General features: G+C 69.2%; 54 protein-coding genes and 1 other RNA gene (1 of these 55 only partly in view). 29 read left to right on the top strand and 26 right to left on the bottom strand.

Annotation, left to right across the window (positions count from 1 at the left end; translation table 11 throughout):
• The 5 genes from ASG72_RS05100 to ASG72_RS05080 all read left to right on the top strand — a co-directional run.
• Positions 1–841, top strand: the 3' portion of a protein-coding gene (locus ASG72_RS05100) for an AbrB family transcriptional regulator (RefSeq protein WP_082540087.1). It extends 314 nt beyond the left edge of the window; only the last 841 of its 1,155 coding nucleotides appear in the window; its start codon lies off the left edge, out of view; the stop codon is at positions 839–841.
• Between the two features lie 229 nt (positions 842–1,070).
• The gene (locus ASG72_RS05095; protein ID WP_056709631.1) at positions 1,071–2,525 is read left to right on the top strand and encodes an undecaprenyl-phosphate glucose phosphotransferase; all 1,455 of its coding nucleotides are present in this window, start codon (positions 1,071–1,073) and stop codon (positions 2,523–2,525) included.
• 102 nt (positions 2,526–2,627) lie between these two features.
• Positions 2,628–3,374: an SDR family NAD(P)-dependent oxidoreductase gene (locus ASG72_RS05090; RefSeq protein ID WP_056709630.1), complete on the top strand. Its 747-nt coding sequence runs from the start codon at positions 2,628–2,630 to the stop codon at positions 3,372–3,374.
• A 10-nt stretch (positions 3,375–3,384) separates the two neighbouring features.
• Positions 3,385–4,644 (top strand): allantoate amidohydrolase, encoded by a 1,260-nt coding sequence (locus ASG72_RS05085; protein ID WP_056709628.1) that lies wholly within the window; start codon positions 3,385–3,387, stop codon positions 4,642–4,644.
• Positions 4,645–4,917: 273 nt separating this feature from the next.
• A complete protein-coding gene (locus tag ASG72_RS05080; protein ID WP_056709625.1) occupies positions 4,918–5,625 on the top strand; it encodes an OmpW family outer membrane protein in 708 nt (235 codons plus the stop codon).
• Here ASG72_RS05080 and ASG72_RS05075 read toward each other — a convergent pair.
• The 6 genes from ASG72_RS05075 to ASG72_RS05050 all read right to left on the bottom strand — a co-directional run bounded on the left by ASG72_RS05075 (position 5,613) and on the right by ASG72_RS05050 (position 11,900).
• The gene (locus tag ASG72_RS05075; RefSeq protein ID WP_056709623.1) at positions 5,613–5,879 is read right to left on the bottom strand and encodes a hypothetical protein; all 267 of its coding nucleotides are present in this window, start codon (positions 5,877–5,879) and stop codon (positions 5,613–5,615) included. The two genes, ASG72_RS05080 and ASG72_RS05075, sit on opposite strands and share 13 nt — an antisense overlap.
• Positions 5,880–5,910: 31 nt before the next feature.
• A complete protein-coding gene (locus tag ASG72_RS05070; protein WP_056709991.1) occupies positions 5,911–7,101 on the bottom strand; it encodes a geranylgeranyl diphosphate reductase in 1,191 nt (396 codons plus the stop codon).
• A 5-nt stretch (positions 7,102–7,106) separates the two neighbouring features.
• Positions 7,107–8,450, bottom strand: a complete 1,344-nt coding sequence (locus ASG72_RS05065) for a BCD family MFS transporter (protein ID WP_056709621.1) — start codon at positions 8,448–8,450, stop codon at positions 7,107–7,109.
• Entirely contained in the window at positions 8,450–9,364 is a 915-nt protein-coding gene (gene chlG, locus ASG72_RS05060) for a chlorophyll synthase ChlG (protein ID WP_056709619.1), read from the bottom strand. Before chlG ends, ASG72_RS05065 begins: the two co-directional genes overlap by 1 nt.
• A gap of 103 nt (positions 9,365–9,467) precedes the next feature.
• On the bottom strand, positions 9,468–10,916 hold the full coding sequence (gene ppsR / locus ASG72_RS05055; protein ID WP_082540086.1) for a transcriptional regulator PpsR: 1,449 nt from the start codon (positions 10,914–10,916) through the stop codon (positions 9,468–9,470).
• A gap of 75 nt (positions 10,917–10,991) precedes the next feature.
• Positions 10,992–11,900: a cobalamin B12-binding domain-containing protein gene (locus ASG72_RS05050; protein WP_156395796.1), complete on the bottom strand. Its 909-nt coding sequence runs from the start codon at positions 11,898–11,900 to the stop codon at positions 10,992–10,994.
• Positions 11,901–12,346: 446 nt separating this feature from the next.
• On the opposite strand from ASG72_RS05050, the gene bchF reads away from it, so the two are divergent.
• The 14 genes from bchF to hemA all read left to right on the top strand — a co-directional run bounded on the left by bchF (position 12,347) and on the right by hemA (position 27,968).
• A complete protein-coding gene (gene bchF, locus ASG72_RS05045; protein WP_056709616.1) occupies positions 12,347–12,874 on the top strand; it encodes a 2-vinyl bacteriochlorophyllide hydratase in 528 nt (175 codons plus the stop codon).
• Positions 12,871–14,154 carry a ferredoxin:protochlorophyllide reductase (ATP-dependent) subunit N gene (locus ASG72_RS05040; RefSeq protein WP_056709615.1) on the top strand — a complete coding sequence of 428 codons (1,284 nt, stop codon included), beginning with the start codon at positions 12,871–12,873 and terminating at the stop codon, positions 14,152–14,154. Before bchF ends, ASG72_RS05040 begins: the two co-directional genes overlap by 4 nt.
• 2 nt (positions 14,155–14,156) lie before the next feature.
• The gene (bchB, locus tag ASG72_RS05035; protein WP_056709614.1) at positions 14,157–15,734 is read left to right on the top strand and encodes a ferredoxin:protochlorophyllide reductase (ATP-dependent) subunit B; all 1,578 of its coding nucleotides are present in this window, start codon (positions 14,157–14,159) and stop codon (positions 15,732–15,734) included.
• Positions 15,709–19,401 (top strand): magnesium chelatase subunit H, encoded by a 3,693-nt coding sequence (locus ASG72_RS05030; RefSeq protein WP_056709613.1) that lies wholly within the window; start codon positions 15,709–15,711, stop codon positions 19,399–19,401. The genes bchB and ASG72_RS05030 overlap by 26 nt, the downstream gene beginning before the upstream one ends.
• A gap of 95 nt (positions 19,402–19,496) precedes the next feature.
• A complete protein-coding gene (gene bchL / locus ASG72_RS05025; protein WP_210168553.1) occupies positions 19,497–20,327 on the top strand; it encodes a ferredoxin:protochlorophyllide reductase (ATP-dependent) iron-sulfur ATP-binding protein in 831 nt (276 codons plus the stop codon).
• Complete coding sequence (bchM, locus tag ASG72_RS05020; RefSeq protein WP_056709612.1) at positions 20,327–21,028, top strand: magnesium protoporphyrin IX methyltransferase; 702 nt, start codon at positions 20,327–20,329, stop codon at positions 21,026–21,028. Before bchL ends, bchM begins: the two co-directional genes overlap by 1 nt.
• Positions 21,025–22,458 carry a BCD family MFS transporter gene (locus ASG72_RS05015; protein WP_056709610.1) on the top strand — a complete coding sequence of 478 codons (1,434 nt, stop codon included), beginning with the start codon at positions 21,025–21,027 and terminating at the stop codon, positions 22,456–22,458. Before bchM ends, ASG72_RS05015 begins: the two co-directional genes overlap by 4 nt.
• A 27-nt stretch (positions 22,459–22,485) precedes the next feature.
• The gene (gene puhA / locus ASG72_RS05010) at positions 22,486–23,265 is read left to right on the top strand and encodes a photosynthetic reaction center subunit H (RefSeq protein ID WP_056709607.1); all 780 of its coding nucleotides are present in this window, start codon (positions 22,486–22,488) and stop codon (positions 23,263–23,265) included.
• A complete protein-coding gene (puhB, locus tag ASG72_RS05005) occupies positions 23,262–23,924 on the top strand; it encodes a photosynthetic complex putative assembly protein PuhB (protein ID WP_056709606.1) in 663 nt (220 codons plus the stop codon). Before puhA ends, puhB begins: the two co-directional genes overlap by 4 nt.
• Positions 23,925–23,935: 11 nt before the next feature.
• Positions 23,936–24,403, top strand: coding sequence for a photosynthetic complex assembly protein PuhC (gene puhC / locus ASG72_RS05000; RefSeq protein ID WP_082540082.1), 468 nt, complete (start codon positions 23,936–23,938; stop codon positions 24,401–24,403).
• Positions 24,403–24,723, top strand: a complete 321-nt coding sequence (locus ASG72_RS04995; protein WP_056709598.1) for a hypothetical protein — start codon at positions 24,403–24,405, stop codon at positions 24,721–24,723. Before puhC ends, ASG72_RS04995 begins: the two co-directional genes overlap by 1 nt.
• A complete protein-coding gene (gene acsF / locus ASG72_RS04990) occupies positions 24,720–25,799 on the top strand; it encodes a magnesium-protoporphyrin IX monomethyl ester (oxidative) cyclase (protein ID WP_056709593.1) in 1,080 nt (359 codons plus the stop codon). Before ASG72_RS04995 ends, acsF begins: the two co-directional genes overlap by 4 nt.
• Positions 25,800–25,812: 13 nt before the next feature.
• Positions 25,813–26,649, top strand: a complete 837-nt coding sequence (gene puhE, locus ASG72_RS04985) for a putative photosynthetic complex assembly protein PuhE (RefSeq protein ID WP_056709583.1) — start codon at positions 25,813–25,815, stop codon at positions 26,647–26,649.
• Between the two features lie 107 nt (positions 26,650–26,756).
• Positions 26,757–27,968 (top strand): 5-aminolevulinate synthase, encoded by a 1,212-nt coding sequence (hemA, locus tag ASG72_RS04980; protein ID WP_056709985.1) that lies wholly within the window; start codon positions 26,757–26,759, stop codon positions 27,966–27,968.
• A 46-nt stretch (positions 27,969–28,014) separates the two neighbouring features.
• Here the strand turns inward: hemA and ASG72_RS04975 are convergent, their stop codons facing one another.
• The 3 genes from ASG72_RS04975 to argB all read right to left on the bottom strand — a co-directional run bounded on the left by ASG72_RS04975 (position 28,015) and on the right by argB (position 31,051).
• Entirely contained in the window at positions 28,015–29,211 is a 1,197-nt protein-coding gene (locus ASG72_RS04975) for an O-succinylhomoserine sulfhydrylase (RefSeq protein WP_056709581.1), read from the bottom strand.
• Positions 29,212–29,282: 71 nt separating this feature from the next.
• A complete protein-coding gene (locus ASG72_RS04970; RefSeq protein ID WP_056709579.1) occupies positions 29,283–30,032 on the bottom strand; it encodes a pyrimidine 5'-nucleotidase in 750 nt (249 codons plus the stop codon).
• A 122-nt stretch (positions 30,033–30,154) separates the two neighbouring features.
• On the bottom strand, positions 30,155–31,051 hold the full coding sequence (gene argB, locus ASG72_RS04965; protein ID WP_200939889.1) for an acetylglutamate kinase: 897 nt from the start codon (positions 31,049–31,051) through the stop codon (positions 30,155–30,157).
• Between the two features lie 184 nt (positions 31,052–31,235).
• Here argB and ASG72_RS04960 point away from each other — a divergent pair, with 184 nt between their 5' ends.
• Complete coding sequence (locus ASG72_RS04960) at positions 31,236–31,424, top strand: DUF1508 domain-containing protein (RefSeq protein ID WP_056709575.1); 189 nt, start codon at positions 31,236–31,238, stop codon at positions 31,422–31,424.
• A gap of 2 nt (positions 31,425–31,426) precedes the next feature.
• Here ASG72_RS04960 and ASG72_RS04955 read toward each other — a convergent pair whose 3' ends face one another.
• From ASG72_RS04955 to rpmH, 7 genes are all read right to left on the bottom strand, one after another.
• Positions 31,427–31,801: a DUF423 domain-containing protein gene (locus tag ASG72_RS04955; protein WP_056709573.1), complete on the bottom strand. Its 375-nt coding sequence runs from the start codon at positions 31,799–31,801 to the stop codon at positions 31,427–31,429.
• A gap of 70 nt (positions 31,802–31,871) precedes the next feature.
• On the bottom strand, positions 31,872–33,071 hold the full coding sequence (locus tag ASG72_RS04950; protein ID WP_056709571.1) for an acetylxylan esterase: 1,200 nt from the start codon (positions 33,069–33,071) through the stop codon (positions 31,872–31,874).
• Positions 33,072–33,183: 112 nt separating this feature from the next.
• Entirely contained in the window at positions 33,184–33,849 is a 666-nt protein-coding gene (yihA, locus tag ASG72_RS04945) for a ribosome biogenesis GTP-binding protein YihA/YsxC (protein ID WP_056709569.1), read from the bottom strand.
• Positions 33,850–33,857: 8 nt separating this feature from the next.
• Complete coding sequence (locus ASG72_RS04940) at positions 33,858–34,484, bottom strand: CatB-related O-acetyltransferase (protein ID WP_056709567.1); 627 nt, start codon at positions 34,482–34,484, stop codon at positions 33,858–33,860.
• A gap of 87 nt (positions 34,485–34,571) precedes the next feature.
• Entirely contained in the window at positions 34,572–36,446 is a 1,875-nt protein-coding gene (gene yidC, locus ASG72_RS04935; RefSeq protein ID WP_056709983.1) for a membrane protein insertase YidC, read from the bottom strand.
• A 22-nt stretch (positions 36,447–36,468) separates the two neighbouring features.
• Entirely contained in the window at positions 36,469–36,915 is a 447-nt protein-coding gene (rnpA, locus tag ASG72_RS04930; RefSeq protein WP_056709565.1) for a ribonuclease P protein component, read from the bottom strand.
• Between the two features lie 53 nt (positions 36,916–36,968).
• The gene (gene rpmH, locus ASG72_RS04925) at positions 36,969–37,103 is read right to left on the bottom strand and encodes a 50S ribosomal protein L34 (RefSeq protein WP_038364779.1); all 135 of its coding nucleotides are present in this window, start codon (positions 37,101–37,103) and stop codon (positions 36,969–36,971) included.
• A gap of 320 nt (positions 37,104–37,423) precedes the next feature.
• Between rpmH and ffs the strand changes: the two genes are divergently transcribed.
• From ffs to recR, 4 genes are all read left to right on the top strand, one after another.
• Positions 37,424–37,520, top strand: an RNA gene (gene ffs / locus ASG72_RS20225) — signal recognition particle sRNA small type.
• Between the two features lie 123 nt (positions 37,521–37,643).
• Positions 37,644–39,479, top strand: a complete 1,836-nt coding sequence (locus tag ASG72_RS04920) for a DNA polymerase III subunit gamma/tau (protein ID WP_056709563.1) — start codon at positions 37,644–37,646, stop codon at positions 39,477–39,479.
• 26 nt (positions 39,480–39,505) lie between these two features.
• Positions 39,506–39,826 carry a YbaB/EbfC family nucleoid-associated protein gene (locus ASG72_RS04915; RefSeq protein WP_056709561.1) on the top strand — a complete coding sequence of 107 codons (321 nt, stop codon included), beginning with the start codon at positions 39,506–39,508 and terminating at the stop codon, positions 39,824–39,826.
• A 55-nt stretch (positions 39,827–39,881) separates the two neighbouring features.
• A complete protein-coding gene (gene recR, locus ASG72_RS04910) occupies positions 39,882–40,487 on the top strand; it encodes a recombination mediator RecR (protein ID WP_056709559.1) in 606 nt (201 codons plus the stop codon).
• Positions 40,488–40,578: 91 nt separating this feature from the next.
• On the opposite strand, the gene ASG72_RS04905 is transcribed toward recR, so the two are convergent.
• Positions 40,579–41,331 carry an outer membrane protein gene (locus ASG72_RS04905; RefSeq protein WP_056709557.1) on the bottom strand — a complete coding sequence of 251 codons (753 nt, stop codon included), beginning with the start codon at positions 41,329–41,331 and terminating at the stop codon, positions 40,579–40,581.
• A gap of 278 nt (positions 41,332–41,609) precedes the next feature.
• Between ASG72_RS04905 and ASG72_RS04900 the strand changes: the two genes are divergently transcribed.
• From ASG72_RS04900 to ASG72_RS04890, 3 genes are all read left to right on the top strand, one after another.
• A complete protein-coding gene (locus ASG72_RS04900) occupies positions 41,610–42,680 on the top strand; it encodes a YihY/virulence factor BrkB family protein (RefSeq protein WP_156395795.1) in 1,071 nt (356 codons plus the stop codon).
• Positions 42,681–42,683: 3 nt separating this feature from the next.
• Entirely contained in the window at positions 42,684–43,919 is a 1,236-nt protein-coding gene (locus tag ASG72_RS04895) for an FAD-binding oxidoreductase (RefSeq protein WP_056709555.1), read from the top strand.
• A gap of 130 nt (positions 43,920–44,049) precedes the next feature.
• Positions 44,050–44,907 carry a VOC family protein gene (locus ASG72_RS04890; protein ID WP_200939888.1) on the top strand — a complete coding sequence of 286 codons (858 nt, stop codon included), beginning with the start codon at positions 44,050–44,052 and terminating at the stop codon, positions 44,905–44,907.
• Positions 44,908–44,919: 12 nt separating this feature from the next.
• On the opposite strand, the gene ASG72_RS04885 is transcribed toward ASG72_RS04890, so the two are convergent.
• The 8 genes from ASG72_RS04885 to ubiE form a co-directional block, all read right to left on the bottom strand.
• Entirely contained in the window at positions 44,920–46,014 is a 1,095-nt protein-coding gene (locus tag ASG72_RS04885) for a D-alanine--D-alanine ligase family protein (protein WP_056709554.1), read from the bottom strand.
• 144 nt (positions 46,015–46,158) lie between these two features.
• Positions 46,159–47,145 carry a cysteine synthase A gene (cysK, locus tag ASG72_RS04880; protein ID WP_056709552.1) on the bottom strand — a complete coding sequence of 329 codons (987 nt, stop codon included), beginning with the start codon at positions 47,143–47,145 and terminating at the stop codon, positions 46,159–46,161.
• Positions 47,146–47,227: 82 nt separating this feature from the next.
• Positions 47,228–47,680: an Rrf2 family transcriptional regulator gene (locus tag ASG72_RS04875; RefSeq protein WP_056709550.1), complete on the bottom strand. Its 453-nt coding sequence runs from the start codon at positions 47,678–47,680 to the stop codon at positions 47,228–47,230.
• Complete coding sequence (gene dut / locus ASG72_RS04870) at positions 47,677–48,156, bottom strand: dUTP diphosphatase (RefSeq protein WP_056709546.1); 480 nt, start codon at positions 48,154–48,156, stop codon at positions 47,677–47,679. The genes ASG72_RS04875 and dut overlap by 4 nt, the downstream gene beginning before the upstream one ends.
• Positions 48,153–49,421, bottom strand: a complete 1,269-nt coding sequence (coaBC, locus tag ASG72_RS04865) for a bifunctional phosphopantothenoylcysteine decarboxylase/phosphopantothenate--cysteine ligase CoaBC (protein ID WP_056709544.1) — start codon at positions 49,419–49,421, stop codon at positions 48,153–48,155. Before coaBC ends, dut begins: the two co-directional genes overlap by 4 nt.
• A gap of 101 nt (positions 49,422–49,522) precedes the next feature.
• Entirely contained in the window at positions 49,523–50,977 is a 1,455-nt protein-coding gene (locus ASG72_RS04860; RefSeq protein WP_244488695.1) for an AMP nucleosidase, read from the bottom strand.
• A gap of 64 nt (positions 50,978–51,041) precedes the next feature.
• Positions 51,042–52,598 (bottom strand): 2-polyprenylphenol 6-hydroxylase, encoded by a 1,557-nt coding sequence (gene ubiB, locus ASG72_RS04855; protein WP_056709540.1) that lies wholly within the window; start codon positions 52,596–52,598, stop codon positions 51,042–51,044.
• Between the two features lie 19 nt (positions 52,599–52,617).
• Positions 52,618–53,379 (bottom strand): bifunctional demethylmenaquinone methyltransferase/2-methoxy-6-polyprenyl-1,4-benzoquinol methylase UbiE, encoded by a 762-nt coding sequence (gene ubiE / locus ASG72_RS04850; RefSeq protein ID WP_056709537.1) that lies wholly within the window; start codon positions 53,377–53,379, stop codon positions 52,618–52,620.
• A gap of 99 nt (positions 53,380–53,478) precedes the next feature.
• Between ubiE and mutM the strand changes: the two genes are divergently transcribed.
• A complete protein-coding gene (gene mutM, locus ASG72_RS04845; protein ID WP_056709535.1) occupies positions 53,479–54,369 on the top strand; it encodes a bifunctional DNA-formamidopyrimidine glycosylase/DNA-(apurinic or apyrimidinic site) lyase in 891 nt (296 codons plus the stop codon).
• Here mutM and ASG72_RS04840 read toward each other — a convergent pair.
• Positions 54,354–54,809 (bottom strand): GFA family protein, encoded by a 456-nt coding sequence (locus tag ASG72_RS04840; RefSeq protein ID WP_056709534.1) that lies wholly within the window; start codon positions 54,807–54,809, stop codon positions 54,354–54,356. The genes mutM and ASG72_RS04840 overlap by 16 nt on opposite strands.
• A 149-nt stretch (positions 54,810–54,958) precedes the next feature.
• Between ASG72_RS04840 and ASG72_RS04835 the strand changes: the two genes are divergently transcribed.
• Positions 54,959–55,732, top strand: a complete 774-nt coding sequence (locus tag ASG72_RS04835; RefSeq protein WP_056709979.1) for an enoyl-CoA hydratase — start codon at positions 54,959–54,961, stop codon at positions 55,730–55,732.
• The last annotated feature ends 10 nt before the right edge of the window (positions 55,733–55,742 follow it).

Here is a 55,742-nt window from a genome sequence, read left to right as displayed (position 1 = left end):
GCTGGTGCTGTTCATGATCGCCTGCGCCATCGCCTGCGTCGGCTATTTCCGGCGCTTCGGCGGCTTCGACCCGGTCACCGCCTTCTTCGCCGGCATGCCGGGCGGTCTGATCGAGATGGTCACCGTCGGCGAGGAGAAGGGCGGCGATGCCCGCATCATCGCCCTGATCCATTCCGCCCGCATCCTGCTGGTGGTGATGACGCTGCCCTTCATCGTGCAATGGATCGGCGGCGTGCCGCTCGGGGGCGCTCGCGCCTCCGGCCCCTCGATCGCCACCACGCCGCTCTTCGCCGAGCTGACCCTGCTGGCCTGCGGCCTCGCCGGGATCGTGCTGGCGCATTGGCTGCGGATGCCGGCGAAATTCCTGCTCGGCCCGATGGTGGTCAGCGCCGCGGTGCACATGCTGGGCTGGAGCGATTCCGTGCCGCCCTTCGAGATCGTCAACGCCGCCCAGCTGATCCTCGGCGTCACCATCGGCTGCCGCTTCGTCGGCACCACGCCGCGGCTGATCCTGCGCATCCTGGCCCTGTCGCTGGGCTCGACCGTCATCCTGCTCGCGCTGACGCTCGGCTTCGCCTATCTCGTGGCGCGGGTCTCGGTGCATGGCCCTGTCCCGCTGATCCTGGCCTATTCGCCGGGCGGGCTGGCGGAGATGAGCCTGATCGCGCTCGCCTTGCACATGGAGGTCGCCTTCGTCGCGGCTCATCACATCATCCGCGTCTTCCTGGTGATGATCAGCGCCGGCCCGCTCTTCGGGCTGCTGATCGGGCGGAAGAAGCCCGGCGCAGACCCGCAGGACGAGACCGCAGGCGGCGAGGGCAAGGGCGAAAGCGAGCGGTGAGACTAGGCCGGTTTGCGCCAGGCCTGTCCTGAAACGACACAAGGCGTTCGCGCCCACCCATGGAAGCGCCCGGCCGCAGCCGGATGATCCGCGAGATCGCCGCGTTCTGGAGCAGAGTCCGGCGGCACGGGGATTGCGGCAGCGCAGCCCGGCGCGGCGCCGGAAAGATCCTGCCGCCTGCGCCCCGCACAGGCCCGGCCGGCCTGCAGCGTCCGGGCCCCGCTTTCCGATGAGCGTCAACGATCTCGATTTCGCCCCCCTGTCGCCGGCCGAGGAGCGCTTCAGCGGCTGGCGACCCTGGATCGGCGTGACGACGGCGGCCATCGATGCGGCGGTGGTGATGCTGGTCGTCGCGGCGGTGACGGTCGCCTATCATCTCGCCGTCTATCATTCCCTCGGCGACCCCCGCACCGGCACCGAACTCGCGCTGATGCTGGCCTCGATCTTCGTCTTCACCAATCTGCTGCGCGGCCGCTACCAGCTCGCCAATTATCTCTCGACGCGGCGGCAGGCCGCCTCGGCCTTCGCGGCCTGGAACATCACGCTCGTCGCCTTCATCGCCATCGTCTTCATGGCCAAGATCGTCGATCAATATTCGCGCGCCGTAGTGCTGGTCACCTATCTCGCCGGCGTCCCGGTGATCGGCCTCGCCCGCTCGGCCGTCGTCAGGGCGGTGTCCCTGGCGAGCAAGACCGGGCGCCTCACCGCGGAACGGGTCTTCATCATCGGCCGCGAGCCGGAGGTGATGTCCTTCGTCTCGCGCCACCAGCCCTGGAACATGGGCTTCGCCATCGTCGACGTCGCCTTCCTGCGCAGCAACGATGCCCGCCGCATCAACGACCCCGCCGCCGCGCTGAAGGCCGATCTCACCAGCGCCGCCGCCCGCTGTCGGCAGCTGCGGCCGGATGCGGTGTTCATAGCGGTGCCCTGGGCCGATCAGGAGACGATCGACGCCTGCGTCGACGCCTTCATGAACCTGCCGGTCGCGATCCATCTCACGCCGGAGCGGATCATGGACCGCTTCGACAATCCCCATATCGTCCGCATCGGCTCGCTCGCCAGCCTGCGCCTGACGCGCCCGGCGCTCAACCCGGTCGAGATCATCGCCAAGCGCGGCTTCGATCTGGTGGCGGCGTCGCTGATCCTGATCGTGACGCTGCCGCTGCTGCTGCTCGTCGCCCTGCTGATCCGGCTCGATTCACCCGGCCCCGTCCTGTTCCTGCAACGCCGCTACGGCTTCAACCAGCAGGCGTTCCGGATCGTCAAATTTCGCACCATGACGACCAGCGACGATGGCGACGTGATCCTCCAGGCGCGGCGGAACGACCCGCGCATCACAAGGATCGGCCGTTTCCTGCGCCGCTACAACCTCGACGAGCTGCCGCAATTGCTCAACGTCATCTCCGGGCAGATGTCGCTGGTCGGCCCACGGCCGCATGCGCTCGCCCATGACCATGAATTCCAGCGCAAGATCGCGCTCTATGCGCGGCGTCACAACGTCAAGCCCGGTATCACCGGCTGGGCCCAGGTCAACGGTTTTCGCGGCGAGACGGATACCGACGAGAAGATGGCCAGGCGCATCGCCTGCGACCATTGGTATATCGACAATTGGTCGCTCTGGCTCGATCTCGCCATCCTGCTGCGCACGGTGTTCAGCGCCAAGGCCTATCGCAACGCCGGCTGAGCGCCCCCGCCCGCAGCGCATTCCGGGCCGGCCTCTGCCATCTGGCGCTCCGCCAAGCCTGCGGTTACCGTGGCGTCCTTGCCCGGGACCAGAGAGCCACCCATGAATCAAATCGATTTAAACGGACGCGTCGCCATCGTCACTGGCGGGGCCCAGGGCATCGGCCGTGCCATTGCCGCGCGCTTCGCCGCCAGCGGCGCCAAGGTGGAGATCTGGGACGTCGACGGGGCGCTGGCGGCCCAGGCCGCTGCCGAGATCGGCGGCGAGACCAGCGGCCATGCCGTCGACGTCACCGATCCCGCAGCGGTCAAGGCTGCGGCGGATGCGCTCGAGGCGCGCCATGGCGGCGTCGACATCCTGGTGACCAGTGCCGGCATCGCCGGCGCCAATCACAAGACCTGGGACTATCCGCTCGAGGAATGGGCCCGGGTGATGCGGCTGAACGTCGACGGCACGCTGCATTGCTGCCAGGCGGTGATCCCCGGCATGATCAGGCGCAATTACGGCCGGCTCGTCCTGGTCGCGTCGATCGCCGGCAAGGAGGGCAATCCCAACGCCTCCGCCTATTCCGCCTCCAAGGCCGCGGTGATCGCGCTGACGAAATCGCTCGGCAAGGAGCTCGCCACCCAGGACATCGCGGTCAACTGCATCACCCCGGCGGCGGCCCGCACCCGCATCTTCGACCAGATGAGCGAGGAGCATATCGGCTACATGCTGGCCAAGATCCCGCGCGGGCGCTTCCTCCTGCCCGACGAGGTCGCGGCCATGGTCGCCTTCCTCGCTTCGGCCGAGAACAGCTTCACCACCGGCGGCGTCTTCGACCTTTCGGGCGGGCGGGCGACCTATTAGGCTCTCCGCCATGACCCAGACCCTCCCCACCGCCGCCGTGCTCGGCGCCCGCGCCTTCGCGGCGCTCGCCGGCCTGAACCGCTTCAGCGACGAGCCGGGCAAGCTGACCAGGCTCTATCTCTCGCCCGCCCATCGCCAGGCGGCGGAGTGGACGCGCGGCGCGATGGAGGTCGCCGGCCTCTCCGCCCATATCGACGCCGCCGGCTCGGTCCAGGGCCGGCGCGAAGGGGCGAAGCCCGGGGCGCCCTCGGTGATGATCGGCTCCCATATCGACACGGTGAAGGATGGCGGCCGCTTCGACGGCAATCTCGGCGTCGTCGCCGGGATCCTGGTGGCCCAGGCGCTGCGTGACGCCGGCATCGTACTGCCCTTCCCGCTGGAGGTGGTGGCCTTCGGCGACGAGGAGAATGTCCGCTTCCCGACCTCGCTCTCGACGTCGCGGGCGCTCGCCGGGGAGTATCGCCAGGAATGGCTGGACGGCCGCGACACCGACGGCATCACGCTGCGCGACGCGCTGCTCGGCTTCGGCTGCGATCCCCTCGGCATTCCCGCCCTCGCCAGGCCGCCGGCCTCGGTCGCCGCCTATCTCGAACTCCATATCGAACAGGGGCCGGTTCTGGAGGCGGAGGACGAGCCGGTCGGCATCGTCACCGCGATCAATGCGCAGAAGCGGGCCCGGGTGCGCGTCACCGGCGAAGCCGGCCATGCCGGCACGGTGCCGATGCGCCTGCGGCGGGACGCGCTGGCCGCCGCCGCCGAGATGGCGCTGGCACTGGAGGAGATCGCCTCGGCGCATGATCAGGCGGTCGGCACGGTCGGCGTCTTCAGGCCCGATCCCGGCGCTACCAATGTCGTGCCCGGCGCCGTCGACTTCACCATCGATTTCCGCTGCCCGCGCAACGACACGCTCGCCAGCATGGACCGGGCGATCGCGACGCGATTCGCCGAGATCGCGGAGCGCCGCGGCGTCTCCCTGGCGATCTCGCCCTATTCGCACGACGATGCGACGCCGATGGCGGAACCGCTGCAGGAGGCGCTGGCCGCCGGCATCGCCCGCACCGGCGCCAATCTCAAGGCGCGGCGCCTGCCGTCGGGCGCCGGCCACGACGCCATGGCGATGGCCAGGCTCTGCCCGGCGGCGATGCTCTTCGTGCGCAACGAGAAAGGCATCAGCCATTCGCCGCTGGAAGCGATGACGGAGGCCGATGCCGGGATCGCGATCCGCGTGATGCTGGAGACGGTGCTCGAGCTGGCGCGGCGCGCGGCGTAAGCGACGAAGGCCCGGCAGCCCCGACCCCGGCGTGGCCGCGAGCCCGGCCGCGGCTCCTGCTTCACCATGTGGCCGATCGGCCGATCAACCGCAAGACGAGACGGGCGATCCGGCTGCGATCCCCGCTCGCGCAACGTCCTGCGAGCGCCGGGCGGACCCGTTGCGACCAGATGACGCAAAGGAAGTTGTCGTAAAAACTTCGTAGATGGCTGTTAATGTCGACAGCTCATCTTCCGGACCGTCCCGGACGGTGCCCCTGATTTCGGGTTCGACATGACGCGCTCGCCAAAAGCCAGTCTCGCCATCCTGCTCGCCTTGACCGCCGCAGCTCCCGCCGCAGCTCCTGCCGCCGCGGCCGATCTCGCCTCGCCTGGCCGCGCGGCGCCGCAGCCGCCGCTCGCGCAGCCCTTCCAGCGCTTCTATCTCCATGCCGGTCCCGCCGGCCTGGTCTATTCGGAATCGGCCAGGATGTGGGCGGGCGGCATGCGCATTCCCGGTGCGGATGTCCGCATCCCGAATTCGCTGAGCTTCGCCGTCGAGGCGGGGTATTTCCTCACTCCGTCCATCGCCATCGGCTTCGCCGGCGGCTACCCGCCGCTGGTCAAGGTCGAGGCGCGGGGCTCGATCACCGGCCTCGGAACGCTCGGCAAGGTTTCCGGCGGCCCGACGGCATTAACCGCGCAATATCATTTCACCGGTCTCGGCGCCTTCCAGCCCTATCTCGGTGTGGGCCCGAGCCTGATGGTGATCGTCAACGACCAGGACGGGGCGGTCCGCCGGCTCAAGACCGATCATGCGCTGGGGGTCGCGGTCCAGGCCGGCTTCAACTACATGATGAGCGAGCATTGGGGCGTCTTCATCGACGCCAAGAAGGTCTTCCTGGAGGCCAAGACGCGCGGAACCTTGGGCGGCGTCCCGATCCGGGCCAAGGTCAAGCTCGACCCGCTGGTTCTCCATTCCGGCGTGACCTACCGTTTCTGAGCCGGCCCCGCCCCGCGCTTCAGCCGCAGCCAGAGATCGGCGCCATGGGCCAGCCCCGCCAGGCTGAGTCCGAGCGGCACCAGCCAGGAGGCGCCGTCCGCCAGGGCCGCGCGCAGCGCCGCCAGCAGGCCGAGCCCCGCCAGCGCGATCAGCAGGATGTCGCGCGCCGGCAGGCCATGGCGGCCGCGCAGCGCCAGCAGCAGCGCGGCCTCGAAGAGCAGGATCGCCAGAGCGAGATCGACCAGATGAACCATGAGCGGTGCCCGTTGCGCTGCAAACCCGCGCTCAGCTTCGGGCCAGCCCGAGCAGATGGCCGAGATCGGTGAAGAACACCCGGATATGCGACATGAACCGCCCGCGTACGAGCTGCTTGTTCATGTAGGATTCCCAGGTCAGCTTCTGCACATCTGGGTCGCGGCAGAGCTTTACGAATTGCTCGCGTCTCTTGTCGCTGCGGTACCAGATCCATTGCAGCAGGCCGAGCACGAAGAACACCCGTCCATGCTCCGCCATGAAGCGCCGGCGCGCCGATGTCAGCGCTCGCGCATCGCCGCTCGCCAGGGCGAGGTCGACCGCCTCGCCCGCCAGCCTGCCGCAGAGCATGGCGTAGTAGATGCCTTCGCCCGAGGCGGGCGCGACCACGCCGGCCGCATCTCCGGCCAGGATCACGTCGCGGCCATTGTCCCAGCGCTTCATCGGCTTCATCGGGATGGGCGCGCCTTCGCGGCGCAGCGTCTCGGCCTCGGCGAGCCCCGTCGCCGCACGCAGCCGCGACACCGCATCCTTCAGCGAGAAGCCCTTGCGCGCACTGCCGGTGCCGATGCTGGCGGTGTCGCCATGCGGGAACACCCAGCCGTAGAAATCCGGCGATACCTCGCCTTGATAGATCACGTCGCAGCGGCGCGGGTCATAGGCGGCCGCGCTTTGCCGCGGTGCCCGGACGATCTCGTGATAGGCGAAGACGAAGGGCGGGCGCTTGGCCCGCGGCATCGCCGCCTTGGCCAGCGCCGAGATCGCACCATCGGCGCCGATCACCATGCGGGCCCGCACGCTCGCCTCGCTGCCGTCGCCCCTGCGGAAATGCAGCCGCGCGGTGCCGTCCTCGTCGCGGGCGAAGCGCTCGAAGGTCCCGGTCTCACGCGCGGCACCGGCGATCGCCGCGCGTTCCCGCAGGAACGGGTCGAAATGCTCGCGGTCGACCATGCCGACGAAGCCGTTCTCGATCGGCATGTCGACCCCGATCCGGGACGGGGACACCATGCGGGCGCAGCTGATCCGCGCGACGATCTGCGCGGGCGGAATGGCGAAATCGCGGATCGCCCGCGGCGGGATCGCCCCGCCGCAGGGCTTGATCCGGCCGCCCCGGTCGAGCAGCAGGACCTTGCGCCCCGCCGCCGCGAGATCGGCGGCCGCCGTCGCTCCGGCTGGTCCGCCCCCGACGACGACGACATCGAACAGGTCCTGCTGCTGGGTCATGGGCGTCATCCCGGGCTGGGGCGCAGAGCCGGCGCCCGCTGATCGTCCTGGCGCGATGGGACCAGCCCCTGCCGCGCCACCGCCAGGGCCAGCGCCGCCGATATCAGGAAGAGGACCGCCTCGGCCGTGAACACCGCGGCATAGGCGAGAACGGGAGAGGCGAGGAGCTGACGCGCCAGATCGCTCGCCGCGGCGCCGAGCAGCCCGCCCAGGCCGAAGGCGACGCCCTGCGCCGCGCCCCACAGCCCCATGCGCACGCCCTGGCGGTCGGGCCTGCCGGCCCCGACCAGGCGCATCATCTGGCCGATCGCCGCGACCGCATAGGCCCCGTTGGCGAGGCCGAGGGCGAAGACCACGGGGCGGATCGGGAAGCCGGGCCCGATGAAGGCCGCGACCGACAAAGCGGCCAGCGCCAGCGCCGAGGCCAGGCAGCCGCCGACCGCCCAGAGCCGCAGCGAGCCGGCACGCGGGCCGGCGAGGCTGGTGACCAGCGCCACCAGCAGCATTCCCGCCAGCACGCCGCCATTCTGCACGCCGGCGAGCTTGGTGCTTTCGCCCGGGGTGAAGCCGAAGACCGTGCCCGCGAACGGCTCCAGGATCAGGTCCTGGGCGGAATAGGCCACCATCGAGACGAAGACGAAGATCGCGAACAAGCTCGCCTGCGGCTCGGCCCAGACCTCGCGCAGGGCCGTGAGGAAATCCGTCTCGGCCTGCGCCGGCGCGGGGTGCGCCGCTCCGGAAGCCGCCTCGACGCCGTGCACGGCGAGGCAGGTCAGGCCAAAGGCGATCAGGCTGACCACGCCGGTGACCAGGACGAGCCGCGTCGTCGAGAACGGATCCAGCCAATGGCCGGCGAGACCGGCGGTGAGGATGAAGCCGCAGATCATCATCACCCAGACCACGGTCGCAGCGGCGGGCCGGCGCTCGTCGGCGACGCGGCGCGAGAGCAGCACCAGCAGGCAGGTGCCGCTGGCGCCGACGCCGATGCCGATCATCAGGAAGGCGAGGCAAGCCAGGGCGACCCCCGCCCAGAACTGCGTCGCCATCAGCGCCGTGGCCAACGCCGCGCCGAAGCCGCCGAGCGCCAGCACGGCCATGCCGCCGACGATCCAGGGGGTCAGCCTTCCGCCGACATCGGAGCCATGGCCCCAGCGCGGCCGCAGCACCTGCACCGCGTAATGCAACGCGACCAGCAGCCCCGGCAGCACGGCCGGCAGAGCGAGTTCGACGACCATGATCCGGTTGATGGTCGAGGTGGTGAGCACCACGATGGCGCCCAGCGCCGTCTGCACCAGCCCGAGCCGGACGATGCCGAGCCAGCCCAGCGGCAGCGGCTGCGCGCCGGCCATCACGGCCCCGCCATCGCGAGATCGCGCAGGGCGAAGGCGCTGGCCAGCATGCCGAGCACGTAGAGCGTCGTCCCGGTCGCGTTGTACCAGGCGGCGCGCTCGCGCGGCGCCGCCAGCAGCCGCAGCATCAGCAGGATCTGCGCCGCCAGCAGCGCCGCGACCAGACCTGCGAACAGAGCCTGCCCCCAATGCCAGAGCAGCAGGATCACGAGGAGCTGCGGCAGCGCCATCACCCAGCAGGCGAGCCTGGCGGCACGGTCAATGCCGAGCTGCACCGGCAGCGATTGCAGCCGCATCTGCCGGTCCCCCTCCACCGACTTGAAATCGTTGAGCGTCATGATGCCGTGCGCGCCGAGGCTGTAGAGCAGCGCCAGCGCCAGGATGCGCCCATCCGGTACGCCGCCGAGCAGGGCCGCCGCCCCGGTGAACCAGGGCAGCCCCTCATAGCAGAGGCCGACGGCGGCATTGCCCCACCAGCCATTCTGCTTCAGCCGCAGCGGCGGCGCGCTGTAGACCCAGGCCAGCACCAGCCCGAAAGCCGCCGCGGCGAGCACCGCGACGCCGAGCAGGCTCGCCACCAGCAGCGACAGCGCCGTCCAGCCCAGCGCGATGAAGAAGCCCCAGCTTCCGGGGATCCGGCCCGAGGGGATCGGCCGGTCGGGCTCGTTGATCGCGTCGACATGGCGGTCATACCAGTCATTGGCGGCCTGGCTGGTGCCGCAGACCAGCGGGCCGGCCAGCAGGATCCCCAGCGCGATCTCGGGCAGATGAGCCGCCAGCGGCTGGCCGGAGGAGATCACGCCGCAGCCATAGGCCCACATCGGGGCGAACCAGGTGATCGGCTTCAGCAGTTCGAGCACCGCGCCGGGCGCGGGGCGGGACGGCAGCGGAGCCTGGATGCTGAAGCGCGTCATCCCCGCAGGCTAGGAGCCTCGGCCAAAACCGTCAATCGAAATTGACAAACGAGTGTCAACAAAATCGGACACTCAAACGTGCCGACGGTCTCGCCGCCTTCCGTCAGTTGATCTCGCTCGGCTCCGCCTCGTCGAGATCGCCCAGCCCATAGCGCCTGAGCTTGGCGTAGAAGCTCTGGCGGCTGAGCCCGAGCATCTGCGCCGCGGAGGCGCGATTATCCTTGCTGAGCTCCAGAGCCGCCTCGATGCAGAGCTTCTCGATCACATCGGTGGTCTCGCGGACCAGCTCCTTCAGCGAGACCCGCCCGACCAGCTCGGCGAGATGCTCGACCGAGCGCGGCAAGGCGCGGCCGCGCTGGCTTTCCATGGCGCTGCGCGCGCCCTGGCTGCGCATCACGAAGCCGAAGGCCGGCGTGTCGCCGGTAATCGCCGGGACGGCCGAGACCTCGACCTCTTCCGTGCCGCCGAAGGCGCCGCGGATCACGGTCGTGAAATTGCGCACCACGCCATGCTCGGTCAGCGTCACCATCAGCAGCGGCAGGTCGATCCCCGGCCGCCCGAGCCAGCGCTCCAGCGATTCGCCGACGGCCTGCTGCTTCGAGGCGAGCTGCGCCATGTCCAGGAAGGCGCGGTTGGCCTGCAGGATCGACAGATCCTGGCCGATGACGACGAAACCGTCGGGAAACTTGTCGACCATCGCCGCGAGCCGCCGGGCGGCGCCGTCATCGGCGGCCACCGCCCCGCCGATCGGCGTGAAGCGTAGCAGCAGATAGCTGCCGCCATCCTGCCTGAACCCCGAAGCCGAGGCGGTGAAGCGCCGGCCGGAACTGGCGAGGGCGACGTCGACACCCTCGGCCGCGCCGGAGAGCCGCGCCCCGCGCAGCATCGCCTGCAGCGCCTCGCCCCCGTCCCGGCCGAAGCCGGCGAGGATCGAGAGGCTGGCGAGGCGGCCGGGGTCGAGTTCGAGCAGGCGCAGCGCGGCCGGATTGGCCTCGACGATCTTGAGGCTCGCCGCCTCCAGGATCACGACCGGCTCGGAGGCCAGATTGAACAGCATGCGATAGCGCGTCTCGGCCATGCGCAGCCTGGCATATTCGCGCTCCATCGCCTGCTGCGACTCGACCAGCCGCTGCTGCAGGCTGGCGTAATGGCGCAAATCGCGGCCCAGCGCGATCACCGGACCCTCGCTGCTGATCCGCACGGCGCTGTAGCGCACGGGTGCGTCGGGACCGCCGGCGCTGGGATGGTTGATCTCGCGGAAATGCACGGTGGCCGAATGGCCGGCGCTGTCGAGCAAATCCTGGACCTTGGGCCGGCTCTCCACCGTCACCACGTCGCAGAAGCGCTTGCCGACCCAATCCTCGAAGCCTTCGCGCCTGAGATCGTCGCTGGCGAGCGCCACGTCGCGGATCGTGCCGTCATTGTCGAGCACCAATGCGATATCGGCGGCGGCCGTGATCAGGCTGCCGGCGATATCGGGCGCCAGCCCCTTCAGCCAGGACGTCTGACCTTTGAAACCGAGCGCCGGAGCTTGGGGCGTAAAGACGTTCATGACAACGAAGGCCCGCTTTCTGTCTGTTACGGCCCGCGATCAGAGGCTTTAGGCAGATAACGACGCATGGTCCAATCAACAAGTAATCTTTTTGGCGGCGATCAGGCTCCTGACCTGGATCAAACCGTCATTGGCGTCGCGGGCGCCGCCATCGGCACCGAGCTCGCGCGCCAGTTCCGGCCGCTCATTGAACAGGAAACCGCCCAGTACGACCTGTACAGACCGGTTGAGCGAGCCGCCGCGCAGCCCGGCGATCAGCGTGGCGATGCTGGGGGCGGCCGTTTCACCGCTCGCCGACAGCCCGATCACGTCGAACCATTCCGCGCCGAGCCGCTCGACGAGGCCCTGGCGCGAGCCGCCGATCTCGACCTCGACCAGCCAGCCGGCGCGGCGAAAATACTCTTCCACCACCGACAGGCCGAATGTGTGCTGCTCGCCCGGGATCGCGGCCAGCAGGATCCGCGGGCTGGGTTCGCCGGCCGCCTTGTCGCCCTCGAAATCGGGCCCGTAGATCCGCAGCAATTGCTGCAGCCGCGACAGGCCGACGGTGACGTCGACGAAGCTGCAGCGATCGCTTTCCCAAAGCTGGCCGAGATGGCGCGCCGTCTCCGACAGCACCGAGCCGATGATCGCCTCCAACGTCATGCCGCGGGCGCGCAGCCCGTCGATATGCTCGCGCGCCATCGCCAGCGGCTTGCGGACGATGATCTCGCAGAACTGCTCGATATCGGCCGGCGACAGCAGGATCGGCGCGGGCGCCGGCGCTTCCAAAGGGGACGCGCGGGTGCCGGGCGACAGCCGGTGCGCCAGCATCAGCCGGGGAATGATCTCGCTCTCGATGGTGCGTGCCAGATCGTCCCGCAATTCCGGCAGAGGCTCGACCGGCAGCCCCGGGCACCAATTCGCCAGCCCGAGCGGCCCGTATCCCGCCTGGTCTTCCGCAGCCATCTGGCGATCGGGCGGGTTGAATCCCCGACCAGGCATGGCGTCACCTCCCTCGGGCGAGAGGCTGTCCGGCGCAGGGACTCTGGCGGTCCTGTCATGATCAGGTTGCGGGATAGCAACGGACCATCCGGAAAGCGCATTCTCTCGGCCTGTTGACGCAGAATGAAGCATGCCATCGGCGCCGCGGCAATGATGAAGCCGCGAATCCCGGCCTGCATCGCGACTGCGCCGGCTCCTGGAGGGGCTCTGCTTCGGCATCGCGGTTCACCAATGGCCGGGAGCGGCGCCCTTCATCTCCGATGCAGGACGTCTTCATCCCTGGATGGACAACGTCTCAGACTACCCCGATTTCGTCGTCTGTCTACTAGCTATGACAGTCTAACCAAAAATAGTGTCCAGTCAGATTGACACTTCCGATTCCTGGCGCCAATCTGCCCATCAGATGAGCGCCGCCTTTGCCGGCGCATCGGGTTCGGGGGCGTCCCATGCCGCGATCAGCAGGCGAACGGACAGGCAGGGAGGGCGGGGCCCTCTACACGCCCGAACAGCGTCGCCGCCGCGATCTCTCGCGCTGGACCCTGGTGCAGGGCGTGCTGGCGCCCCTGCAATTCGCCGTCTTCCTGGTCAGCCTGGTGCTGGTGCTGCGCTACCTCGCCGGCGGCGAGGGCTATCAGGCGGCGACGCTGTCGATCATCGCCAAGACGCTGGTGCTCTACGCCATCATGGTCACCGGCGCGCTGTGGGAGCGTGACGTCTTCGGCCAATATCTCTTCGCCCCGGCCTTCTTCTGGGAGGACGCGGTCAGCTTCGTCGTCATCGCCCTGCACACGGCCTATCTCGCCGCGATCCTGAGCGGGGCGCTCTCGCCGCGATCGCAGATGCTGCTCGCATTGGCGGCCTATGCGATCTACCTCGTCAACGCCGCGCAATTCCTGGTGAAGCTGCGCATGGCCCGCCTGCAGGCGCGCGACTGGGCCCCGGCTGCCGATGGCGCCTTCGGAGGCCGGCCATGAACGCGCTCGCTCCCCTCGCCGCCGTCCAGGGCTGCGACGAACGTCCGGTGCTGCGCGAGCGCGGCCAGCGCGAGGTGTTCTGCGGCCTCACCGGGATCATGTGGCTGCACCGCAAGATCCAGGACGCCTTCTTCCTGATCGTCGGCTCGCGCACCTGCGCCCATCTCATGCAATCCGCCGCCGGGGTGATGATCTTCGCCGAGCCGCGCTTCGCGACGGCGATCATCGAGGAGAAGGACCTCGCCGGCCTCGCTGACGCCAATGCCGAGCTCGACGCGGTCGTGGCGCGGCTGCTTGCGCGCCGGCCGGAGATCAGGCTGCTCTTCCTGGTGGGGTCCTGCCCCTCCGAGGTGATCAAGCTCGATCTGTCGCGCGCCGCGCAGCGCCTGTCGCAGCGTTTCACGCCGCAGGTCAGGGTGCTGAACTATTCCGGCAGCGGCATCGAGACCACCTTCACCCAGGGCGAGGATGCCTGCCTCGCCGCGCTGGTCCCGACGCTGGCGGAGAGGCCGTCCGGCGCCGCGCGCCAGCTCCTCGTCGCCGGTGTGCTGGCGGATGCGGTGGAGGACCAGTTCCGCCGGCTCTTCGCCGCGATGGGGATCGCCGAGATCGGCTTCCTGCCGGCGCGCCGGGCCGGCGCGATGCCGGAGATCGGGCCGGACACGCTCTATCTCCTGGCCCAGCCCTTCCTCACCGAGACCGCACGCGCGCTCGAACGGCGCGGCGCGACGCGGCTCCCGGCCCCGTTCCCGCTCGGGATCGAGGGCACCACGGCCTGGCTCAGGGCAGCGGCTGAGGCCTTCGCGATCTGCCCGGCCCGTTTCGAGGCCGCGATCACCCCCGGCCGCGAGCGGGCGCGGCGTGCGCTCGATCATTCCCGCGGCAGCCTCGCCGGCCGGCGCGTCTTCTTCTTCCCCGACAGCCAGCTGGAGATCCCGATCGCCCGGTTCCTGTCGCGCGAGATGGGCATGGAGCTGGTCGAGGTCGGCACCCCCTATCTCCACCGCGACCATCTCGCCGCCGATCTCGCCATGCTGCCGGCCGGCATCCAGCTCAGCGAGGGCCAGGATGTCGACCGCCAGCTCGGCCGCTGCATCGCCGCCGCGCCGGATCTCACGGTCTGCGGGCTCGGCCTCGCCAACCCGCTCGAAGCGCTGGGGCTGACGACGAAATGGGCGATCGAGCTCGTCTTCACGCCGATCCAGGGTTTCGAACAGGCGGGGGATCTCGCCGAGCTCTTCGCCCGGCCGCTGATCCGCCGCGCGGCGCTGGAGGTGTAGCCATGCACCTCACCGTCTGGACCTATGAAGGCCCGCCCCATATCGGCGCCATGCGCGTCGCCACCGCGATGCGCGACGTGCATTACGTGCTGCACGCGCCCCAGGGCGACACCTATGCCGATCTGCTCTTCACCATGATCGAGCGCCGCGGCGAACGCCCACCTGTGACCTACACCACCTTCCAGGCGCGCGATCTCGGCGGCGATACGGCGGATCTGTTCCAGCGCGCGGCGCATGAGGCCTTCGAGCGCTTCAAGCCGGCGGCGATGCTGGTTGGCGCGTCCTGCACCGGCGAGCTGATCCAGGACGATCCGGCCGGGCTGGCGCGGGCGCTCGGCCTGCCGATCCCGGTGATCCCGCTGGAGCTGCCCTCCTATCAGCGCAAGGAGAATTGGGGCGCGGCCGAGACCTTCTACCAGCTGGTGCGCCATCTCGCCTCGCCGCATGCGCCGAAGCCGGGCGCGCCGCGCCCGCCGCGGCCCGCCGGGCGCCCGGCCTCCTGCAACATCCTCGGCCCGACGGCCCTCGGCTTCCGCCATCGCGACGATGTCCGGGCCGTCACCGAGCTGCTCGACGAGCTCGGCGTCGTGATCAACGTCGTCGCGCCCTGGCAGGCCGCCGCGGCCGATCTCGCGAGGCTCGGCGAGGCCGATTTCAACGTCGTCCTCTATCCCGAGATCGCCGGCCAGGCGGCGCAATGGCTGAAGCGGCAATTCGGCCAGCCCATGGTGGCGACGGTGCCGATCGGCGTCGGCGCGACGCGCGACTTCATCGTCGAGGTGGCGCGGCTGGCGGAGGTCGACGCCTCGCTCGCCCTGGCCGACTCCGCCTCGCGCCTGCCCTGGTATTCGCGCTCGGTCGATTCGACCTATCTCACCCGCAAGCGCGTCTTCATCTTCGGCGACGCCACCCATGCCATCGCCGCCGGGCGCATCGCCAGCGAGGAGCTCGGCTTCACCGTGGTCGGGCTCGGCAGCTACAGCCGCGAGCGGGCGCGCGACATGCGCGAGGCGGCGGCGCGCTACGGGCTCGAGGCGCTGATCACCGACGATTATCTCGAGGTCGAGGCGGCCTGCGCCGCGCTGCAGCCGGAGCTCGTGCTCGGCACGCAGATGGAACGCCATATCGCCAAGCGGCTGGGCATCCCCTGCGCGGTGATCTCGGCGCCCGTCCATGTCCAGGATTTCCCGGCGCGCTATTCCCCGCAAATGGGGTTCGAGGGCGCCAACGTCATCTTCGACAGCTGGGTCCACCCGCTGATGATGGGGCTGGAAGAGCATCTGCTCGGCATGTTCCGCGATGATTTCGAGTTCCATGACGGCGCCGGCGCCTCCCATCTCGGCCATGGCGCCACGACGCCCCCGGCGGCGCCGGTCCCGGAGGCCGCCGCAGCGGCTCCCGCCGCCGACCGGCCGATCCTGCTGAGCTGGGCCGCGGAGGCGGAGCTCGAGCTGAAGAAGATCCCCTTCTTCGTCCGCGGAAAGGCGCGGCGCAACACGGAGACATTCGCAGGCGAACGCGGGATCAACCCGATCACGGTGGAGACGCTCTACGATGCCAAAGCCCATTTCGGCCGCTGAGGCGGTCCCGATCCGGATCGTCATCGTGACGCTGGACAGGCATCTGTCGAGCGCCGTCGACCGCGCCGCCGCCCTGCTCCGCCGCGAATTGCCGGGCCTGGTGCTCACCCTCCACGCCGCCGCCGAATGGGGCGAGAACCCCGCCGAACTGGCCGAGGCGCGGGCGGATATCGACCGGGCCGACATCCTCGTCGCCAACATGCTGTTCATGGACGAGCATATCCAGATGGTGATGCCGGCGCTGAAGGCGCGGCAAGACAGCTGCGACGCGATGATCTGCGCGATGTCGGCGGGGGAGGTGGTGAAGCTCACCCGTCTCGGCGGCTTCCGCATGGATGCGCCCGAGAGCGGCATGATGGCGCTGCTGAAGCGGCTGCGCGGCGCCAAGAAGCCGGGCGGCAATGCCGGCGCCCAGCAGCTCGCCATGCTGAAGCGCCTGCCGCAGATCCTGCGCTTCATCCCGGGCAAGGCCCAGGATGTCCGCGCCTATTTCCTCGCTCTGCAATATTGGCTGTCGGGCTCCGAGGCGAATGTCGCCAATCTCGTCCGGCTGCTGGTCGATCGCTATGCCGACGGGCCGCGCCGGGGCCTGCGCGGCACGCTGAAGGCGGCGCCGCCGGTGCATTACCCCGAGCTCGGCGTCTACCACCCCCGCATGGCCGGCCGCATGGCAGGGCAGGCGGACAGGCTGCCGCGACGGGCCGAGGCGCGCGGCACGGTCGGGCTGCTGGTGATGCGCTCCTATCTGCTGGCCGGCAACACCGCGCATTATGACGGCGTGATCGCGGCGCTGGAGGCCCGCGGGCTCGATGTCATCCCCGCCTTCTCGGGCGGACTCGATGCGCGCCCCGCGGTGGAGGCCTTCTTCAAGCGCGACGGCGTGCCGGTCATCGACGCGCTGGTCTCGCTCACCGGTTTCTCTTTGGTCGGCGGCCCGGCCTATAACGATGCCGGCGCGGCGGATGCCATGCTGTCCGGCCTCGACGTGCCCTATCTCGCGGCCCAGGCGCTGGAATTCCAGACGCTCGAAGGCTGGGGCGCCTCGGAGCGCGGGCTGATGCCGGTCGAGGCGACGATGATGGTCGCCATTCCCGAGCTCGACGGCGCCACCGGCCCGATGGTGTTCGGCGGCCGCAGCGAGACCAGCCGCGACATGCAGCTCTGCGTCGAGCGGGCGGCGCTGCTCGCGGCGCGAACCGAGAAGCTGGTGGCCCTGCGCCGCAAGCAGCGTGCCCGCCGCAAGCTCGCGATCGTGCTGTTCAACTTCCCGCCCAATGCCGGCAATACCGGCTCGGCCGCCTTCCTGGCCGTGTTCGAATCGCTCTTCAACACGCTGCGCGCGCTGAAATCGGGGGGCTATCACGTCGAGCTGCCGGAGAGCGTGGCGGCGCTGCGCGAGGCGGTGCTGCACGGCAATGCCGGCCGGCTCGGCACCGACGCCAATGTCCATGCCCGCATCCCGCTCGCCGATCATGTCAGGCGCGAGCGCCATCTGGCGGAGATCGAGGCGCAATGGGGCCCGGCCCCCGGCCGCCAGCTCAGCGATGGCGGCGCGCTGCTGGTGCTCGGCCAGAGCTTCGGCAATGTGCTGGTCGGCATCCAGCCCGGCTTCGGCTATGAGGGCGACCCGATGCGCCTTCTCTTCGAGAAGGGCTTTGCCCCGACCCATGCCTTCTCGGCCTTCTATCGCTATCTCCGCGAGGATTTCGCCGCCGACGCCGTGCTGCATTTCGGCACCCATGGCGCGCTGGAATTCATGCCCGGCAAGCAGGTCGGCCTCTCCGGGCAATGCTGGCCGGACCGGCTGATCGGCGACCTTCCCAACATCTATCTCTACGCCGCCAACAACCCCTCCGAGGGCACCATCGCCAAGCGCCGCAGCGCCGCGACTCTGGTGAGCTACATGACGCCGCCGGTGGCGAGCGCCGGGCTCTATCGCGGGCTCGTCGAGCTCAAGGCCTCGCTGGAGCGCTGGCGGCAACCGCTGGATGGCGGCTTAGAGCGCAGCGAGCTCGCGGCGCTGGTCCAGGCGCAGGCCGCCGCCCTCGATCTCGCGCCGGCCGAGCCGGCCTGGGGCGGGGAGTGCGAGGCGGCGATCGCCGGCCTGCAGGCGGCGGTGCTCGAGCTGGAATACACGCTCATCCCGCATGGGCTGCACGTCGTCGGCGCCCGCCACAGCGTCGAGGAGAAGGTCGATACGCTGCTCGCCATGGCCGAGGCGTCGGAGGGGCAGAAACCCTCCCGCCCGGCCGTCGAAGCGTTGATCCGCGGCGCCAGCCCCGCCCAGGCGCTGGCCCGGGCCGGGCTGCCCGGCGACGATGCCGGGGAAGCGGTGCTCGCCCGGCTCGGCGCGCTCGGTGAATTGCTCGACCGCGACAGCGAGATCGCCGGGCTGCTGGCGGCGCTCGATGGCCGCTTCGTGCGCCCCGCGCCGGGTGGCGATTTGCTGCGCACCCCCGCCATCCTGCCGACCGGACGCAACCTCCACGGCTTCGACCCCTTCCGCATTCCCAGCCTGTTCGCCATGCGCGACGGCGCGAAACAGGCCGAACGGCTGCTGTCCCGCCACAAGGAGGCCGGCCATGCCCTGCCCAGCGCCATCGCCATCGTGCTCTGGGGCACCGACAATCTGAAGAGCGAGGGCGGGCCGATCGCCCAGGCGCTGGCGCTGATGGGGGCGCGGCCGCGCTTCGACGGCTATGGCCGGCTCTGCGGCGCCGAGCTGCTGCCGCTCGCCGAGCTCGGCCGCCCGCGCATCGACGTGGTGATGACGCTGTCGGGCATCTTCCGCGACCTGCTGCCCCTGCAGACGCGGCTTCTGGCCGAGGCGGCGTTGCTCTGCGCGCAGGCCGAGGAACCGGTCGAGCAGAATTTCCTGCGCCGCAACGCCCTCGCATACCAGGCCCAGCATGGCTGCGATCTCGAGACGGCGGCCCTGCGCGTCTTCAGCAATGCCGACGGCACCTATGGCGCCAACGTCAACCACCTCGTCGAGAACAGCCGCTGGGAGGATGAAGACGAGCTGGCCGAGACCTATCAGCGCCGCAAATCCTTCGCCTATGGCGTCACCGGCCGGCCGGTCCAGCAAAAGGAGCTGCTCGGCACGATCTTCGCCGGTGTCGACCTCGCCTATCAGAACCTCGAATCGGTCGAGCTCGGCGTCACCACCATCGACCAGTATTTCGACACGCTGGGCGGCATCAGCCGCGCGGTGAAGCGGGCCGGCGGCGCGACGGTGCCGGTCTATATCGGCGACCAGACCCGCGGCGAGGGCACCGTGCGCACCCTGTCCGAGCAGGTCTCGCTCGAGACCCGGACCCGCATGCTCAACCCGAAATGGTACGAGGGCATGCTCAAGCACGGCTATGAGGGCGTGCGCCAGATCGAGCACCACGTCGCCAACACCATGGGCTGGTCGGCGACGACGGGCGCGGTGCAGCCCTGGGTGTTCCAGCAGGTCACCCAGACCTTCCTGCTCGATCCGGTAATGCGCGAGCGGCTCGCCGCGCTGAACCCGACCGCCTCCGCCAAGCTCGCCAACCGCCTGATCGAGGCGCATTCCCGCCAATACTGGCAGCCGGACCAGGCCACGCTCGATGCGCTGCGCCTGGCGGGCGAAGAACTCGAGGACCGGCTCGAAGGAATCGGTGTGGAGGCCGCAGCATGACGACCCTGTTCCAGCACCCGAGCCTGCCGAACTATATCCGCAGCAAGACGCCGCCGCCGCCCGGCGAGGATGGCGAGGGCAGCGTCCAGGTACAGATGGACCAGCTCATGGCCTGCGAGACCGCCAAGGTCTTCGCCGTCTACGGCAAGGGCGGCATCGGCAAATCGACGACCTCCTCCAACCTCTCCGTGGCCTTCTCGCGCATGGGCAAGCGCGTCCTGCAGATCGGCTGCGACCCCAAGCACGATTCCACCTTCACCCTGACCAAGAAGCTGATGCCGACGGTCATCGACGTGCTGGAGACCGTGAATTTCCATTCCGAGGAGCTGCGCGTCGAGGATTTCTGCTTCGAGGGCTATAATGGCGTGATGTGCGTCGAGGCCGGCGGCCCGCCGGCCGGCACCGGCTGCGGCGGCTATGTCGTCGGCCAGACGGTGAAGCTCCTCAAGGAGCATCACCTGCTCGAGGACACCGACGTCGTCATCTTCGACGTGCTGGGCGACGTCGTCTGCGGCGGTTTCGCCGCCCCGCTCCAGCATGCCGAGCGCGCGGTCATCGTCACCGCCAATGATTTCGACTCGATCTTTGCGATGAACCGCATCGTCGCGGCGATCAAGGCGAAGTCGAAGAATTACGAGGTCCGCGTCGGCGGCGTCATCGCCAACCGCTCGGCCGGGACCGACGAGATCGACCGCTTCAACGCCGCCACCGGGCTGAAGCGTCTCGCCCATTTCCCGGATCTCGACGCCATCCGCCGCTCGCGGCTGAAGAAGGCGACTTTGTTCGAGATGGGCGACGCGCCCGAGGTGCTGGCCGTGCAGCGCGAATATATGAGCCTCGCCGAGCAGCTCTGGGCCGGCGGTCCGGCGCTCGACGCCCGCCCGATGAAGGATCGCGAGATCTTCGACTTCCTGGGGTATGAGTGATGGCGGACATCTCCTATGCGCGCCGTCGCGGCGAGCTGAAGACCTATTTCGACCGCACGGCCGTCGAGGCCTGGTCGCGGCTGACCTCGGACGCGCCGGTCAGCGGCATCCGCGCCACCGTCCGCGCCGGGCGCGTCGCCATGCGCGAGACCCTGCTCGGCTGGCTGCCGGACGATCTCGGCGGCGCCCGCATCCTCGATGCCGGCTGCGGCACCGGCGCGCTCGCCGTCGCCGCCGCTCTGCGCGGGGCCGACGTCGTGGCCATCGACCTCTCGCCGACCCTGGTCGCTCTGGCCCAGGACCGCGCCCCGCGCGACCTCCGGCGCGGCTCGATCCGGTTCCACAGCGGCGACATGCTGGACCCCGCGCTCGGCCGCTTCGACCATGTCGTGGCGATGGATTCGCTGATCCATTACGAGGCCGCCGACATCGTCGGCGTGCTCGCCGGGCTGGCCTCGCGCACCCGCGCCTCGATGCTGATCACCTTCGCGCCCCGCACCCCGGCGCTGGCGCTGATGCATCTCGTCGGCCGGGCCTTTCCGCGCGCCGACCGCGCCCCGGCGATCGAGCCGGTCAGCGAGAACGGCCTCGCCCGGCAGATCCGCCTGGAACCCGGCCTCGCCGCCTGGCAGCCGGCCCGCACCCGCCGGATCTCGAGCGCCTTCTACAAATCCCAGGCGCTGGAGCTGGTGCGGTCATGAACCCGGTCTCGGCCGCCTTGGTGAAGGGTCTGACGCGGATCGGTCCGCGCTGGCTGCCTTTCGCCGATGCGGCCACCGCCGAATTGCCGCTCGGCCGCATCCTGCGCCTCTCGCTGTTCCAGGTCGCGGTCGGCATGGCCAGCGTGCTGCTGGTCGGCACGCTCAACCGGGTGATGATCGTCGAATTGTCTGTGCCGGCCTGGGTGGTCGCGCTGATGGTCTCGCTGCCCTTCCTCTTCGCGCCCCTGCGCGCCCTGATCGGCTATCGCTCGGACACGCATCGCTCCGTGCTGGGCTGGCGGCGCGTGCCCTATATCTGGTTCGGCTCGCTGCTGCAGTTCGGCGGGCTCGCGATCATGCCCTTCGCCCTGCTGGTCCTGTCCGGGGACGGTGTCGGCCCGGTGCTCTACGGCCAGATCGGCGCGGCGCTGGCCTTCCTGCTGGTCGGCGCCGGGCTCCACACCACCCAGACGGCGGGGCTCGCCCTCGCGACCGATCTCGCCACGCCGGCGACGCGCGCCAGGGTCGTGGCGCTGCTTTACGTCACGCTTCTCGCCGGCATGGTGCTGAGCGGGGTGGTGTTTTCCTGGCTGCTGGCGGATTTCACCCCGCTCAGGCTGATCCAGGTCGTTCAGGGCGCCGCGGTCGCGACCATGGCGCTGAACATCGTGGCGCTGTGGAAACAGGAGGTGCGCAATCCCGCCCGCACCGCACCGGGCCGCGATCGGCCCGCCTTCCGCACCGCCTTCGCCGCCCTGATCCAGGACAGGCGCAGCCTGCGCTTCCTCGTCGCCGTCGGGCTCGGCACGGCGGCCTTCAACATGCAGGACATCATCCTGGAGCCGTTCGGCGCGCAGGTCCTGCATCTCAGCGTCAGCGGCACCACCATCCTGACCGCGCTGCTGGCCGCAGGCGCGCTCGCCGCCTTCGCCCTGTCGGCGCGCGCCCTCTCGGCGGGGATCGACCCCTATCGCCTGGCGGCGCTCGGCATCGTCTCCGGCCTGGTCGCCTTTCCCTGCGTGATCTTCTCCGGAGCCGTCGATGCCGCGACCCTGTTCCGGTTCGGCGTCGTCCTGATCGGCTTCGGCGGCGGGCTGTTCGCGGTCGCGACGCTGACCACCGCCATGGAGATCGAGAGCGGCGGGATGAACGGGCTGGCGGTCGGGGTCTGGGGCGCGGTCCAGGCCAGTGCCGCCGGCCTGTCCATCGCGCTCGGCGGCGCCATCCGCGACATCGTCGCCGGGCTGGCCGAGCGCGGCGCGCTGGGGCCGGGCTTCGGCGATCCCGCCATCGCCTACGGCGTCGTCTACCACATCGAGATCGCGCTGCTCTTCGCCACGCTGATCGCCATCGGCCCGCTCGTTCGCAGCGCCGGGGCGAGACGCGGCCCTGCCATCGCCCGTTTCGGACTTGCCGAATTCCCGAGCTGAAGCCTTGCGCCCAAGGAGGGCCCCCGCATGCGTGAGATCATGGGATATATCGACGTCGCCCAGGTCACGATCTGGCTGTTCTGGCTCTTCTTCGCCGGGCTGATCATCTATCTCCGCCGCGAGGACCGGCGCGAGGGCTACCCGCTGGAATCCGATACCCATCCCGGCCGTCTGCTGCCGGCGAGCCTGATCTTCTATCCCGCGCCGAAAACCTTCAAGCTCGCCAGCGGGGCGCGCGTCAGCGTGCCCGACGGCCGCCCCGACAGCCGCGTCCTCGCCGCACGCCCGACCGCACCCTGGCCGGGCGCGCCGCTGGCGCCGACCGGGCCGAATCCGATGCTGGATTCGATCGGTCCCGGTTCCTGGGCCGAACGCGCCGACATGCCCGAGATGACCTATGACCACCATCTCAAGATCGTGCCGGTCAGGGTCGCCAGCGGCTATTCGATCTCGCATGGCGGCGATCCGCGGGGCTATGACGTGATCGGCGCCGATCACAAGGTGGCCGGCAAGATATTCGATCTCTGGATCGACCGGTCTGAAGCGCTGATCCGCTATTTCGAGGTCGAGCTGAGCAGCGGGCGCCATGTCCTGCTGCCGGTGAATTTCTGCGTCATCAAGGCCGGCGGCGCCCGCAAGGGCGTGGGTGCGGCCATCGTCGACGCGCTGCTGGCGCATCAGTTCGAGGATGTCCCCGCCACGCGGACGCCCGATTCCGTGACGCGGCTCGAGGAAGAGAAGATCTGCGCCTATTACGGCGCCGGCACGCTCTATGCGACGCCGCTGCGGGCGGAGCCGCTGCTATGAGCGACGACTTCGCCTTCGAGCCGATTCGCGGCCTGCCGGAGCGTCCGCCCGAGGGCGAGCGCATCCTCTGGCAGGGTTCGCCGGACTGGCGCGCTCTGGCCTGGCGCGCCTTCCATATCCGCGAGGTCGCCTTCTATTTCGCGGCGCTGGTCGCGGCCCAGCCGCTGCTGGCACTGATGGAGGGCGGGCTCGGCCGCGCCACCGCCGCCTCCATGGCCTGGATCGCGCTCGCCGCCGGGCTGGCCATGGCCTGCCTCGGCTTCATCGCCTGGCTGACGGCGCGGGGCAGCGTCTACACCATCACCAGCCGGCGGCTGGTGCTGCGCATCGGGGTCGCGCTGCCGATCACCATCAACCTGCCCTTCGCCCTGGTCGCCGGGGCCGGGCTGCGGCTGCGCCGCGACGGCACGGGCGATCTGCCGCTGGCGCTGAAGCCGGGCGAGCGGGTCTCCTATGCCGTGCTCTGGCCGCATGCCAGGCCCTGGCGGCTGTCGCGGCCGGAGCCGATGCTGCGCTGCGTCCCCGATGCGGCGGAGATCGGCGATCTGCTCGGCCGCGCGCTCGCCGCTCATCATGGCCAGCCCAGCCCGGCCCGCCTCGCGCAGCAGCCCTCCGGCGAGAGCATCGCCCTGCCGCAGGGCGCGGCGGCGGCGGGTTGAGGGAGCGTGTCATGACCCATGCCGAGGCCAGGCACAGACCCGCCCCAGCGACGATGCCGCGCTGGCCGCTCTACGGCATGGCGGCGCTGGCGCTGTCGGCGCTGGCGATCACCGGCTTCGCCCGCGGCACCGGCATCGGCGTCACCGGCGTGCCGGAGAGCCCGGCGGTGGCCGCCATCGATCTCGTCTTCGCCGATCGCGAGGACGGCTCCGCGACCGTCAGCGACGCCTCGGGCCGGCTGCTCGCGACCTTGCCGGTCAGCACGGAGGGCTTCGTTCGCGGCGCCACCCGGGCTCTGGTCAGGGACCGCAAGCGCCTCGGCCTCGGCCCCGAAATCCCGTTCCGGCTGGAGCGCCGCGCCAATGGCCGGCTCAGCCTCGGCGATCCCGCCACCGGCGGGCGCATCGAGCTCGATGCCTTCGGACCCAGCAATTCCGGCGCCTTCGCGCGCTTTCTTCCCACCCCAGGAGGCCGGTGATGACCGATCTTTCGCTCACTGATCACGGCCTGGCGGAGGCCAGGCAGTTCGATGTCGGCTGCACCATCGAGGTGTCCCACACCTTCGAGAGCCTGCACGCCCATGTCACCCTCGACGGCGATGTCCGGATCAGGCCCGGCGACGAGGTCATCGTCCATGGCGAGCCGATCAAGGTGCCCTATGGCGAGGTGCAGAGCTTCCGCCGCATCGCGACGGTGACGCGCGCCAGCGCCCTGGAACAGCTCTGGACCAAGATCTCCGGCCGCGCCGAATTCATGGAACTGCTGGAATTCAGCTTCTCGGAAAGGACCAAGCTATGAGCGCCGCAGCCCTCTCGGCCGCCGATCTCCGGGCGGCCCCCAACGAAGCCACGCGCATCGCCCAGCAGGACACGATGCTGACGCCGCGCTTCTACACCACCGATTTCGAGGAGCTCGACCGCATCGACGTGACCCCGGTGCGGGCCGAATGGGACGTGCTGCTGGCGGAGATGAAGAGCGACCCGAACAAGGGCCATTTCACCCGCAACGCCGAGTGGAAGCTCGAGCTCGAGAAGATCCCCGAGCCGCTCCGCAAGGAGTTCATCGACTTCCTGATCTCCTCGCTGACGGCCGAGTTTTCCGGCTGCGTTCTCTATGCCGAGATGCGCAAGCGCGGCACCAACCCCGACATCTGCGAGCTGTTCAAATATATGAGCCGGGACGAGGCCCGCCATGCCGGCTTCATCAACGACGCGCTCAAGGAGTTCAGCATCGGCGTCGATCTCGGCTTCCTGACCAAGGCCAAGAAATACACCTTCTTCAAGCCGAAATTCATCTTCTACGCGACCTATCTCTCGGAGAAGATCGGCTATGCCCGCTACATCACCATCTATCGCCATCTGGAGAAGCACCCGGAGAAATGCTTCCACCCGATCTTCAAATGGTTCCGGGAATGGTGCAATGACGAGTTCCGGCACGGCGAGGCCTTCTCGCTGCTGATGCGGGCCAATCCGCATCTGCTGACCGGCGCCAACAAGCTCTGGGTCCGCTTCTTCCTGCTCGCCGTCTATGCCACCATGTATGTGCGCGACCATGTCCGGCCGGAATTCCACAAGGCGCTGGACATCGACCCGACGGAATATGACTTCACCGTCTTCCGCACCACCTCCGAGATCTCGCGGCAATGCTTCCCGCTGATGCTCGACACCGACAACCCGGCCTTCCGGGCCGGGCTGGAGCGGGTGCGGATCCTGGCCGGCAAGATCGCCGAGGCCGCGGAAGAGGGCGGGCTGGCGGCGGGGCTGCGCAAGCGCCTCTACCAGGCGCAGGTCGGCGCGACCCTGCTGCGGCTCTATCTGCTGCCGACGATCCCCAACGAGATCCCGCGGACCAGCCGGCTGCAGCCGGCCTATTGAAGGGACGCGCCCCGTGGCGACCTATGGCGTGCCGATCCTCGCGACGCTGATCACCTGGTGGTTTTCCACCGGGGCGATCCTCTATCTCGACGGGCTGGCGCGCAAAACCTTCCGGTGGAGCTTCGCGGCCGCCACGCTCCTGGCGCTCCTGGCGCTCTGGGGGGTGGTGGCGACGGCGGGCGATACCAGCACCGGCGGCGCCTATCTCGCATGCGCCAGCGCGCTGATGCTCTGGGGCTGGAACGAGATGGCCTTCCTCTTCGGCTACGTCACCGGGCCGCGGCGCGAGCCCTGCCTGCCCGGCAGCCGCGGCGTCGCCCGCTTCCTGCAGGCGACGCGCGCCGTGCTCCACCATGAGCTCGCCTTGCTGGCGACGCTGCTGCTGATCGCCCTACTGAGCCATGGCGGCGACAACCGCTTCGCGCTGGCGAGCTTCGCCCTGCTCTTCGCGATGCGGCTCTCGACCAAGCTCAACATCTTTCTCGGCATGCCGAACACCACGGTCGAGTTCCTGCCGCAGCATCTCGGCTATCTCACCTCCTATTTCCGGCAGAAGCCGATGAACCTGCTCTTCCCGCTCTCGATCACCGCCGCCACGCTCTTGACCTCGATCATTGTCGAGCGGGCGCTGGTCGAGGATCCCTTTCTGGCGACAGGCTACACGCTGCTGGCGACGCTGGCGGCGCTCGGCCTGATCGAACACTGGTTTCTGGTCCTGCCGCTTCCCGTGGCCGGGCTGTGGAGCTGGAGTCTGGCGTCGCATCGCGATCACCAGCCCGCGCCCGTGCCGGCGCTGGCTCCGCCGACCGCGACACCGCGCACCATTTCCGGCTCGTCTTTGGTTGCGTAGGATCTAGCATCGGCCCAAAGCTGGTCCCCGGTCAGGGGAAAGCCGATGCAAGACAAAGAGTCGGATCGCCCGGTTCGGTGATCATCAAGACCTGCAGGAGGCTGCCGATGGACTACGAGACATTTTTCCGGACGGAGCTCGACGGTCTCCGCAAGGAGGGCCGCTACCGGGTCTTCGCCGATCTCGAGCGCCAGGTCGGCCATTTCCCGCGCGCCACCTATCACGGCGCCGACGGCCCGCGTGACGTCACCGTCTGGTGCTCCAACGATTATCTCGGCATGGGCCAGCATCCCGACGTGCTCGCGGCGATGCACCGCGCGCTCGATGGCTGCGGCGCCGGCGCCGGCGGCACCCGCAATATCGGCGGCACCAATCATTATCACGTGCTGCTGGAGCAGGAGCTGGCCGATCTCCACGGCAAGGAAGCGGCGCTGCTGTTCAACTCCGGCTACATGTCGAACTGGGCCTCGCTCTCCACCTTCGCCGCCCGCATCCCCGATTGCGTGGTGCTGACCGATGCCATGAACCACGCCTCGATGATCGAGGGGATCCGCCATTCCCGCGCCGACCGGGTGATCTTCGCGCATAACGACCCGGATGATCTGCGCCGCAAGCTGCAGGCCATCGATCCGCGCCGCCCCAAGCTGATTGCCTTCGAATCCGTATATTCCATGGATGGCGACATCGCGCCGATCGCCGCCTTCTGCGATCTCGCCGACGAGTTCGGCGCCATGACCTATATCGACGAGGTCCATGCGGTCGGGCTCTACGGTCCGCGTGGCGGCGGCGTCAGCGAGCGGGACGGGCTGTCCGACCGGCTGACCGTGATCGAGGGCACGCTGGCCAAAGGCTTCGGCATCATGGGCGGCTATATCGCCGCCTCCGCCGCGACCTGCGACTTCATCCGCAGCTTCGCCTCCGGCTTCATCTTCTCGACCTCGCTGCCCCCGGCCCTGGCCGCCGGCGCGCTGGCCTCGATCCGCCATCTCAAGCAGAGCCAGGCCGAGCGTCACGGCCAGCAGGAGCGGGTGGCGGAGCTGCGGGCGCGGCTCGACGCGATCGGCATCCCGCATCTCCCCAACCCCAGCCATATCGTGCCGGTGATGGTGGGCGATCCCGTGCTCTGCAAGCGCATCAGCGACGAGCTGCTCGAGCGCTTCGACATCTATGTCCAGCCGATCAACTATCCCACCGTGCCGCGCGGCACCGAGCGGCTGCGGATCACCCCGTCGCCGCTGCATTCCCGCGCCGATATCGACCATCTCATCGGCGCGCTGACCGCGATCTGGGGGCAGGTGGGGCTGAAGCTCGCGGCCTGATCCCCCGGCGCGGCGGGGAGCGGCCCCAGTCCGCAGTCTGGCCCGCTCAGATGGCGGCCAGCGCCTGAGCGAGATCGGCGATCAGGTCGTCGGGATGTTCGAGCCCGATCGAGAGCCGGATCATGCCCTCCGTCACGCCCATCGCGGCCCTGATCTCGGCCGCGAAGCGCTGATGCGTCGTGGTGGCGGGGTGGACGATCAGGCTCTTGGCGTCGCCGAGATTATTCGAGATCCGGATCAGCTTCACCGCGTTGAGCAGCCGGAAGGCGGCCTCCTTGCCGCCGGCCACCTCGAAGGCGATCAGCGTCGAGGGGCCGCTCATCTGCCTGGCGATGATCGCCGCCTGGGGATGATCGGCGCGGCCGGGGAAGATCAGCCTGGTCAGCTGGCTCTGTCCGGCCAGCCAATCCGCCACTTGCGCGGCGCTGCGGGCCTGGCGCTCGATGCGCAGCGGCAGGGTCTCCAGCGCCTTCAGCATCACCCAGGCGTTGAAGGGCGAGAGGGCCGGGCCGGTCTGGCGCAGGAAGGTCTGGACATGGGTGGTGATGAAGGCCTCCGAGGCGAGGATGAGCCCGCCGAGGCAGCGCCCCTGCCCGTCGATATGCTTGGTGGCGGAATAGACCACGCAATCCGCGCCGAGCTCCAGCGGGCGCTGGAACAGCGGGGTCGCGAAGACATTGTCGACCACCAGCGTCGCGCCGGCCTCCTTGGCCAGAGCGGCCACGGCGGCGATGTCGATCACCTCCAGCGTCGGGTTGGAGGGGCTTTCCAGGAAGAGGACCTTGGTATTGGGCCGGATCGCCGCCCGCCAGGCCGCGAGATCGGTGCCGTCGACCAGCGTCGAGTCCACGCCGTAGCGCGGCAGATGCTCTTCCACGACATAGCGGCAGGAGCCGAACAGCGCGCGCGCCGCCACGACGTGGTCGCCGGCCTGGACCTGGCCCATCACCGCCGCGGTCACGGCCGCCATCCCGGTCGCCGTGGCGCGGCAGGCCTCGGAGCCCTCGAAGGCGGCCATGCGCTGCTCCAGCATCGCCACCGTCGGATTCGAGAAGCGGGCATATTGGAAGCCCGGATCCTTGTTCAGGAAGCGCGCCTCGCATTGCTCGGCGCTGTCATAGACATGGCCCTGGGTCAGGAACAGCGCCTCGGAGGTCTCGCCGAATTGCGAGCGCATCGTGCCGGCATGGACCAGGCGGGTCTCCGGGTGGAGCGCGCGTGCAGCTTCCGGCGAGTTCGACATGACATAACGCCCAAACGTTCGATAAAACGGACGCTTGGAATATCATCGCCCTCCGACGTCGTAAAGCGGGTTTATTTTTCTTCGCCGGGGGATATCGCCTGGCTCGCCAGTGGCGCCAGAAACCCGGTCAGGTCGTTGGTGACGTAATGGACATGGCCGGCCTCGATCGCGGCCTGTTCCCAGGCCTCCCGGAACGGGTCGGGCGTGCGCGGGATGATCAGCACGGTCTTCATGCCGAGCGCGCTCGGCACCAGCAGATTCTTCTCGATATCCTCGAACATCGCCGCCCGGCCGGGATCGACCGCGTGTTTGGCGAGGAAATGCTCATAGGTCTCCCGCTCCGGCTTGGGCCGGAAGCCGGCCTCGACGATATCGAAGATATCCTCGAAATGATGCAGGATGCCGAGCTTGCCGGCGACGTTCTCGGCATGGCCGCGCGAACCGTTGGTCAGGATCAGCTTGCGCCCGGGCAGCGCCGCGATCGCCTCGCCAAGCTTCGGATCGGGATCGAGCAGGCTGAGATCGATCTGGTGCGCGAAATCGAGGAAATCGTCGGGATCGACGTCATGCTCCTCCATCAGCCCCTTCAGCGTGGTGCCGTAGCGCTGGTAATAGTATTTTTGCAGGGCGCGCGACGACATCCCGTCCAGCCCGAAGAGTTCGGTCAGGAACAGCGTGATCCGCTCGTCGACCTGCGGCCAGACCTTGGCCTCGTGCGAATAGAGCGTGTTGTCGAGATCGAAGATCCAGTGATCGACATGCGCGAACGCCTCCCGCTGCAGGGGCGGCAGGGCATCGGGCGAGAAAGCGTGCGTGTTCATTTCAAATGCGCCAGTGCGGTCCCGAGATGTGGGGCCGCGATCATGCCACGCAAGTCCTGACCCGAGCCTTAGCGCCGCGCCACCCCCGGCGGCGGCCGGGGGCGGAGCGTTTGCAGGCAGGCTCAGCGCCGGATGATTGTCCCCGAGCCGGTATCGGTGAAGAGTTCGATCAGCGCGGCATGGGGCACTTTCCCGTCCAGGATGACCACGGCCTCGACGCCCTTTTCCAGTGCGTAGATGCAGGTCTCGATCTTCGGGATCATGCCGCCCGAAATGGTGCCGTCGGCGATCAGCCGGCGGCACTGCTCGATGGTCAGCTCCGGGATCAGCGTCTTGTCCTTGTCGAGCACGCCCGGCACGTCGGTGAGCAGCAGCAGCCGCTTGGCGTTCAGCGCCCCGGCGATGGCGCCGGCGAAGGTGTCGGCGTTGACATTATAGGTCTGCCCATCGGCCGCGGCGCAGACCGGCGCCAGCACCGGGATCAGCTCCGCCTTGAGGACGGCGTCGAGCACCGTCGTGTCGACCCGGTCGGGCTCGCCGACGAAACCGAGATCCAGCACCTGCTCGATATGGGAATCGGGATCGACGATGGTGCGCTGGACCTTGCGCGCCGTCACCATGTTGCCGTCCTTGCCGCAGAGGCCGATCGCCTTGCCGCCCTCGCGGGTGATGGTGCCGACGAGCTCCTTGTTGACCGAGCCGGCCAGGACCATTTCGACGACGTCGACCGTCGCGGCGTCGGTGACGCGCAGCCCCTGCTTGAACTCGGATTTGATGCCGAGCTTCTCGAGCATCCGGGCGATCTGCGGCCCGCCGCCATGGCAGACCACCGGCTTCAGGCCGGATTGCTCCAGCAACACGATGTCTTCCGCGAAATCCTCCGCCGTGGCGGCGTCGCCCATGGCGTTGCCGCCATATTTGATCACGATCACCTCCTGGTCATAGCGCTGCATATGCGGCAGCGCCTGCACCAGCAGGTCGGCGGCTTGGGACGGCGTCATATGGGCGGGAGGAATCATCGGCAGGCTCCGCGCGACCGCAGGAAGGGTGCGGCGCGCTTCTAGCCGAACTTGGCAGCGGGCGGAAGGATGCTTCGGCGCAGCTCGCCCAGACCGCGATATTGCAACTTAAGATTGTAAAATTGAAAGACTCGCGCTTTAGTTCCGCGGCGGCATGAGGCCGCAGGAGAAGGGGGATTTAAGCATGAGCAGTTTGAGCTGCAGGGATCCGAACGGCGATCTCTGGGAAATCTATTCGTCGAACAGCCAGTGGCGCTGGCGACGCACCGCGCGGAACGGCGACATCGTCGGCGCGTCGACGGAGGCCTATGTCAATCGCGCCGATTGCATCGCCAATGCGCGGCGCAACGGCATGGGCTGCGACCCGAAATAGGTTTACGGGGCTCGCCGCGGCAGCAAGGCGGCGACGGCGAGCCCCAGCCAGCCGCCCAGCATGAGCCAGCCGCCGGTGGGGGCGGCCATGGGAAAGATCCCGGTGCCGGCGAAGCCGCGGCGCGCGAGATCGGCCGCGAACAGGGCGGCGCCCAGAACCAGCGCCGAAACCGCCAGCCGCGCCGGCAGATCCGCGAATTGCCCGGCCTTGCGCGCGGCCGTCGCCGCCATCACCGCGGCGGCGTGGAACAACAGCATCTGGCCGGCGGTCTGCACGTTCTGCGTACCGGTCACATGCGCGGCCGCGGCCAGGAGAGCGACGCCGGCGAAGCCCATCAGGGCGGCCAGCGCCAGATGCAGCCTGGTCGCGCCGATCATGGCCGGCTCCTTCCGGTCACGGTCCTGTCCTTACGGTCTTCAGCCCTGCCGGCCCGTCGGGAGCGATCGGTCATTGCGCGTCGAACCAGCTCTTCCATTGCGGCACGGCGGTGGCGAAGGTGCCGCGATGGCTGGTCGGCCCGGTCGAGACCGCCTCGACCCGGTCATTGCCGATCGCCTTCTGATAGGTCATCGGCAGCTGGCCGAGGCCGATGCTGATCGCCTCGTCGGTCTCGCCATAGAAGGTCTTCACCGGCGTCCTCACCACCCAGCGATAGGCCTGCGTCTTCGCCACGATCCGGCCATAGGCGGAATCGGCGAACACCTGCGGGTCGAAATACTCCGGCTTGATCAGCTTGCGCAGATCCGTCGGCACGGCGGCGGGGTCGAAGGGCTCGCGCCGATAGGCCTTTCGCGAGACCTCGTAGCTCTCTTCGGTCAGGAGCGCCCGCGCGAGGCCGGGCACGCCGTAATATTCCTCGAAGGAAAAGGCGGTGAGGATGAAGATCGTCGGGATCCAGGCCGCGTCGATCTTGCGCGGGAAGGCGAGGAACCCGTTGAAGCCGACGAAGGCGTCGGCGGGGGCGCTGGCGGTCGCCGCCGCCTTGACCGGCACGCCATCGGCCTCCAGCCGCTCCAGCATCGCCAGCGTCACGAAGCCGCCCTGCGACCAGCCGGCGAGGAAGAGCTTGCTGTCGGCGAGCTTGAGATCGGCCAGCACGGCGCGGGCGGCGCGAACCATGTCGGCGGTCGCCTGCTGATGGCTGCCGGTGACCATGTAGCCTTCCGGCTCGGTCGACACGCCCATGCCGAAATAATCCGCCCCGATCAGCAGATAGCCCTGCCCGGCGAATTGCGCGATCATCAGCTGGGTCTCCTCCGACTGGTCGGGGAAGGAGGGGACCTGCTGTTTTCCGTAGACCGTGCCGTGCTGGTAGGAGACCATCGGGAAATTGGTATCGGCCGTGTCCGGCACCGCGAGCAGCCCGCTCGCCAGGATCGGCCGGTTGCCCTTCTCGGGCACCACCGACTGGTAGGTCACGCGGTAGAGCTTCACCGCATTGCGCGCCTTGCTGTAGCCGACGGTGATCCCGGCGAATTTCGGCGTATCGACGCTGAGGATCCGGTCGAGCCTGTCGACGTCCCAGCGCTGGATCAGCTCGTAGCTCACGCCGGAGGCGACCTTGATCGGGGCGTTCTGCTGGCTGAAAGCCGGGGAAAACCCGCCCAGCAGCAGCAGGACGGACAGGATTCTGAAGACGAACGCCATGATGCTTCCCCGGCCTCGCGGCCGGTCAGGGGCCGCCCGTCGCGAAGCGCCGAGCATCGCGCGGTCGCGGTAAAGATTGCGTTGCGTCAGGGCAAGGCGTGCCGCCGCGGCCTCATGCCCGCTCAGCCAGGACCCGGCCGATCGCGGCGCGCAGCTCCGGGATCCCCAGGCCGCTCTCGCTGGAGGTCAGCAGCACTTCGGGGAAGGCGGCGGGCCGGCGCTTGATCTCGTCATAAGTCGCCTCGACCATGAATTGCTGATCGGCCTTCTTGATCGCATCGCCCTTGGTGAGCACGATCTGATAGGAGACCGCCGCCTTGTCGAGCGTCTCCAGCACGGCGCCGTCGACATCCTTCAGCCCATGGCGGGCGTCGATCAGCACATAGACGCGCATCAGATTGGAGCGTCCGCGCAGATATTCATGGATCAGATTGGTCCAGGCCGCGACCTTGTCGCGTCCGACGGCGGCATAGCCATAGCCGGGCATGTCGACGATGGTCAGCCGCTCGTCATGCCCGACCTGGCGGAAGAAATTGAGCTGCTGCGTCCGGCCGGGCGTATGCGAGGTCCGCGCCAGCGCGTTGCGCCGGGTGATCGCGTTGATCAGGCTGGATTTGCCGACATTGGAGCGGCCCGCGAAGGCGATCTCCTGGCCGACCATCGGCGGCAGATCGTCATGCCGGGTCGAGGCCCAGACGAAGTCCCAGGGACCTTCGAAAAGCTTGCGGGCCGCCTCGATCTCCTCGGGCGCATAGGGCGTGGTCAGGCTGCTGGTCATGCCCTTCCCTACACGGCCGCGCGCAGCGCGTCGATGTCGGCGGCCGCGATCGCCCGCACATTCCGGCCGATCCTGTCGGCGTCCCAGTTCCACCAGGCGATGGCGAGAAGCTCGGCGACGATCTCCGGCGGGAACCGCATCCGCACCACCCGGCCGGGATTGCCGACCACCACCGCATAGGGCGGCACGTCAGCCGCCACCTGCGCCCGCGTCCCGATGATCGCGCCCTCGCCGATGCGCACTCCCGGCATGATCACCGCCTCGCGGCCGATCCAGACGTCATGGCCGATCACGGTGTCGCCGCGATGCGGCAGCGCCGTCACATCGGGCGCGCCGGCCACGCCGAACATCTGGAACGGATAGGTGGAGAACCCGCCCATCGGATGGTTGGCGCCGTTCATGATGAACTGGGCCGCCTGGGCGATGGCGACGAAGCGGCCGATGATCAGCCGGTCGCCGACGGCGTCGAAATGATAGCGCACGCAGCGCGCGACGAAATGTTCGGGGCCGCGGGAATCGTCGTAATAGCTGTAATCCCCGACCTCGATCCGCGGATCATCGACGATCGCGCGCAGGAAGGCGGTGCCTTTCCAGCCGGCGATGGGGTGGCGGGTCAGCGGATCGGGGAGGGACATCGGGGGGCGAATAGCGAATAGCGAATGGCGAATAGCGAGTGGCGAGTGGCGCGGCCTTCGCCATTCGCCATTCGCCACTCGCTCCGCTCATTTCTTGTTACTATTCGCCGGCTTGCCCGGTGCCGGGACGGCGGCTGCAACGGCCGGCTTCTTGCCGAACATGCCCTTGAGATTGTCGAAGAGCTCGATCTTCGCACCGTGCTTGCGCATGATGTAGCCCTGCTGGAGGATCGAGAGCAGGTTGTTCCAGGTCCAGTAGATCACCAGCCCGGCCGGGAACGAACCGAGCAGGAAGGTGAAGAACACCGGCATCCAGGTGAACATCATCTTCTGGACCGGATCCGGCGGCTCCGGATTCATCTTCATCTGCACGAACATCGTGATGCCCATCAGGATCGGCCAGGCGCCGATCAGCAGGAAGGCCGGCACGGCGAAGGGCAGGAGCCCGAACAGGTTGAAGATCGAGGTGGGATCCGGCGCGGCGAGATCGCGGATCCAGCCGAAGAACGGCGCATGCCGCATTTCGATGGTGACGAACAGGATCTTGTAGAGCGCGAAGAACACCGGGATCTGCAGCAGCACCGGCCAGCAACCCGCGATCGGGTTGATCTTCTGGGTCTTGTACAGCTCCATCAGAGCCTGCTGCTGCTTCATCTTGTCGTCGGCATAGCGCTCGCGGATCGCCATCATCTCCGGCTGCACCGCCTTCATCTTCGCCATCGAGGCATAGGATTTCGAGGCGAGGGGGAAGAACAGGCCCTTGAGCAGCAGGGTGACGACCAGGATGGCGATGCCGAAATTGCCGACATGCTTGTAGATCCAGTCCATCACATAGAACATCGGCTTGGTGATGAAATAGAACCAGCCCCAGTCGATCAGCAGCTCGAAACGCTTGATGCCGAGCGTCTTCTCATAGCCGTCGATCGCGGCGACTTCCTTGGCGCCGGCGAAGAGCCTGGCCTGCACGCCGCCGCTGGCCCCGGCCGCGATGGTCACCGGCTCGGCCAGGAAATCCGCCTGATAGGTGCGCTGGCTGCCGGTCTGGACCGAGGAATAGCGCCCCTCATATTTGCGCGCCTGGTCGGGGACGACGGCGGCCGCCCAATATTTGTCGGTGATGCCGACGAAACCGCCGACGGCGTCCTTCCAGACCTTGCCATGCGTGCCCGGCGCCAGCAGCGGCTCCTTGTCGACATGGTCATAGGTGTATTCCTGCAGCCCCTGCTCGCCGAGATTGCCGATCATGCCCTCGTGCAGGACGTAATAGCCGAGGGTCGGCGGCTTGCCCTGGCGCACCACCTGGCCATAGGGGAACAGCGTCACCGGCGCGCCCGAGCGGTTCTCCACATCGTCGCGGATGGTGAACATCGCATTGTCGTCGATGGTGATGACGCGCTTGAAGATCAGTCCCTGGCCATTGTCGTGGCTCAGCGTCAGCGGCGTGCCGGGACGCAGGATCTGCGCATCAGCCGTCCACAGCGTCGTGGCGTTGGGCAGGGCGACGTTGCTGCCCGGCCCGGCCACCCAGCCGAAATCGGAATAATACGGGTTCGGGCCGCCGAGCGGCGAGAGCAGCACGATGTTCGGGCTGTCGGCGGAGACGGTCTCGCGATAGGCCTTGAGCGAGACGTCGTCGATGCGGGCGCCGGTCAGCGAGATCGAGCCCTGGATCTTCGGGGTTTCGATCCTGATGCGCGGGCTGCGCGCCAGCGCCTGCTCGCGGGTCTCGGCCGTCAGCGCCGCCGGCGCGGCGGTCCCGGGCGCGCTCGCCGGCTGGCCGGGCGCGGTGCCGGGGGCCGGCACGGCCTGGCCCGGCAGCGGCGTCGACTGCGCCTGCTGGTTCTGCTGCGCGATCTGCTTCTGCTTCTCGGCCTGCGGCACGCCGTAGAAATACTGCCAGCCGAGCAGGACGACCACCGAGAGGGTGATCGCGAGAAGCAGGTTGCGATTGTCTTCTTTCATCATGATCGAAAATCGGTCTCGCTCAGGCCCGGTCGGGGCGCGGGGTTTGGACGGGCGCTGCGCCGTCTGCAGGCTTGCGGCGTCGCTCGCGGTCGGCGGCGCCGGGCTTCGCCGGCCGGGCGCGGTCGAGCGCCACGGACAGCTCGGCGACGAGAAGCGGGAAGGGCGCGGTCAGCGTCTCGGGACGGGCGACCACCACGATGTCGCAGGGGCGGCCGGCCTGCGCTGCGAGCGCGATCGCGGCCGCGGCGCGCAGCCTGCGGCGAATGCGGTTGCGCTTCACCGAATTGCCGGTCTTGCGCGAGGCGGTGAGGCCGAGCCGCAGACCGTCCTGCCCCTCCTCCGGCGCGGCGTCGCGCACCTGGGCGGAGAAGGCGGACGAACGAAAGCGGCGGCCATGAGCGGCCGCCGCCAGAAAATCCTTGCGTTGCTTCAGCCGTGAGAGACGGGTCGGGCGGTCTGGACGCATGGCGCTGTGCCAATCTTCGTCAAAACGGCGCGTCGCCCTCACGCGCCCGCGGCTCAGGCCGACAGGCGCTTGCGACCATGCGCCCGGCGGGCGGCGATGACCTTGCGGCCACCCTTGGTCGCCATGCGGGCGCGGTAGCCGTGGCGGCGCTTGCGCACCAGCTTGCTGGGTTGATAGGTTCTTTTCACGGTCCGACTCCGGGGGCCTCGTCAGCATCGCGGCCGCAGCCTTCCGGGGAAAGCCTGGCCTGCCGAGCCTGTCATGCAAAAATCTCCGCGCCGCCCGTGAGGCTGCGCAAGTGGCGGGCTTATGACGGATGGCATGGCCCAAGTCAATGCCGAACCGGCCGGCTGCGACGTCGCTGCAGCAGCCGCGATCTCGCAAACGGCGGCTCCGGCTCGCGATGACGGCGTCCTTCTGCGTGGAGACGGTTCGGGCGCGCCCTCACGGACCATGCGCATGCGGACGCCGGCTTGCAACTCGCCGCGACATCCCCGATATAGCGCCCGGGAGGTTGGCGAGGGACGTCTCACTCGCCAACCGGGTCAGGTCCGGAAGGAAGCAGCCCTAACGAGACCGAACGGGTCTTCGTCCAGCCTCCCACCGTGCCGCCTCGCGGCCTGCGGCGACGCCGCCCGGGCAAACGCTGCCTGGGGAAGCGCCGCAACTGCCAGGCTCTGGCGGCATCCGGCGTTGACCGCCGCCTCGCGATTGGCGAAAGCAGTCGGATGACAGACGCAATCGACACTGCCGAAGAGCCGGGCTTCGCCGGCTTCGCGCCGGCACCGGCGCCGAGCGCTCCGGCCGCGCCCTATCGCGTCCTCGCCCGCAAATACCGCCCCGCGCATTTCGGCGATCTGATCGGCCAGGATGCGATGGTGCGCACCCTGACCAACGCCTTCGCCTCGGGCCGCATCCCCCAGGCCTGGATGCTCACCGGCGTCCGCGGCGTCGGCAAGACCACCACCGCCCGCATCCTGGCGCGGGCCCTGAATTTCCAGACCGCCGATGGCGGCGGCGCACCGACCACCGAGCTCCGCGATTTCGGCATCCATTGCCTGGACATCATCGAGGGCCGCCATATCGACGTGATGGAGATCGACGCCGCCTCCAACAACGGCGTCGACAATGTCCGCCAGATCAACGACGCGGTGCGCTACGCCCCGGTCTCGGCGCGCTACAAGGTCTACATCATCGACGAAGTCCATATGATGACGACGCAGGCCTTCAACGCCCTGCTCAAGACGCTGGAAGAGCCGCCGCCCCACGCCAAATTCATCTTCGCCACCACCGAGATCGGCAAGGTGCCGATCACCGTGCTCTCGCGCTGCCAGCGCTTCGATCTGCGCCGGGTCGAGGCGGGCGTGCTGGTCTCGCATCTCTCGAACCTCTGCCGCACCGAGGCCGTCGAGGCCGAGCCGGAGGCGCTCGCCGCCATCGCCCGCGCCGCGGAAGGCTCGGTCCGCGATTCCCTCTCGATCCTCGACCAGGCGATCGCCCATGCCGCGGGCGCGATCACGCTGGAGGATGTCCGCGCGATGCTCGGCCTCGCCGACCGCGCCCGCATCATCGATCTCTTCGAGAGCGTGATGAAGGGCGAGATCGCGGCCGCCCTCGGCGAGCTGCGCGCCCAATACGATGCCGGCGCCGATCCCGCCGTGGTGCTGGGCGATCTCGCCGAATTCACCCATCTGGTGACCCGGCTCAAGCTCGTCCCCGAAGCCGCGCGCGACGATGCGCTGAGCCAGGCCGAGCGGGTGCGCGGCGGGGATTTCGCCGAGCGGCTCTCCGTGCGCGTACTGGCCCGCAGCTGGCAGATGCTGCTGAAGGGCATCGCCGAGGTGAAGCAGGCGGACCGGCCGATCATGGCGGCGGAGATGGTGCTGGTGCGCCTCGCCCATGCCGCCGATCTGCCGACGCCGGACGAGGCGCTGAAGCTGCTGCGCGACGGGGGCGGGGCGGTTCCCGCCAGCCCCGGCGGCGGCTCCGCCCCCCGTCCCCCGGCCGGCGGCGGCAACACCGCGCTGGCGGCGCGCCCGGTCCTGGCCAGCGCCAACCCGCTGCCGCAGGCGCAGGCGCAGGCGGCGCCGCTGGTGCAGCTCGCCTCGCTGGAGGATGTGGTGGCGCTCGCCTCGCAGAACCGCGACATCACCTTGAAGCTGGCGCTGGAGCGCGATGTCCGCCCGGTGCGGTTCGAGCCCGGCCGCATAGAATTCTCGCTGACGCCCGGTGCGCCGCGCCACCTCGCCACCGATCTCTCGCGCAAGCTCAAGGACTGGACCGGCCAGACCTGGATGGTCGCGGTGGTGACCGCCGAGGGCGGCGCCACGCTGCGCGAACAGGCGGAGGCGCTGAAGGGGCGGCGCGAGAGCGACGCCGCCTCCCACCCCGCCGTCAGGGCGGTGCTCGAGCGCTTTCCCGGTGCGCGCATCGTCGATGTCCGCGATCCCCGGGCGGCGGCGCCAGAGCCGGCCCCTGGCGTCGAAGCCGAGGATGCCTATCTCTCGGATGGCGAGCCGCTGTTCGACGATAGCGAGCCCGATTTCGACGGCATCGATTTCTGAGCGACCGGACAGGAGGCGATAAGACCATGCGCGACATGATGGGCCTGATGAAGCAGGCGCAGCAGATGCAGCAGAAGATGGCCGATGTTCAGGCCGAGCTCGACACGATCGAGGTGGAGGGCGCGGCCGGCGGCGGCATGGTCAAGGTCACCATGACCGCCAAGGGCGCGCTGAAGGCCGTGGCGATCGACCCCGCGCTGATGGTGCCGGACGAGCGCGAGATCCTGGAGGATCTGATCGTCGCGGCCTGCAGCGATGCCCGCACCCGCGCCGAGCGCGTGATGGGCGAGCGCATGGCCGAGATCACCAAGGGCCTGCCGATCCCGCCCGGCATGAAGCTGTTCTGAGCGCGTCCCGGCGCACCGCCACGCTACGCCCCTCGCTCCTCGCCAGGAAGATTTGATGTCGCGCGCCATCGCCGGCCCCGAGATCGAGCGGCTGATCCAGTTGCTGGCGCGGCTGCCGGGGCTCGGGCCGCGCTCGGCGCGGCGCGCCGCCCTCCATCTGGTCAAGAAGCGGGAGGCGCTGCTCGGGCCTTTGGCGGAAGCGATGGCGGTGGCGCGGGAGCGCATCGTCGTCTGCCGGAGCTGCGGCAATATCGACACCAGCGACCCCTGTTCGCTCTGCTGCGATCCGCGCCGCGACGACAGCCAGATCGTGGTCGTCGCCGATATCGCCGATCTCTGGGCGCTGGAACGGTCGGGCGCCGTCGCCGGGCGCTACCATGTGCTGGGCGGCGTGCTCTCGGCGCTCGACGGGGTGCGGCCCGAGCATTTGACCCTGGATCAGCTGGTGACGCGCGCGGCCGATCCGCGGGTCAAGGAGATCATCCTGGCGCTCAACGCCACGGTCGACGGCCAGACCACCGCGCATTTCATCACGGATGCGCTGGCGCATCTGCCGGTCAGGGTGACGAAGCTCGCCCATGGCGTCCCCGTCGGCGGCGAGCTCGACTATCTCGACGACGGCACCCTCGCCGCGGCGATCCGCCAGCGCACCGGCTTCTGAGGCAGCACGCTCCGATTTCCATACGAGAGCGCCCCGCTCGCAGCCGGCCGAAGCCGGAGCGAGTCGGGGCGCAAAATCGCGAAAAGCGGCGTCAGAATTTGTAGGCGACGCTGGCCCGGAGCGCATGGGTGCGCGGGTTGTGCTCGGCGGTCAGGCCGAGAAAGGCGCCGCGGGCGGTATAGTCGAAGCGGCCGTAATCGGTATAGCGATAGTCGAGGCCGAGGATGATGGTGTCGGACATCGCGTAATTCGCGCCGGCGCCGACCGTCCAGCCGGTGCGCGAGAATTTTCCGCCCTCGCCGGCATTCACCGCCGGGAGCGGGTTGAAATAGCTGTATTCGAAGCGCGAGAAGCTGACGCCGCCCGAGCCGTAGACCATCAGCCGGTCGAAGGCGTAGCCGAGGCGGGCCCGGACAGAGCCCTGCCAATCCTGTTTGACGCGGACGATGCCGCCGGGATCGACCACGGGGCCGGGGCGTCCGCCCGGATCGTCGAAGCCGCCGCTGGCATTGCTGGCCTCCAGATCGCCTTCGACACCGAGGACGAGCGCGCCCATCTGGTAGTTGAAGCCGAGATGCCCGCCGCCGACCAGGCTGTCGGCGCTGTGATCATGGATCGAATCGGCGCGCAGCGGCACGCGGCCGGCGGTGACGAATTGCTGGGTTCTGTCCTGGCCCCAGGAATGGCCGATCTGCAGGCCGGCATAGAAGCCGGTCCAGTCGAAGAAGCTCGGCAGCGGCGGCGCCATCGGCAGAAGCTTGGAGGACGGCAGATCGGCCGCCGATACGGCGCCGCTGCCCAGGATCATCAGGGTGGCCAGCGCGCGTCTCAGATGCGTTCTCATCGCGATCTCTACTCTCGGACGGAATCGGTGGCCCGGCCTCGCGCTGCGCGCTGCCGTCGCGGCCGGCTGGACCCTCCCGCGCGTTCGTCGCACGCCACGGTCTGGCTTCATATGAAAGCGTTAAGGTTAACAATCGGCTAAGCCACAAGTGGCGAGCGCCCGCGGGCTGCGGCGGCCGGGCCCGTGGCGCCTTTGCGCACTCTGCCGCAGGCAGGAACATTTGGAGCGGGCTGCCGTTGCTGGCAGGCTGCCGCTCGAGCGGCGGAGACACCGGGCCGATGGCTGAGACCAAGCTTCCCACCTTCCTGAAGCGTGTGACCGGTGCGGCCGGGATCGGCGTCGCGCTGGGCTATGCGCTGGAGCGCATCCAGCGCCGCTTCGGCCAGGCGGAGGAGGAGGTCGCGCGCGGGCGCGCCGCATGCTCGCCGCTCGACATGACCTGGCTCGGCTGGAAGGACGTGATGCTCCGCTTCGCCGACAACGTCATCGAGAACCGGCTGATGTCGCTGGCCGGTGCGGTCGCCTTCTTCGCGCTGCTCTCGATGGTGCCGGCGCTCTCGCTGTTCGTCACCGTCTACCGCTTCTTCACCGACCCCTCCACCATCGCGGCCCAGCTCGACGGGCTCACCACCGTGTTCCCGCAGGCGGCGCGCGACCTGATCCACGAACAGGCGATGCGCCTCGCCCTGCAGAACGTCTCGACCCTGTCGCTGACCTTCATCATCAGCTTTCTCGTCGCCGCCTGGAGCGCGAACGCCGCGGTGAAGGCGATCTTCGACGCGCTCAACATCATCTATCGCGAGAGCGAGAAGCGCAGCTTCGTCAAGCTCAACATCGTCTCCTTCCTGACCACGATCAGCGGCGTCTTCCTGCTGATGATCGCACTCATCGTCATCGCCAGCGTGCCGGTGATCACCGCGCTGTTCCCCTTCCAGTTCAACCTCGAGCGCATCGTCCGCCTCGTGCGCTGGCCGGCCTTCTTCATGGTGGCGATGCTGTCGATCGCGACGCTGTACTGGATCGGCCCCAGCCGCCATCCCGCGCGCTTCTCCTGGGTGCTGCCGGGCGCCTTCGCCGCGGCGCTGCTCTGGGGCGCCGCCTCCTGGGCCTTCTCCTGGTATGTCAGCACGCTCGGCAACTACACCGCCACCTATGGCTCGCTGGCGACGGTGGTCGTCTTCATGACCTGGCTCTGGCTGTCCGCGATGATCGTGCTGGCGGGGGCCGAGTTCAACGCGGAGCTGGAACATCAGACCGCCCGCGATTCCACCATTGGCCGCCCGAAGCCGATGGGCCTGCGCGGCGCCACCATGGCCGACACGCTCGGACCGCCCGTCGCAGAGGAGTGACCCTTGCTCGATCCCGATACCACCCGCCATGCCGATCTGCGGAGCGGCAACCCGCCCTGGCTCGCCGGCGTCACCCGTCCCGTCGGTGCCGCGCCGCAGGCGGATCTGCGCTGCGAGGTCGCGATCATCGGCGGCGGCATCACCGGCTGCATGATGGCCGAGCATCTGACCGCGATGGGGCGCGACGTCGTCCTCGTCGACCGCGAGCGCGCCGGCTTCGGCAGCACCCTGGCCAGCACGGCGATGCTGCAATGGGAAATCGACCTGCCCCTGCGTCGCCTCGCCGCGCTCTATGGTTTCGAGGCCGCGGCCGATGTCTACAGGCGCAGCTTCAGCGCCGTCGCGGGGTTGACCGATCTCGCCGGCGAACTGGGCCTGTCCTGCAATTTTCTGCCGCGCGACACAATCTACCTCTCCTCGGGCGAGATCGGCCGGCGCGAATTGCAGGAGGAATCCGAGCTGCGTCACCGGGCCGGCCTGCCCGGCCTGCTGCTGGACCACCCGACCCTGCTCGCCAATTTCGGGCTCGACCGCGAGGCGGCGATCGTCTCGCCCGGCTCGGCCGAGGCCGATCCGCTCAGCCTCTGCCATGCGCTGCTCGATGTCGCCGCCCGCCGCGGTGCGAGGATCCTGCGCGACGAGGCCGTGAGCTTCGACGGAACCGCGAATGCGGCGGCCGTGATCCTGTCGGGCGGGCAGGTGATCGAGGCCGAGCATGTCGTGCTCGCGACCGGCTATGTCATGCCCGATTGCGTGGTCAGCGACCTCCACCAGATCGCGTCGAGCTGGGCCCTGGCCACGGTGCCGCAGGGGCCGCAGGGGCTCTGGCCGAGCCGCGCGCTGATCTGGGAAGCGAGCGAGGATTATGTCTATTGCCGCACGACGAGCGAGGGCCGCATCGTCTTCGGCGGCGAGGATGAGGAGCATGACGACCCCGCCCGCCGCGAGGCGCAGGCCGATGCCAAGACGGCCGCTTTGCAGGAGAAGCTGCGGGCGCTGCTCCCGGCCGCCGATTCCCGCGTCAGCCATCACTGGTCGGGCGCCTTCGGCAAGACCGCCGACGGGCTGCCGCTGATCGGCCGGGTGCCCGGCCAGCCGCGCATGCTGGCCGCCTATGGCTATGGCGGAAACGGCATCACCTTCAGCTTTCTCGCCTCCCGCCTGCTCGGTGCCCTGATCGCCGGCGAGGAACGGCCCTGGTTCCGCCATTTCGCCATCGACCGGCCGCACCCGCTCTGACGGGCGGCGGTGATTGCGGCGGCGCAATCGCATCTTTGCCGGACTGGAGGGCGACAAGCCCGGCTGCGCTCGCCATCTTCGAGGCAGCGGCGGCTCGCCGCGGCGGGAGGTGGCGATGCGGGCTGAACGGATGAGCATGACGGCCGAGCGGCCTGCGACGCCGGAGGCGCATGATGCGCCGGTCCATATCGGCGCGGTCGCCCTGCGCGTCTTCGACCTGCCGGCGCTGACCGCCTTCTACCGCGACAGGATCGGGCTCTCCGTGCTGTCGCAATCGCAGGACGAGGTCGCGCTCGGCATCGACGGCGTGCTGCTCGTTACGCTGCTGCCCGGCGCCTCCCGGCCGAGCTCGCCCGCCGGCCTGTTCCACCTCGCCTTGCTACTGCCCTCCCGGCAGGCGCTCGCGGATTGGCTCGCTCATGCCGCCCGGGCGGGTGTCGTCCTGGAGGGCGCATCCGACCATCTGGTCAGCGAGGCGCTCTATCTCTCCGATCCCGAGGGCAACGGCATCGAGATCTATCGCGACCGGGCCCGGGCGGAATGGCCGCGCGAGGACGGCGCGATCCGCATGGCGACGGAGCGGCTCGACCTGCAGGCCCTGCTCGCCGAGGCACGGGACGAGCCCGGTGCAGCGCTGCCGGCGGGCACCCGGATGGGCCATGTCCATCTGCGTGTCGGCGATACCTCAGCCGCGGAAGCCTTCTATGTCGGCCGGCTCGGCTTCGCGCTGATGCTGCGCTATCCCGGCGCGAGCTTCATGGCGACGGGCAGCTATCACCACCACATCGCCGCCAATGTCTGGAACAGCCGCGGCGCCGGGCCACGTCGCGAAGGCGAGGCGGGGCTCGCTCATGTCGCGCTGCAGGCGCGCGACGCCGAGGCCTTCGCGGCGCTGCGGGCGAGGATGCTGGAGGCCGGCGGCACCGAGACGGACGAGGGGCCCGCCATCGCCGATCCCTGGGGCAACCGGCTGGTGTTGCGGCGCTGACCGCCGCGCGGGTCAGCGGTGGACGGAGACGCTGGCGGCGCGCTCATGGCGGGCCAGCGCATGGCCGATCAGCACATCCATCAGGGCACTCTGCGTCAGCCCGCTCGCCTCCCACAGCTTCGGATACATGCTGATATCGGTGAAACCCGGCAGGGTATTGGCCTCGTTGACGAGGATCCGCTCGCCGCTCAGGAAGAAGTCGATCCGGGCCATGCCCTCGCAGCACAAGGTCTCGAAGGTGCGGATCGCCAGCGCCTGGAAGGTCTCGGTCAGCTCCGGGGTCAGCCGCGCCGGGATCATCAGCGCCGCCCCCTCCGCATCGGTGTATTTCGCGGTGTAGGAGTAGAAGCCGTGCTTGCCATGCGGCACGATCTCGCCCAGCGCCGAGGCGCGCAAGCGGCCCTGCGCATCCTCCAGCACCGAGCATTCGATCTCGCGCACGCCGGGCACGCCTTCCTCGACCAGGATCTTGCGGTCGAAGCGGAAGGCCTCCGCGCAGGCCGCCGCGAACGTCTCCGCCGAATGCGCCCGCGAGACGCCGACCGAGGAGCCCATATTGGCGGGTTTGACGAAAAGCTCGGTGGAGCCCAGCGCCACCACGGCCTCGTCATAGCCGATCGTCGCCGGCGCCTTCAGCGTGATGAAGCGCGCGCTGGGCAGGCCGGCATCGCGCAGCAGGCGCTTGGCGACATCCTTGTCCATGGCCGCGGCGGAGCCGACGACGCCCGATCCGACATAGGGCACATCGGCGAGCTCGAGCGCACCCTGCACCGTGCCATCCTCGCCATGCGGCCCGTGCAGCACGGGAAACACCGCGTCGAAGCCCCGGATCTCGCCGGTCTCGGCCATGACCCGCCCGCGACCGCCGGGGACGAGGGCGAGACGCGGCCCGTCTTCCGGCACGGCGAGCGCGGAAGCCCCGGTCCCGGCGCCATTGCCGGCATCGGCCTGGATCCAGCGCCCGTCGCGGGTGATGGCGACCAGCACCGGCTCGTAGCGCTGCGGATCGAGCGAGCGCAGCACATTCGCCGCCGAGGCGCGCGACACGTCATGTTCGGCCGATCGCCCCCCGAAGAGGATCGCGACCCTCAACCTGCGCTCGTCCATGATCGATGACCCCCCGGCTCGGACCGTCGCTGCGCTCGGCGATCCCCGTCCGATCGGCAGGCGGATCGCGGCGCGGGCAAGGCGCCCGCGCCACGATGGTCAGATCAGATTCGCGAGGCTTTTGCGAATGCTCTTGTTCGGGACTCAGAGCCCTTCGAACAGCGCGCTCGAAATATAGCGCTCGGCGAAGGAGGGGATGATCACCACGATGGTCTTGCCGGCGTTTTCGGGCCTCGCGCCGACCTCGAGCGCCGCGGCGATCGCCGCGCCCGAGGAGATGCCGGCCGGGATACCCTCCGACTTGGCCAGCGCCCGCGAGGTCTCGAAGGCGGTCTGGTTGCCGACCGTGACCACCTCGTCGATCACCGAGCGGTCGAGCACGCCCGGCACGAAGCCGGCGCCGATGCCCTGGATTTTGTGAGGACCGGCCGCGCCGCCCGAGAGCACCGGCGAATCCTCCGGCTCGACCGCGACGATCTGCACGCCGGGCTTCTTCTGCTTCAGCACCTGGCCGACGCCGGTGATTGTGCCCCCCGTGCCGACGCCGGAGATGAAGATGTCGACCCGGCCTTCGGTGTCGTTCCAGATCTCCTCGGCCGTGGTGTGGCGGTGGATCTCCGGATTATGCGGGTTCTCGAATTGCTGCGGAATGATCGCGCCCGGGATCTCGGCCTTCAGCTCCTCGGCGCGCGCCACGGCGCCGCGCATGCCGCCCGGCCCCGGCGTCAGCACCAGCTCGGCGCCGAGCAGCGCCAGCATCTTGCGGCGCTCGATCGACATCGTCTCCGGCATCACCAGGATCAGGCGGTAGCCGCGGGCCGCCGCGACGAACGCCAAGGCGATGCCGGTATTGCCCGAGGTCGGCTCGATCAGTGTCCCGCCCGGCTTCAGCGCGCCGGAGGCCTCCAGCGCGTCGATCATGTTGACGCCGATACGGTCCTTGACGCTCGATATCGGGTTGAAGAATTCGAGCTTGGCCAGGATCGTCGCCTTGACGCCACGTTCGGCCGGCAACCTGTTCAGCCTGACCAGCGGCGTATCGCCGATCGTATCGGTGATCGACTCGTAGACCCGGCCGCGGCCGGGGGATTTCAGCGGGGCGGGGGTGAGCTTGCGGGCGGCTTCGGCCATGGGGGCTCTCCTGAAGCGAGCTTCGATGGAGCCAGGCTACGCCTATTCACGTCATCTGTCGATAAATTAAATAAATCACATTTCAGATTGTGAAATCAGCCAGGGGTTCCTGCCCGCGCACCAGCGCGCTGCCCTCCGCCTCCCGGCACAGATCCTCCACGGTGACGCCGTCGAGCACGGCCAGGAAGGCTTCGCCCGCGCGGCCGACCTGCGGCCCGATCACCGCGTCGATCAGCGCCGATTTCGGCAGCGGGCCCAGCACGTCGTCGCCGGCCTCCTGCATCGCGGCGCGCGCGATGTCGCCGGCGGTGATCCGGCGGCGCTCGCGGGCGAGCTCGTAGCCGCCGCGCGGGCCGCGCACCCCTTTGAGGATGCCGACGCGCACCAGCGCCTGCAGCAGGGTCTCGAGATGGCGGGGCGGCAGGTCGTGCCGCGCCGCCAGCATCTTTGCGGCGACGGGGCTCGGCCGCGCATGCAGCGCGATGTCGACGACGGCCGCAATGGCGAGCAGGCTGCGGCGCGAGAGCAGATTCACGACGACGTCCCCTTGCTGGTCTCGATCATGCCGGTGGAGCCGAAGCCGCCCGCGCCCCGCGCCGTCGCGTCGAGCGTCTCGCTCTCGACCAGGCTGACGCGGGTCACGGGCGCGATCACCAGCTGCGCGATGCGGTCGCCATGGCCGATGGTGACGGCGGCCCGGCCATGGTTGATCAGGATGACCTTGACCTCGCCGCGATAATCGCTGTCGACCGTCCCGGGCGCGTTCAGCACGGTGACGCCATGTCGGGCGGCGAGGCCGGAGCGCGGCCGGACCTGGCCCTCGAACCCCTCTGGCAATTGCAGCATCAGCCCCGTCGGCACCAGCACCTGTGCGGCGGGCGACAGGGTGAGGCTCTGCCCGGCACCGAGAGCGGCGCGCAGGTCGAGACCGGCGGCGCCCGCCGTCTCATAGGCGGGCAGCGGCAGGTCCGCGGCATGCGGCAGGCGGCGCACCGCGATCCGCGTGCTCACGGCTTGCGCCCCGTCAGCCGCGCGAGATGGGCGACGAGCCGCTGCGCCACCTCATCCTTGGGCAGGGTCGGCCAGGTCTCGACGCCGGCGGCCGAGACCAGATGCACGGTATTGGCGTCGCCGCCCATCACCCCGGTACCGCCGACATCATTGGCGACGATCAGGTCACAGCCCTTGCGGGCGAGCTTGGCGCGGGCGTGATCGAGCACGGTCTCGGTTTCGGCCGCGAAGCCGACCACCAGAGCCGGGCGCCCCTCGGAGCGCTGCGCGACGCTGCGCAGAATGTCGGGATTCTCGACCAGCGCCAGCGCCGGCGTGCCGGCCTCGCCCTTCTTCAGCTTTTCCGGCGCGGCATCGGCGACCCGCCAATCCGCGACGGCCGCGGCGAAGATCGCGATGTCCGCGGGCAGCGCCTGTTCCACCGCCGCCAGCATCTCCCGCGCCGATTCGACATGGAGCGTGGTCACGCCGGGTGGATCGGGCAGTTTCACCGGCCCGGAGACGAGCGTCACCTTCGCCCCCGCCGCGGCGGCGGCCGCGGCGATGGCATGGCCCTGCTTGCCCGAGGAGCGATTGGCGATGTAGCGCACCGGGTCGATCGGCTCATGCGTCGGCCCCGAAGTCACCAGCACATGGCGGCCGGCCAGCGCCTGGCCTCCGCCATCGGCGATCCGCCCGAGAAAGCCGATGGCGCGCGGTTCCAAAGCCGGCTCGCCGGCCAGAGCGAGCTCGATCGCGGCCAAAATCTCGGCCGGCTCCGCCATCCGCCCGACCCCGCTCTCGCCGCGCTCGGCCATCGCCCCGGCATTCGGCCCGACGACGAGGACGCCGTCCTTCCGCAGCTGGGCGAGGTTGCGGCGCGTCGCCGGATGGTCCCACATCCGCGGGTTCATCGCCGGCGCGATCAGCACGCGCTTGTCGGTAGCGAGCAGCGCGGTGGAGGCGAGATCATTGGCGAGCCCGGTCGCCATCTTCGCCATCAGATCGGCCGTGGCCGGGGCCACCACGAGCAGGTCCGTCGAGCGCGACAGCGCGATATGGCCGATATCGGCCTCGTCCGTCAGCGAGAACAGATCGGTGAAGCAGCGCTCGCCCGCCAGTGACGACACGGCGAGGGGGGTCACGAACTGCGCCCCGGCCTTGGTCAGGATGGCGCGGGTGGCGATGCCGCGATCCTTGAGCCGCCGGATCAGCTCGAGGCATTTATAGGCGGCGATGCCGCCGCCGATGATCAGCAGGATCGAGCGGGAGGGTGGCAAGGGCATGAGGCTCCGGATACGCGACGGCAGTGTCGTAGCATCAGCCGGGCCGGCCTGTCATCGGCAGCCGGCCTGGCAGCGCGGGGGGGGCGCAGCAAGCGGCGCGGCTAGCGGAAGGGCGGCTCGTCGAAGCTCCTGAGCTTGCGGGAATGGATGGTCGAGCCCGCCTCCTTCAGCTTCTCCAGCGCCGCGAGGCCGATGCGCAGATGCTCGCTCACCGCACGCTCATAGAAGGCGTTGGCGGCGCCCGGCAGCTTGATCTCGCCATGCAGCGGCTTGTCGGAGACGCAGAGCAACGTGCCATAGGGCACGCGCAGCCTGTAGCCCTGGGCGGCGATGGTGCCCGATTCCATGTCGACCGCGATGGCGCGCGACAGGTTGATGCGGCGGCGCTCCTTGGTCCAGCGCAGTTCCCAGTTGCGGTCGTCCTGCGTCACCACCGTGCCGGTGCGCAGCCGGTTCTTCAGCCGGTCGCCGCTCTCCCCGGTGATCTCCGCCGCCGCCTGCTGCAGCGCGACCTGCACCTCGGCCAGCGCCGGGATCGGCACCTCCGGCGGCACCAGCTCGTCCAGGATGTGGTCCTGGCGCAGATAGGCATGGGCGAGCACGTAGTCGCCGATGATCTGCGTCTGCCGCAGCCCGCCGCAATGGCCGACCATCAGCCAGCAATTGGGCCTCAGCACCGCGAGATGATCGGTGATGTTCTTGGCGTTGGAGGGGCCGACGCCGATATTGATCAGGGTCACGCCCTGGCCGGTCTCGCGGATCAGGTGGTAGGCCGGCATCTGGAAACGGTGCCAGGGGGCCGCCATCACCCGCTCGGCGGCGCTGACGTCGATCCCGTCGCGCTCGATCCGCACCCCGCCCGGCGTCACCAGCGCCTGCGCCGTCCCGGCCTCGATCTCGGCCAGGCCGAGCCGCACGAACTGGTCGACATAGCGGTGATAATTCGTCAGCAGCACCCAGGGCTGCACCGCCCGCCAATCCGTGCCGGTGTAATGCACCAGCCGTCGCAGCGAATAATCGACGCGCACCGCATCGAACAGCGACAGGGGCCGCGGCTCGCCATCCACCAGTTCGAAGGTGCCGTCGGCGATCTCGTCCCCGACCAGCGAGAGCAGCGGCGTCGGGAGATGCCGCGCCAGCTCGGCGGCCGTCACCTTGCCGCGGCCGAGCTCGTCCCCGCCTTCCAGCGCATAGGGATAGGGGATTTCCTGCTGGCTGACCCCGGTCTCGAGCGTCGCGCCATATTCGGCCACCAGCGGGCGCAGCTGGTCGAGCAGATAGGCGCGGAACTCCTGCGGATGCGTCACCGTGGTGGAATAGACCCCGGGCGCGGCGAATTTCGCGTAGCCGCGCCGGGTCGCGGCCGGCAGCTGCGACGGCGCATAGGTCACGCGCAGCAGCGGGTAGCGGTAGAGGCTGCGCTTGGCGGCGTCGGGCGGCTCGCCGGTCGCGAAGAAATGGTGCAGATCGCCGCGCAGAGCCGTCTTCGCCTGTTCGTACAGCGCCTCCAGCCGGTCGACGGCGGCTTCGGGCGTGGCGGCGGTCTCGAAACGCATCGCGGCTGGCATCCTCTGGTTGCGCCCAGCCTAGAGCAAGCCGGGGTGCAGGAAAACCGCAGCGTCAGCCGAAGACGGCGATGGCGACGAGCGCCGCGATGACCCAGAGCGCCCAGTTGCCCCAGCGATTGCGCTGCGCCTCGGCGCGTCCGATCGCCTCGATGCTGCGCTCGTCGAGCGCGAAGCCGCGCCGCGACGCATCCTCGATCTGGCCCAGCACGCGCTCGGCGCGCGCGACCGTGTCGGGCAGGGCGGCCAGGCTGAAGAGCAGCGATTTCGCGCCGCGCCCGGCATCCTCGATCTTGCCGATCGGCCCGAGATTGCGAGTGATCCAGTCGCGCACCACGGGCTCGGCCGTGGTCCACATGTCGAGATGCGGATCGAGCGTGCGCGCCACGCCCTCGACCACCACCATTGTCTTCTGCAGCATGACGAGCTCGGTGCGCGTCGCCATGTCGAACAGGCCGGTGATCTCGAAGAGCAGGGTCAGCACCTTGGCCATCGAGATCTGGTCGGCGCTGCGGTCGTGGATCGGCTCGCCGACGGCGCGGATCGCCTGGGCGAAATCCGCGACCGAATGATGAGCCGGAACATAGCCCGCCTCGAAATGCACCTCGGCGACGCGGGTATAGTCGCGCTGGATGAAGCCGAGCAGGATCTCCGCCAGGAAGCGCCGCTCCTTGGGGCCAAGCCGCCCCATGATGCCGCCATCGACCGCGACGAGGCGGCCCTGCGCATCGACGAAGAGATTGCCCGGATGCATGTCGGCATGGAAGAAGCCGTCGCGGATCGCGTGTTTCAGGAAGGACTGGATCACCGTCTGCGCCAGCGCGACGAGATCATGCCCCGCCGCCTGCAGCCCGGCGATGTCCGACAGGCGCACCCCGTCGATCCATTCATCGACCAGCATCTCGCGCGCGGTCAGCTGCCAATCCGGCTCCGGCACCCGGAAATCGGCATCCTCGCGGGTGTTCTCGGCGAATTCGGAGAGCGCGGCGGCTTCCAGCCGCAGATCCATCTCCATCGTCACCGAGCGCGCCAGCGTGTCGACGACGCCGGAAAAGCGCAGCCGGCGTGCTTCCGCCGAGCGCCGCTCGGCCCATTCCGCGCCGAAGCGCATGGCCGCGAGATCGCGCTGGAACCGGTCGCGAATGCCCGGCCGCAGCACCTTCACCGCGACCTCGCGCCCATCCTTCAGCCGCGCCCGATGCACCTGCGCGATCGAGGCGGCGGCGACGGGCGGGCCGAATTCGGCGAAGACCTGCTCGGCCGGCAGCCCATGGGCGGCGGCGATCGTGGCCCGCGCCTGCTCCATCGGGAAGGGCGGCATCCGGTCCTGGAGCGCCGAGAGATCGGCGGCGATCCGCATGCCCACGACATCGGGCCGCGTCGCCAGGAACTGGCCGAACTTGACGTAGCTCGGCCCCAGCCGCTCCAGCGCCGCGGCCAGCCGCGTCGCCGAAGAGCCGGCGCCCGGCCGCTCGATCAGCCGCCCGAGCCGGATCGCGCCGCGCGCCAGCGGCGGCAGCACCGAGGGATCGACCAGCGCCAGCGCGCCCTCACGGGCCAGCACGAACCCGATCCGCGCGGTGCGGGCGATGTGGAACAGCGAGGCGATCATGAGCGGGCCGGAATGCGCGTCACAGCTTCCAGCCCGAATGCAGCGCCACCACCCCGCCGGTCATCGGCGTGTAGCGCGCGCGGCGGAACCCCGCCTCCTCCATCATCGCGGCGAAAGCCTGCGGCTTCGGGAATTTGCGGATCGATTCCACCAGATATTGGTAGGGCTCGGCCTCGCCGGTCACCATCCGCCCCATCGGCGGGATCACGTTGAAGGAATAGGCCTCGTAGATCCTGTCGAGCAGCGGCACGTCGACATGGCTGAATTCGAGGCAGAGGAAGCGCCCGCCGCGCTTCAGCACGCGATGGGCCTCCGCCAAAGCGAGGTCGATCTGCGGCACGTTGCGGATGCCGAAGGCGATCGTATAGGCGTCGAAATGCCCCTCCGGCAGAGCGAGCGCCTCGGCATTGCCCTGCACGAAGCGGATGCGCCCATCCCCGGGAAAGCGCCGCTGCGCACGCTCGCGCCCGACGCTCAGCATCTCGGCATTGATGTCGAGCACCGTGACGTCGGCCTGCGGGCCGGCGGCCTCCAGCACCTGGAAAGCGACGTCCCCCGTGCCGCCGGCGACGTCGAGATGGTGGAAGGGCCGGTCCCGCGCCGGTTTCAGCGTGGTGATCAGCGCATCTTTCCAGATCCGGTGCAGCCCGCCCGACATCAGGTCGTTCATCAGATCGTAGCGACCCGCCACCTTGTGGAAGACATCGTCGACCTTCGCCTGCTTCTGGGCGAGCGGCACGGTCTCATAGCCGAAATGGGTGGTGTCGGAGGCTGCTGTCACGATCGGGCTGCTCTTGTGTTTGGCTCCCGCGATGAATAGCGAAACTGTCCGGGCTTGTCGCGGCCCGTCTCGACGCAGGCTCGGAGCGCGCAAGGACAGATGCCGGAACTTCCCGAGGTCGAAACCGTCCGGCGCGGGCTGGAGCCCGCTCTGGTCGGGCAGATCATCGCCGCGGTCGAGCTGCGCCGGCCCGATCTGCGCTTCCCCCTGCCGGAGCGCTTCGTCGCGCGGCTGACCGGGCGGCGGGTCGAGGCGCTGTCGCGGCGCGCCAAATATCTGATCGCCGATCTCGACGACGGATCGGCGCTGATCATGCATCTCGGGATGAGCGGCCGTTTCGTGGTCGAGGCACCGGGGACAAAGCCGGTGGAGCCCGGCGCCTTCTACAGCGAGGTCGGCCGGCATCCGCAGCATGACCATGTCGTCTTCCATCTCGGCAGCGGCGCCCGCATCACCTATAACGACGTGCGCCGCTTCGGCTTCATGGATCTGGTGGCGCGCGCCGATCTCGCCACCACGGGCCATTTCCGGGCGATGGGGATCGAGCCGCTCGGCAACGAACTCTCGGGCGAGACGCTGGCGCGGCTCTTCGCCGGCCGGGCCGCGCCGCTGAAGGCCGCGCTGCTCGACCAGCGCCTGGTCGCGGGTCTCGGCAACATCTATGTCTGCGAGGCGCTGTTCCGCGCCGGGCTGCATCCGCAGGCCCCGGCCGGCAGCCTCGCCACCGCCACCGGGCGTCCGCGTGCGAGCGCGCACAGGCTGGCCGCGATCATCCGCGAGGTGCTCGAGGAGGCGGTCGCCGCCGGCGGCTCGACCTTGCGCGACTTCGCCCATGCCGACGGGTCGCTCGGCTATTTCCAGCATCGCTTCCGCGTCTATGACCGCGAGGGCGAACCCTGCCCGACGCCGGGCTGCGGCGCCCCCGTCAGGCGCCTCGTCCAGTCCGGCCGCTCGACCTTCTATTGCGAGCGCTGTCAGCCGCGCGGCTGAGGCGGCGCCCCGGGCTGGCCGGCCACACATTCGAGATCGCGGTCGATCAGCCCCCAGCTCGGCGCCGAACCGGTCCAGATGAAGCCCTCCGGCCGGCCGAGCTCGGGGTCGTCGAGGGCCCCGGCCCGCACCACCATCAGCTGCGGCCGCCCCGAGGAGGCGCTGAACAGCGGCGTGCCGCAGCGCGTGCAGAAGCTGCGCCGCATCCGGTTGCCGCTATCGGCGTCGCTCTCATAGACGTCGGTCTCGCCGGTGATCTCGCTGCCCTCGGTCGCGACGATCAGGTTGATCGAGGTGTTGCCGGAGGAGAGGAACTGACAGTCGCGGCACCAGCAGGCGCGCCGCGCCAGCACCGGGCCGCGCAGCCGGAAGCGGACGGAGCCGCACAGGCAACCGCCGGTCACGGGCGCGGATGGGGAGGGTGAGGCGCTGTCCGGCATGGCTCTTTCCTGATGGGGAGACGGGAGTGAAGACCATCGGGAAGGCCCGGGCAAGCCGGCGCCGCCCCATCCGGCTCTGCACCGGCGCGCATGGACCGCCGCCCCGCCTGCGGCTACATCTGCCCCGGCAGAAACAGCGGGAGGCCGGCATGGCTTATGAGACCATTCTCGTCGAGGTGAAGGGCAGGGTCGGCGTCATCACCCTGAACCGGCCCCAGGCGCTGAACGCCCTGAACGGCCAGCTCATCGCCGAGGTCAATGCGGCGATCGACGGTTTCGAGGCCGATCCCGCGATCGGCTGCATGGTGATCACCGGTTCGGAAAAGGCCTTCGCCGCCGGCGCCGACATCAAGGAGATGCAGGCGCGCAGCTTCCCCGAGACCTATCTCGACGATAAATTCGCCGATTGGGACCGCATCGGCCAGCGCCGCAAGCCGATCATCGCCGCCGTGGCGGGCTTCGCCCTCGGCGGCGGCTGCGAACTCGCCATGATGTGCGACTTCATCATCGCCGCCGACAATGCCAGATTTGGCCAGCCCGAGATCAATCTCGGCGTCATCCCCGGCGCCGGCGGCACGCAGCGCCTGACCAAGGCGATCGGAAAGGCGAAGGCGATGGATCTCTGCCTCACCGGCCGGATGATGGACGCCACCGAGGCGGAACGGGCCGGCCTCGTCGCCCGCATCGTGCCGCTCGCCGAGCTGATGACCGAAGTGATGAAGGCCGCCGACGGTATCGCCGGCAAATCCCTGCCTTCCGTGCTGATGGCGAAGGAGGCGGTGAACCGCGCCTTCGAGGTGACGCTGAGCGAGGGGCTGCGCTTCGAGCGGCGGATCTTTTCCGCCCTCTTCGCGACGCAGGACCAGAAAGAAGGCATGGCGGCCTTCGCCGAGAAGCGCAAAGCCGATTTCCAGAATCGGTGACGCAGGCGGC

Origin of the sequence: Allobosea sp. Leaf344 (assembly GCF_001426225.1) — a bacterium.
Taxonomy (GTDB): Bacteria; Pseudomonadota; Alphaproteobacteria; order Rhizobiales; family Beijerinckiaceae; genus Allobosea.
The sequence above is the reverse complement of the archived record's forward strand: the minus strand, read 5'-3'. Positions and strand labels throughout refer to the sequence as shown.

Coding starts and splice junctions, on each gene's coding strand:
- ASG72_RS05015 (WP_056709610.1), top strand. CDS start 21,025: ATGAACCCGGTCTCGGCCGCCTTGGTGAAGGGTCTGACGCGGATCGGT.
- ASG72_RS05080 (WP_056709625.1), top strand. CDS start 4,918: ATGACGCGCTCGCCAAAAGCCAGTCTCGCCATCCTGCTCGCCTTGACC.
- bchB (WP_056709614.1), top strand. CDS start 14,157: ATGCACCTCACCGTCTGGACCTATGAAGGCCCGCCCCATATCGGCGCC.
- ASG72_RS04890 (WP_200939888.1), top strand. CDS start 44,050: ATGAGCATGACGGCCGAGCGGCCTGCGACGCCGGAGGCGCATGATGCG.
- ASG72_RS04950 (WP_056709571.1), bottom strand. CDS start 33,071: ATGGCGTTCGTCTTCAGAATCCTGTCCGTCCTGCTGCTGCTGGGCGGG.
- coaBC (WP_056709544.1), bottom strand. CDS start 49,421: ATGCCCTTGCCACCCTCCCGCTCGATCCTGCTGATCATCGGCGGCGGC.
- ASG72_RS05090 (WP_056709630.1), top strand. CDS start 2,628: ATGAATCAAATCGATTTAAACGGACGCGTCGCCATCGTCACTGGCGGG.
- mutM (WP_056709535.1), top strand. CDS start 53,479: ATGCCGGAACTTCCCGAGGTCGAAACCGTCCGGCGCGGGCTGGAGCCC.
- ASG72_RS05040 (WP_056709615.1), top strand. CDS start 12,871: ATGAACGCGCTCGCTCCCCTCGCCGCCGTCCAGGGCTGCGACGAACGT.
- ASG72_RS05030 (WP_056709613.1), top strand. CDS start 15,709: ATGCCAAAGCCCATTTCGGCCGCTGAGGCGGTCCCGATCCGGATCGTC.
- hemA (WP_056709985.1), top strand. CDS start 26,757: ATGGACTACGAGACATTTTTCCGGACGGAGCTCGACGGTCTCCGCAAG.
- ubiB (WP_056709540.1), bottom strand. CDS start 52,598: ATGATCGCCTCGCTGTTCCACATCGCCCGCACCGCGCGGATCGGGTTC.
- bchF (WP_056709616.1), top strand. CDS start 12,347: ATGCCGCGATCAGCAGGCGAACGGACAGGCAGGGAGGGCGGGGCCCTC.
- cysK (WP_056709552.1), bottom strand. CDS start 47,145: ATGGCCGAAGCCGCCCGCAAGCTCACCCCCGCCCCGCTGAAATCCCCC.
- chlG (WP_056709619.1), bottom strand. CDS start 9,364: ATGACGCGCTTCAGCATCCAGGCTCCGCTGCCGTCCCGCCCCGCGCCC.
- ASG72_RS04885 (WP_056709554.1), bottom strand. CDS start 46,014: ATGGACGAGCGCAGGTTGAGGGTCGCGATCCTCTTCGGGGGGCGATCG.
- ASG72_RS05095 (WP_056709631.1), top strand. CDS start 1,071: ATGAGCGTCAACGATCTCGATTTCGCCCCCCTGTCGCCGGCCGAGGAG.
- ASG72_RS04970 (WP_056709579.1), bottom strand. CDS start 30,032: ATGAACACGCACGCTTTCTCGCCCGATGCCCTGCCGCCCCTGCAGCGG.
- ASG72_RS04905 (WP_056709557.1), bottom strand. CDS start 41,331: ATGAGAACGCATCTGAGACGCGCGCTGGCCACCCTGATGATCCTGGGC.
- recR (WP_056709559.1), top strand. CDS start 39,882: ATGTCGCGCGCCATCGCCGGCCCCGAGATCGAGCGGCTGATCCAGTTG.
- ASG72_RS05065 (WP_056709621.1), bottom strand. CDS start 8,450: ATGGCCGGCGCGCAGCCGCTGCCGCTGGGCTGGCTCGGCATCGTCCGG.
- ASG72_RS04975 (WP_056709581.1), bottom strand. CDS start 29,211: ATGTCGAACTCGCCGGAAGCTGCACGCGCGCTCCACCCGGAGACCCGC.
- ASG72_RS05070 (WP_056709991.1), bottom strand. CDS start 7,101: ATGACCCAGCAGCAGGACCTGTTCGATGTCGTCGTCGTCGGGGGCGGA.
- acsF (WP_056709593.1), top strand. CDS start 24,720: ATGAGCGCCGCAGCCCTCTCGGCCGCCGATCTCCGGGCGGCCCCCAAC.
- rnpA (WP_056709565.1), bottom strand. CDS start 36,915: ATGCGTCCAGACCGCCCGACCCGTCTCTCACGGCTGAAGCAACGCAAG.
- ASG72_RS05075 (WP_056709623.1), bottom strand. CDS start 5,879: ATGGTTCATCTGGTCGATCTCGCTCTGGCGATCCTGCTCTTCGAGGCC.
- ASG72_RS05050 (WP_156395796.1), bottom strand. CDS start 11,900: ATGCCTGGTCGGGGATTCAACCCGCCCGATCGCCAGATGGCTGCGGAA.
- yidC (WP_056709983.1), bottom strand. CDS start 36,446: ATGAAAGAAGACAATCGCAACCTGCTTCTCGCGATCACCCTCTCGGTG.
- bchL (WP_210168553.1), top strand. CDS start 19,497: ATGGACCAGCTCATGGCCTGCGAGACCGCCAAGGTCTTCGCCGTCTAC.
- ASG72_RS04940 (WP_056709567.1), bottom strand. CDS start 34,484: ATGTCCCTCCCCGATCCGCTGACCCGCCACCCCATCGCCGGCTGGAAA.
- ASG72_RS04835 (WP_056709979.1), top strand. CDS start 54,959: ATGGCTTATGAGACCATTCTCGTCGAGGTGAAGGGCAGGGTCGGCGTC.
- yihA (WP_056709569.1), bottom strand. CDS start 33,849: ATGACCAGCAGCCTGACCACGCCCTATGCGCCCGAGGAGATCGAGGCG.
- puhC (WP_082540082.1), top strand. CDS start 23,936: ATGACCCATGCCGAGGCCAGGCACAGACCCGCCCCAGCGACGATGCCG.
- argB (WP_200939889.1), bottom strand. CDS start 31,051: ATGATTCCTCCCGCCCATATGACGCCGTCCCAAGCCGCCGACCTGCTG.
- bchM (WP_056709612.1), top strand. CDS start 20,327: ATGGCGGACATCTCCTATGCGCGCCGTCGCGGCGAGCTGAAGACCTAT.
- ASG72_RS04900 (WP_156395795.1), top strand. CDS start 41,610: ATGGCTGAGACCAAGCTTCCCACCTTCCTGAAGCGTGTGACCGGTGCG.
- ASG72_RS04920 (WP_056709563.1), top strand. CDS start 37,644: ATGACAGACGCAATCGACACTGCCGAAGAGCCGGGCTTCGCCGGCTTC.
- puhA (WP_056709607.1), top strand. CDS start 22,486: ATGCGTGAGATCATGGGATATATCGACGTCGCCCAGGTCACGATCTGG.
- ASG72_RS04915 (WP_056709561.1), top strand. CDS start 39,506: ATGCGCGACATGATGGGCCTGATGAAGCAGGCGCAGCAGATGCAGCAG.
- ASG72_RS04995 (WP_056709598.1), top strand. CDS start 24,403: ATGACCGATCTTTCGCTCACTGATCACGGCCTGGCGGAGGCCAGGCAG.
- puhB (WP_056709606.1), top strand. CDS start 23,262: ATGAGCGACGACTTCGCCTTCGAGCCGATTCGCGGCCTGCCGGAGCGT.
- ppsR (WP_082540086.1), bottom strand. CDS start 10,916: ATGAACGTCTTTACGCCCCAAGCTCCGGCGCTCGGTTTCAAAGGTCAG.
- ASG72_RS04960 (WP_056709575.1), top strand. CDS start 31,236: ATGAGCAGTTTGAGCTGCAGGGATCCGAACGGCGATCTCTGGGAAATC.
- ASG72_RS04955 (WP_056709573.1), bottom strand. CDS start 31,801: ATGATCGGCGCGACCAGGCTGCATCTGGCGCTGGCCGCCCTGATGGGC.
- ASG72_RS04860 (WP_244488695.1), bottom strand. CDS start 50,977: ATGCGTTTCGAGACCGCCGCCACGCCCGAAGCCGCCGTCGACCGGCTG.
- ASG72_RS04840 (WP_056709534.1), bottom strand. CDS start 54,809: ATGCCGGACAGCGCCTCACCCTCCCCATCCGCGCCCGTGACCGGCGGT.
- ASG72_RS05085 (WP_056709628.1), top strand. CDS start 3,385: ATGACCCAGACCCTCCCCACCGCCGCCGTGCTCGGCGCCCGCGCCTTC.